Annotated in this window: 45 protein-coding genes and 1 pseudogene (1 of these 46 only partly in view); 18 read left to right on the top strand and 28 right to left on the bottom strand. The window is 63.8% G+C overall.

The features are described 5' to 3' along the window. Positions 1-190: 190 nt before the first annotated feature. Positions 191-1,549, bottom strand: a complete 1,359-nt coding sequence (locus CK228_RS17640) for an FAD/NAD(P)-binding protein (protein ID WP_095788670.1) — start codon at positions 1,547-1,549, stop codon at positions 191-193. Between the two features lie 25 nt (positions 1,550-1,574). Beyond that, complete coding sequence (locus CK228_RS17635; RefSeq protein ID WP_095775621.1) at positions 1,575-2,051, bottom strand: Rrf2 family transcriptional regulator; 477 nt, start codon at positions 2,049-2,051, stop codon at positions 1,575-1,577. An 897-nt stretch (positions 2,052-2,948) separates the two neighbouring features. Here CK228_RS17635 and tauA point away from each other — a divergent pair. The 4 genes from tauA (at position 2,949) to CK228_RS17615 (ending at position 5,921) form a co-directional block, all read left to right on the top strand. After that, positions 2,949-3,962, top strand: coding sequence for a taurine ABC transporter substrate-binding protein (gene tauA, locus CK228_RS17630; protein ID WP_095788669.1), 1,014 nt, complete (start codon positions 2,949-2,951; stop codon positions 3,960-3,962). A gap of 125 nt (positions 3,963-4,087) precedes the next feature. After that, positions 4,088-4,855, top strand: a complete 768-nt coding sequence (locus tag CK228_RS17625; protein WP_095788668.1) for a taurine ABC transporter ATP-binding protein — start codon at positions 4,088-4,090, stop codon at positions 4,853-4,855. Then, entirely contained in the window at positions 4,852-5,712 is an 861-nt protein-coding gene (locus CK228_RS17620; RefSeq protein WP_095788667.1) for an ABC transporter permease subunit, read from the top strand. The genes CK228_RS17625 and CK228_RS17620 overlap by 4 nt, the downstream gene beginning before the upstream one ends. Before the next feature lie 26 nt (positions 5,713-5,738). Next, a complete protein-coding gene (locus CK228_RS17615; protein WP_095788691.1) occupies positions 5,739-5,921 on the top strand; it encodes a hypothetical protein in 183 nt (60 codons plus the stop codon). 7 nt (positions 5,922-5,928) lie between these two features. Here the strand turns inward: CK228_RS17615 and CK228_RS17610 are convergent, their stop codons facing one another. Together CK228_RS17610 and CK228_RS17605 are read right to left on the bottom strand one after the other, a co-directional pair. Beyond that, a complete protein-coding gene (locus CK228_RS17610) occupies positions 5,929-6,690 on the bottom strand; it encodes an ABC transporter permease (protein WP_095775669.1) in 762 nt (253 codons plus the stop codon). 14 nt (positions 6,691-6,704) lie between these two features. After that, a complete protein-coding gene (locus CK228_RS17605) occupies positions 6,705-7,631 on the bottom strand; it encodes an ABC transporter ATP-binding protein (protein ID WP_095788666.1) in 927 nt (308 codons plus the stop codon). 242 nt (positions 7,632-7,873) lie between these two features. Here CK228_RS17605 and CK228_RS17600 point away from each other — a divergent pair, with 242 nt between their 5' ends. Together CK228_RS17600 and CK228_RS17595 are read left to right on the top strand one after the other, a co-directional pair. After that, on the top strand, positions 7,874-9,235 hold the full coding sequence (locus CK228_RS17600; RefSeq protein ID WP_095788665.1) for a cytochrome ubiquinol oxidase subunit I: 1,362 nt from the start codon (positions 7,874-7,876) through the stop codon (positions 9,233-9,235). Between the two features lie 5 nt (positions 9,236-9,240). Continuing rightward, entirely contained in the window at positions 9,241-10,245 is a 1,005-nt protein-coding gene (locus tag CK228_RS17595; protein WP_095788664.1) for a cytochrome d ubiquinol oxidase subunit II, read from the top strand. A gap of 19 nt (positions 10,246-10,264) precedes the next feature. Here the strand turns inward: CK228_RS17595 and CK228_RS17590 are convergent, their stop codons facing one another. After that, positions 10,265-12,853, bottom strand: a complete 2,589-nt coding sequence (locus tag CK228_RS17590; protein WP_095788690.1) for an AAA family ATPase — start codon at positions 12,851-12,853, stop codon at positions 10,265-10,267. Between the two features lie 242 nt (positions 12,854-13,095). Between CK228_RS17590 and CK228_RS17585 the strand changes: the two genes are divergently transcribed. After that, positions 13,096-13,368, top strand: a complete 273-nt coding sequence (locus CK228_RS17585) for a DUF4242 domain-containing protein (protein ID WP_095788663.1) — start codon at positions 13,096-13,098, stop codon at positions 13,366-13,368. Between the two features lie 341 nt (positions 13,369-13,709). After that, on the top strand, positions 13,710-14,210 hold the full coding sequence (locus CK228_RS17575; RefSeq protein WP_095788661.1) for a hypothetical protein: 501 nt from the start codon (positions 13,710-13,712) through the stop codon (positions 14,208-14,210). Positions 14,211-14,352: 142 nt separating this feature from the next. Here the strand turns inward: CK228_RS17575 and msrA are convergent, their stop codons facing one another. From msrA to CK228_RS17545, 6 genes are all read right to left on the bottom strand, one after another. After that, a complete protein-coding gene (msrA, locus tag CK228_RS17570; protein WP_095788660.1) occupies positions 14,353-15,081 on the bottom strand; it encodes a peptide-methionine (S)-S-oxide reductase MsrA in 729 nt (242 codons plus the stop codon). A 188-nt stretch (positions 15,082-15,269) separates the two neighbouring features. Continuing rightward, positions 15,270-15,590 carry a hypothetical protein gene (locus tag CK228_RS17565; RefSeq protein ID WP_019862212.1) on the bottom strand — a complete coding sequence of 107 codons (321 nt, stop codon included), beginning with the start codon at positions 15,588-15,590 and terminating at the stop codon, positions 15,270-15,272. 83 nt (positions 15,591-15,673) lie between these two features. After that, positions 15,674-16,372 carry a DUF1223 domain-containing protein gene (locus tag CK228_RS17560; protein WP_095788659.1) on the bottom strand — a complete coding sequence of 233 codons (699 nt, stop codon included), beginning with the start codon at positions 16,370-16,372 and terminating at the stop codon, positions 15,674-15,676. A gap of 104 nt (positions 16,373-16,476) precedes the next feature. Continuing rightward, complete coding sequence (locus CK228_RS17555; protein WP_095775634.1) at positions 16,477-16,803, bottom strand: hypothetical protein; 327 nt, start codon at positions 16,801-16,803, stop codon at positions 16,477-16,479. 264 nt (positions 16,804-17,067) lie between these two features. Beyond that, positions 17,068-17,439, bottom strand: a complete 372-nt coding sequence (locus CK228_RS17550; RefSeq protein WP_095788658.1) for an endonuclease domain-containing protein — start codon at positions 17,437-17,439, stop codon at positions 17,068-17,070. Between the two features lie 104 nt (positions 17,440-17,543). Then, positions 17,544-18,623, bottom strand: a complete 1,080-nt coding sequence (locus CK228_RS17545; RefSeq protein ID WP_179295952.1) for a pilus assembly protein TadG-related protein — start codon at positions 18,621-18,623, stop codon at positions 17,544-17,546. A gap of 197 nt (positions 18,624-18,820) precedes the next feature. Between CK228_RS17545 and lepA the strand changes: the two genes are divergently transcribed. Together lepA and CK228_RS17535 are read left to right on the top strand one after the other, a co-directional pair. Beyond that, positions 18,821-20,626 carry a translation elongation factor 4 gene (lepA, locus tag CK228_RS17540; RefSeq protein ID WP_095775671.1) on the top strand — a complete coding sequence of 602 codons (1,806 nt, stop codon included), beginning with the start codon at positions 18,821-18,823 and terminating at the stop codon, positions 20,624-20,626. 85 nt (positions 20,627-20,711) lie between these two features. Then, entirely contained in the window at positions 20,712-21,281 is a 570-nt protein-coding gene (locus CK228_RS17535; RefSeq protein WP_143750600.1) for a sce7726 family protein, read from the top strand. Here CK228_RS17535 and CK228_RS17530 read toward each other — a convergent pair. The 3 genes from CK228_RS17530 to CK228_RS17520 all read right to left on the bottom strand — a co-directional run bounded on the left by CK228_RS17530 (position 21,267) and on the right by CK228_RS17520 (position 24,100). Further along, positions 21,267-22,298 (bottom strand): beta family protein, encoded by a 1,032-nt coding sequence (locus tag CK228_RS17530; RefSeq protein ID WP_095788656.1) that lies wholly within the window; start codon positions 22,296-22,298, stop codon positions 21,267-21,269. The two genes, CK228_RS17535 and CK228_RS17530, sit on opposite strands and share 15 nt — an antisense overlap. A gap of 270 nt (positions 22,299-22,568) precedes the next feature. Then, positions 22,569-23,258 (bottom strand): DNA-processing protein DprA, encoded by a 690-nt coding sequence (locus CK228_RS17525; protein ID WP_095788655.1) that lies wholly within the window; start codon positions 23,256-23,258, stop codon positions 22,569-22,571. Next, entirely contained in the window at positions 23,258-24,100 is an 843-nt protein-coding gene (locus CK228_RS17520) for a hypothetical protein (protein WP_143750599.1), read from the bottom strand. The genes CK228_RS17525 and CK228_RS17520 overlap by 1 nt, the downstream gene beginning before the upstream one ends. A gap of 143 nt (positions 24,101-24,243) precedes the next feature. Between CK228_RS17520 and CK228_RS35335 the strand changes: the two genes are divergently transcribed. Then, positions 24,244-24,756, top strand: a complete 513-nt coding sequence (locus tag CK228_RS35335; RefSeq protein WP_179295951.1) for a hypothetical protein — start codon at positions 24,244-24,246, stop codon at positions 24,754-24,756. Between the two features lie 396 nt (positions 24,757-25,152). On the opposite strand, the gene CK228_RS17510 is transcribed toward CK228_RS35335, so the two are convergent. The 3 genes from CK228_RS17510 to CK228_RS17500 form a co-directional block, all read right to left on the bottom strand. Then, positions 25,153-26,793 carry an ABC transporter substrate-binding protein gene (locus tag CK228_RS17510; RefSeq protein ID WP_095788653.1) on the bottom strand — a complete coding sequence of 547 codons (1,641 nt, stop codon included), beginning with the start codon at positions 26,791-26,793 and terminating at the stop codon, positions 25,153-25,155. Positions 26,794-27,313: 520 nt separating this feature from the next. Continuing rightward, complete coding sequence (gene secB, locus CK228_RS17505) at positions 27,314-27,814, bottom strand: protein-export chaperone SecB (protein ID WP_095775642.1); 501 nt, start codon at positions 27,812-27,814, stop codon at positions 27,314-27,316. A gap of 456 nt (positions 27,815-28,270) precedes the next feature. Next, a complete protein-coding gene (locus CK228_RS17500; RefSeq protein ID WP_095788687.1) occupies positions 28,271-28,768 on the bottom strand; it encodes an FxsA family protein in 498 nt (165 codons plus the stop codon). Between the two features lie 213 nt (positions 28,769-28,981). On the opposite strand from CK228_RS17500, the gene CK228_RS17495 reads away from it, so the two are divergent. From CK228_RS17495 to CK228_RS17480, 4 genes are all read left to right on the top strand, one after another. Then, positions 28,982-29,689, top strand: coding sequence for a Tim44/TimA family putative adaptor protein (locus CK228_RS17495; RefSeq protein WP_095775644.1), 708 nt, complete (start codon positions 28,982-28,984; stop codon positions 29,687-29,689). A 126-nt stretch (positions 29,690-29,815) separates the two neighbouring features. Further along, positions 29,816-30,916, top strand: a complete 1,101-nt coding sequence (locus CK228_RS17490) for a murein transglycosylase A (protein WP_095788652.1) — start codon at positions 29,816-29,818, stop codon at positions 30,914-30,916. Continuing rightward, positions 30,913-31,443, top strand: a complete 531-nt coding sequence (locus CK228_RS17485; protein WP_095788651.1) for a Smr/MutS family protein — start codon at positions 30,913-30,915, stop codon at positions 31,441-31,443. Before CK228_RS17490 ends, CK228_RS17485 begins: the two co-directional genes overlap by 4 nt. Positions 31,444-31,462: 19 nt before the next feature. Next, the gene (locus CK228_RS17480) at positions 31,463-31,831 is read left to right on the top strand and encodes a helix-turn-helix domain-containing protein (RefSeq protein WP_019862229.1); all 369 of its coding nucleotides are present in this window, start codon (positions 31,463-31,465) and stop codon (positions 31,829-31,831) included. 84 nt (positions 31,832-31,915) lie between these two features. On the opposite strand, the gene CK228_RS17475 is transcribed toward CK228_RS17480, so the two are convergent. The 4 genes from CK228_RS17475 to CK228_RS17460 form a co-directional block, all read right to left on the bottom strand. Beyond that, a complete protein-coding gene (locus CK228_RS17475; RefSeq protein WP_095775647.1) occupies positions 31,916-32,158 on the bottom strand; it encodes a hypothetical protein in 243 nt (80 codons plus the stop codon). A gap of 365 nt (positions 32,159-32,523) precedes the next feature. Next, positions 32,524-33,138 carry a transglutaminase-like cysteine peptidase gene (locus tag CK228_RS17470; protein ID WP_095788650.1) on the bottom strand — a complete coding sequence of 205 codons (615 nt, stop codon included), beginning with the start codon at positions 33,136-33,138 and terminating at the stop codon, positions 32,524-32,526. A gap of 159 nt (positions 33,139-33,297) precedes the next feature. After that, positions 33,298-34,575, bottom strand: a complete 1,278-nt coding sequence (locus CK228_RS17465; protein ID WP_095788649.1) for a polyhydroxyalkanoate depolymerase — start codon at positions 34,573-34,575, stop codon at positions 33,298-33,300. 232 nt (positions 34,576-34,807) lie between these two features. Then, positions 34,808-35,176, bottom strand: a complete 369-nt coding sequence (locus CK228_RS17460; RefSeq protein WP_095775650.1) for a septal ring lytic transglycosylase RlpA family protein — start codon at positions 35,174-35,176, stop codon at positions 34,808-34,810. A gap of 308 nt (positions 35,177-35,484) precedes the next feature. Between CK228_RS17460 and CK228_RS35330 the strand changes: the two genes are divergently transcribed. Continuing rightward, entirely contained in the window at positions 35,485-35,661 is a 177-nt protein-coding gene (locus CK228_RS35330) for a hypothetical protein (RefSeq protein WP_179295950.1), read from the top strand. A gap of 423 nt (positions 35,662-36,084) precedes the next feature. Here CK228_RS35330 and CK228_RS17455 read toward each other — a convergent pair whose 3' ends face one another. The 5 genes and pseudogenes from CK228_RS17455 to CK228_RS17435 form a co-directional block, all read right to left on the bottom strand. Further along, positions 36,085-36,882, bottom strand: a complete 798-nt coding sequence (locus CK228_RS17455; protein WP_095775651.1) for an ATP-binding cassette domain-containing protein — start codon at positions 36,880-36,882, stop codon at positions 36,085-36,087. A 7-nt stretch (positions 36,883-36,889) separates the two neighbouring features. After that, positions 36,890-37,666: an ABC transporter permease subunit gene (locus tag CK228_RS17450; protein ID WP_095788648.1), complete on the bottom strand. Its 777-nt coding sequence runs from the start codon at positions 37,664-37,666 to the stop codon at positions 36,890-36,892. Further along, positions 37,663-38,821: pseudogene (ssuD, locus tag CK228_RS17445) on the bottom strand (FMNH2-dependent alkanesulfonate monooxygenase). The gene CK228_RS17450 and the pseudogene ssuD overlap by 4 nt, the downstream one beginning before the upstream one ends. A 91-nt stretch (positions 38,822-38,912) precedes the next feature. Further along, positions 38,913-39,884 carry a sulfonate ABC transporter substrate-binding protein gene (locus CK228_RS17440; protein ID WP_095788647.1) on the bottom strand — a complete coding sequence of 324 codons (972 nt, stop codon included), beginning with the start codon at positions 39,882-39,884 and terminating at the stop codon, positions 38,913-38,915. 235 nt (positions 39,885-40,119) lie between these two features. Continuing rightward, entirely contained in the window at positions 40,120-41,157 is a 1,038-nt protein-coding gene (locus CK228_RS17435; protein WP_095788646.1) for a phosphatidylglycerol lysyltransferase domain-containing protein, read from the bottom strand. A gap of 407 nt (positions 41,158-41,564) precedes the next feature. Here CK228_RS17435 and CK228_RS17430 point away from each other — a divergent pair, with 407 nt between their 5' ends. Beyond that, positions 41,565-42,734 carry an NAD(P)/FAD-dependent oxidoreductase gene (locus tag CK228_RS17430; protein ID WP_095788645.1) on the top strand — a complete coding sequence of 390 codons (1,170 nt, stop codon included), beginning with the start codon at positions 41,565-41,567 and terminating at the stop codon, positions 42,732-42,734. Positions 42,735-42,809: 75 nt separating this feature from the next. On the opposite strand, the gene CK228_RS17425 is transcribed toward CK228_RS17430, so the two are convergent. Together CK228_RS17425 and CK228_RS17420 are read right to left on the bottom strand one after the other, a co-directional pair. Next, complete coding sequence (locus tag CK228_RS17425; RefSeq protein WP_095788644.1) at positions 42,810-43,034, bottom strand: hypothetical protein; 225 nt, start codon at positions 43,032-43,034, stop codon at positions 42,810-42,812. A gap of 133 nt (positions 43,035-43,167) precedes the next feature. Then, on the bottom strand, positions 43,168-45,171 hold the full coding sequence (locus CK228_RS17420) for a PhoX family phosphatase (protein WP_095788643.1): 2,004 nt from the start codon (positions 45,169-45,171) through the stop codon (positions 43,168-43,170). Between the two features lie 273 nt (positions 45,172-45,444). On the opposite strand from CK228_RS17420, the gene CK228_RS17415 reads away from it, so the two are divergent. Then, positions 45,445-45,839 carry the 5' portion of a hypothetical protein gene (locus tag CK228_RS17415; protein ID WP_095788642.1) on the top strand. The gene runs 109 nt beyond the window's last position, so only the first 395 of its 504 coding nucleotides appear in the window; its start codon is at positions 45,445-45,447; the stop codon falls past the right edge of the window.

The raw sequence follows: 45,839 nt of genomic DNA, 5'->3' as shown, positions 1-45,839 counted from the left end.
TACAACACCCGCCGATTGCATTCAGCGCTCGGCTATCTCAGCCCGCAACAGTTCGAAGACCAACACGCCCGGAAGATGGTCAAAACTGCCGCTTGATCCTGTCCGCTCCGAGGGGCGCACTCCATTTCCCGGGAAAAGCGCGTAGCGCTTTCCCTTGGGAATTGGGTCAAAACGAAGAGTCCGGGTCGCCCTACCCCAGCAACTGCTTGCTCAGCCGCGCGCACTGGATGCGGATGTCGGGAATGGCATCGATCTCGAAGAAGGTGCCGCGCGTCAGCGGGCCGACGGCGTGGATCTTGCGCGAGACCGTGCCGTCGCCGGCGATGATCTCGCAATTGGCCGACACGTCGAGGCCGATGCGCATGGGATCCGGCCGCGCGAGCCCGCGGTCGACCAGCGAGCGCACCACGCTGTTCGACGAGGTCGAAATGTCCCGCACGATCCCCGAGCAATCATAGATACGGGCGACGTCGAACGTCTCGACAAGCTGGCTGTGGCGCGACTGGACGTCGACGCTGAAGGCCTCGCCTGGCGTGATGCCGACGACGCGCCCAGCGACAAGCCGGATGCGTCCCGATTGCACGGCTTGCGTCACCTTGGCGTAGACCTCGGGCGCCATGCGATGGCGGTGGATGTCCCACCAGGCCTTGGTGTGCTCGACGAAGCGGCGCTTGGCGGAAGCCGGCCAATTCTGCCAGATCTTCTGGTTGAAGGGGCGCAGGCCGTCGACCACGTCGCGCCAGTCGATGCCGGCCTTCTGGTTCTCGCGGATCAGGTCGCGGAACCAGCCGACGAAATAGGAAAGCTGGGTGCCGAGCGGAATGTCGGCGACGTCGAGCTTGATCGGATTGCCCTTGCGGTGCGGCGACGGCAGCAGGCCGCGCCGCGACACCGCGACGATCTCGCGCCTGTGGCCGCGCTGTTCCAGCGCCAGGAACGCGTCGACCATGCTGAGGCCGGTGCCCAGCACCATGACGCGGCTTTCCGGGTCGAGCGCGGTGTCGGCCTCCGAGCCCATGCGAACCGCATGGCCTTGCGCCGGCTGTTCGTCATGGCCGGTGGCGAGTATGGCCATGTGGGCGACGACGCTGGTGCCGTTGGCGAGCGCCACCTCGACGCCGGACGCGGTCGGCGTGATCGACAGGCTCTCTTCGTGGATCAGGCGCAGCCGCCCGGTCGGCTGTTCGCGCGCTTCGAGTTCGTCGAGCAGTTCGCCGAGATAGCGGGCGTAGATGCTGCGTGGCGCGTAAAAGGGCGTCTGCGGCGTCTGCTCCTGGTCGACCAGGCCACGCCCGTGCAGCCAGCGCCAGAAATTGCCGGGATCGTCGGCATAGGCGCTCATGCCGGCGGCGCTGACATTCAGCACATGCGCCGACAGCAGCGTCGAATAGGCGATGCCCTGGCCGAAATGCGGGCGCTTTTCGATCAGCGTGACGCGCAGATCCGGATTGGTCGATTTCAGGAGATGCGCGGCCATCACGACGCCTGAGGCGCCGCCGCCGACGATGATGATCGAATTGGGGATGATCGAACTGGCGCGCCCGCTCATGCGCGCACCTGTGGAATGCGAGGCGTCAGGCCTGGACCTTCACGGTGACGGGCAGCTCGTCGATCTCCCTCGCGACCGTAAGGTCGTCGAGGCCGATGTCGCGCATCTCGGCGAGGCTGCGCTGGTCGAGCACCTCGGCGATCGCCTGCCGGACCTCGAGCATCAGATGTCGGACTTGGCATGTCGCCTCGTTGCAGTCTTCACAGCGCTGATATTGTGTGCGGCTGGCGCAGGGAATTGGCGCCAGCGGCCCGTCGAGGACGCGCACGACATGGCCGACCTTGATCTCGTCGGCTGGCCGCGCCAGGCGGTAGCCGCCATCCTTGCCCTTGCGGCTCTGGACGAAACCGGCATTGCGCAACTCGCCCAGTATGGCATCGAGAAATTTCTTCGGGATGTTGTTGCCGGTCGCGATGTCGTTGACGAAAGCCAGCTGTCCGGCCGGCAGGTGCGCCAGGTGGACCAGCGCCTTGAGGCCGTACTTGCCTTTTTTGGTGAGCATTGACCGAACGTTTCTCTATCATGCGACGGCACGAGGCCATCCGTTGCGAAACGCCTGGCGAGCCTCCCCGCCGCGCCTAAGCATCCATGACACATAAATTCTAGTGACATGATATACAAGCCGAGAAACGTTGATTTTGCTTCGTTTTCAAGCCGCTGGAGCCATTTTGTCAGGCTTTTGTGCCATTAAGAGCACAGAAATGCATCTTGACGGCGACGAGGCGACAAATGGTTCCGCGCGGGACAGCCGTGCCGCCCGCCGATTATGCGCCTCCGGCAGGCGACGCATGCCGTGAGTGGTGGGCTGCCCGCTCATCGTCGTCTCCAATCCCTCATGTCGATAAGGATACTATACTTATCCTCGAACACGCGGAACGGCTTGTCAATTCCGTGGCGATTCGAGGCATGGATTTGTGTGGCAATCGCAAAAGCGAAATTGTCGTTTCGTAGGTGAGGGCGTCGACGGTTGGCCGAGCCTTCCCGACTTCGTCATCCACGGGCGGAGCAGGAGCGAAGCTCCGTCGCGGAGACCCGAGGATCCATGCCGTGACCTCGATCGAAGGATGCGACGGAGCAGAACTATGCACCGCAGCAACGCTTCGGAGTCACGGAATGGATCCCTTGGGCTGCGGAGCAACTCCAGGGGTCTGCGCGCGTCGCCGCGCTCCTTGCTTCGCCCTAGGATGACGAAGTCTGGCGTTCGCGGGGCACCTTTCCCGTTCATATGGAGGGGCGATGACGGCAATTGCAGCCGCCCTTTCCGCATCGGCACAGCGCCCCCGACAGATTTTTTCCAACAAACCCGCCTTCGTTGGAAGGATTTAACTCTACAAGAACGATAGAATTAGCGGACTATCATGCGGCAATCCGGTTTTCTCTGTTTTCATGGAGCCCTTTGATGTCCACCATTTCGCGACGCATTCTCCTTCTGTCGTCCGCCGCGCTTGCCGGCGCCGCCTTTCTCAGCCCGGCCCTGGCCGAGGATCTGAAGATCACCATCGGCTACCAGACGGTGGTCGAGCCTTCCAAAGTGCCGCAAGCCGATGGCGCCTATGAAAAAGCCACCAAGGCCACGATCGACTGGCGTAAATTCGATTCCGGCGCCGATGTCATCGCCGCGGTCGCTTCCGGCTCGATCGACATCGGTTATGTCGGTTCGAGCCCGCTGGCGGCGGCGGCAAGCCGCGAATTGCCGATCCAGACCATCTTCGTCGTAGGCCTGATCGGACCGTCCGAGGCGCTGGTCGCCCACAACGGTGCCGGCATCGAGAAGGTCGCCGACCTCGCCGGCAAGAAGGTCGCCGTGCCCTTCGTCTCGACCACGCATTACAGCCTGCTTGCCGCGCTCAAGCACGAGAATGTCGATCCGAAGTCGGTCCAGATCCTCAATCTGCGGCCGCCCGAAATCGCCGCCGCCTTCGCGCGCGGCGACATCGACGCGGCCTATGTCTGGGATCCGGCCCTCGGCCAGATCAAGACGACGGGCAAGGTGGTGCTGGATTCCTCGCAGGTCGCCGCCTGGGGCGCGCCGACCTTCGACGCCTGGATCGTGCGCACCGATTTTGCGCAGAAGAACCCGGAAGCGGTGCGCGATTTCGTCAAGGTCACGGGCGCGGCCTATGCCGAGTACCTCGCCAAGCCCGACGCCTGGTCGGTGTCCTCGCCGCAGGCCGGCAAGATCGCCAAGCTTACCGGCGCCAAGCTGGAAGAGGTGCCGGAGCTGTTGAAGGGCTATGTCTTCCCGACCTTGGAGGAGCAGGCCTCCGACAAATTCCTCGGCGGCGGCACGGTCAAGGCTGTCGCGGCCGCCTCCGCCTTCCTCAAGGAGCAGGGCAAGGTCGACGCCGTGCTGCCGGACTATTCGAAATATGTGACGTCGAAATACGTCACCGAGGCGCTGGCCTCGAACTGAGCGCCTGGCGCCAGCTGAACGCGCGCGGATCTCCTTCCCTGACGCCGCGCGTGCCTGCCCCGGAACCGCTGACGAGGCGTGGTTTCGGGGCGGGCGAGCTTCAATGAAACTTCCCGGGAGGCCCCATGCCGCATCTCGTGCTCGACAGGATCTCGATCCACTATGACGGCCACCCCGCCGTGGAGCGTGCGTCGATCGACGTGGCCGGGGATGATTTCGTCGTCCTTGTCGGCCGTTCCGGCTGCGGCAAGACCTCGCTGCTCAATGTCGCCGCTGGCCTCGTCACGCCGGTACGCGGCACGGCCACGATCAACGGCCGCCCGATCTCGGCACCTGGTTCGGATCGCGCCGTGGTGTTCCAGAACGATGCCTTGTTTCCCTGGCTGACCGCGCGCGAAAACGTCGCCTTCGCGCTGCGCCTGCGCGGTGTCAGGCCGGCCGAGCGGGCGCGGCGCGCCGACGAGCTTCTGGCGCTGGTCAAGCTGGCCGATGCCGGCGACAAGCACATCTGGGAGCTTTCCGGCGGCATGCGCCAGCGCGTCGGCCTTGCCCGCGCGCTCGCCGCCGAACCGCAATTCCTGCTGCTCGACGAGCCGCTCGGCGCGCTCGACGCGCTGACGCGCGAGCGCATGCAGACGACGCTGCTCGATCTCTGGACGGCAAGCCATGCCGGCGTGCTGATGGTGACGCACGGCATAGAGGAGGCGCTGGTGCTCGCCACCCGCATCGTCGTGCTGGCGCCGGGCCCCGGCCGTGTGGTGCGCACCTTCGAGCCAGACTTTTCCAGGCGCTACGCCGCGGGCGAGGCCATCCGCGCGATCAAGGCCGACCCGGCCTTCGCCACGGCGCGCGGCGAACTGACCGATGCCATCTTCGAGGGAGAAGCGGCATGACCATCTTCTCTTACACCGAGCGCGCCGGCCCCAGGACTGAAGAGGCCGACGGCCTGTCGGTGCCGTGGTCGCGGCCGAGCCCGAAACGCAAGGGCGTTTCGGCCCGCATGATCAGCGCGGTCACCATCCTGGTGGTGCTGGCGGCATGGGCGCTGTCGGCCCGCCTGCAACTGGTGTCGCCGGTGTTCCTGCCCTCGCCCGTCGCGGTGTGGAACAAATTCATCGTCGTGATCGGCGACGGCTTCGTCGACGCGACGCTGCTGCAGCACACTGTCGCCAGCCTGGTCCGGGTGTTCGCCGCATTGGTCGCCGCCATCCTGGTCGGCGTGCCCGTTGGTCTTGCCATCGGCACCAGCACGGTCGGTCGCGGCATTTTCGATCCGCTGCTGGAATTCCTGCGGCCGATCCCGCCGCTGGCCTATCTGCCGCTGGTGATCATCTGGTTCGGCATTGGCGAGCCGTCGAAAATCCTGGTGATCGCCATCGCCATGCTGGCGCCGGTGGCGCTGTCGACCGCTTCGGGCGTCCGCAGCGTCTCGCAGGAACGCATCAACGCGGCGCGATCGCTTGGCGCGACGCGCGCGCAAGTGGTCCGCCACGTCATCCTGCCCAGCGCGCTGCCGTCGATCCTGACCGGGCTGCGCATCGCGCTCGGCGCCGGCTGGTCGACGCTGGTCGCGGCCGAACTGGTGGCGGCGACGCGCGGGCTTGGCTTCATGATCCAGTCGGCGGCGCAGTTCCTGGTCACCGACGTGGTGATCATGGGCATTCTGGTGATCGCGGCCATCGCCTTCGTGCTCGAATTCACCATCCGCAGGATCGAGCGCGCGCTCGTCCCGTGGGCGGGACGGGAATGATCAACCGCAAGCGCAGGAGAGTGACGATGACCCATTCCACCGCCGTGCTGTTCGCCCATTTCGGCGCCTGGCTGCTCGGCCTTGCCTCCGACGACAAGACGGCGAGGCAGGAGCGCTCGCCGGCGCCGGTCCAATTCCAGGCCGGCCGCGACCGCCTGCCGCCGCGCGACGAAAGCTTTTACTGGGCCTGGCAGTATTGGTCGCAGTGAGGGGCGGTCAGTTCCGCAGCCGGTAGCCGGTCTTGAAGATCCAGGCGACGATGGCGATGCAGACGGCCAGGAAGACCAGCGTCATGCCGAGGCTGACGCCGACCGAGACGTCGGCCTTGCCGTAAAAACTCCAGCGGAAGCCGCTGATCAGATACACGACCGGATTGAACAGCGTGATCGTCTTCCAGATGCCGGGCAGCATGTGGATCGAATAGAAGCTGCCGCCGAGGAAGGTGAGCGGCGTGACGATCAAGAGCGGCACAAGCTGCAGCTGCTCGAAGCTTTTCGCCCAGATGCCGATGATGAAGCCGAACAGGCTGAAGGTCACCGCCGTCAGCACCAGGAAGGCGATCATCCAGAACGGATGTTCGATGTGGAGCGGCACGAACAAAGAGGCGGTGGCCAGGATGATCAGGCCGAGGATGATCGACTTGGTCGCCGCGCCGCCGACATAGGCGATGACGATCTCCAGATAGGAGACCGGCGCCGACAGAAGCTCGTAGATCGAGCCGACGAATTTCGGGAAATAGATGGCGAAGGAGGCGTTGGAGATTGACTGCGTCAACAGCGACAGCATGATCAGCCCGGGTACGATGAAGGCGCCGTAGCTGATGCCGTCGATCTCGGTGATGCGCGAGCCGATGGCCGAGCCGAAGACGACGAAGTAGAGCGATGTTGAGATGACCGGCGAGATGATGCTCTGCAGCACGGTGCGAAAGGCACGCGCCATCTCGACCCGGTAGATCGCCCAGACTGCACGGAAATTCATGGCTGCGCGCAGGGTCATGGCTCTCTCCTCACCAGATTGACGAAGATCTCCTCGAGCGAGCTGTTTTGCGTGTCGATGTCGCGGAACTGGATGCCGCCGGCCTCGAGATCGCGGATCAGCGAGGCGACGCCCGGCCGCTCGGCCTGGTTGTCATAGGTGTAGGTCAACTGCCCGCCATCCGGCGACAGCTCCAGCGCATAGCCCGAGAAGGTTTCGGGAATGGCGGTCAGCGGATTGCGCAGCTCCAGCACCACCCGCTTGCGGCCGAGCTTGCGCATCAGCTCGGCCTTGTTCTCGACCAGGATGATTTCGCCGCGGTTGATGACGCCGACGCGGTCGGCCATCGCTTCGGCTTCCTCGATATAGTGGGTGGTGAGGATGATGGTGACGCCATCCTCGCGCAGCCGGCGCACCATCTCCCACATGTCCTGGCGCAGCTCGACATCGACGCCGGCGGTCGGCTCGTCGAGGAACAGGATGCGCGGCTCATGCGACAGCGCCTTGGCGATCATCAGCCTGCGCTTCATGCCGCCCGACAGCGTGATCGCCTTGGCGTCCTTCTTGTCCCACAGCGACAGATCGCGCAGCACCTTCTCGACGAAGCCGTGGTTAACCGGCTTGCCGAACAGGCCGCGGCTGTAGTTGACCGTCGCCCAGACGCTCTCGAAAGCGTCGATGGTCAGTTCCTGCGGCACCAGGCCGATCAGGCTGCGCGCGGCGCGGTAATCCTTGCTGATGTCGTGACCGTCGACCGTGACGGTGCCGGTCGAGCGGTTGACGATGCCGCAGACGATCGAGATCAGGGTCGTCTTGCCGGCACCGTTCGGCCCGAGCAAAGCGAAGATCTCGCCGCGCTGGATGTCGAGAGTGACTTCCTTGAGCGCGGTGAAACCGGTGGCGTAGGTCTTGGAGACCCCGGAAATGGACAGAATGGAGGGCATGGGCTGAAAAACGGCTGCCTGAAAGAGGTCCCCTGATATAGGCCGAATGTCATCGCGTGCAACCCGCAAGTCAGTGGCGCTGCTGACAGTTCTGGACAGCCCGTGCCGGCAGCGGCTGGAGATGTACCCGCATGAACCGGTAAAATTGTCCTGTGGCGTTCAGCCTCGCGGCAGGACGCCGCTTTGACCAACTCGCGTTACGGGCATACGCTGCCGCCAGCAAATAGCAGCCGGAGCCCGCCATGGACCCGCTCATACTGTCGCGCATCCAGTTCGGCGCGAATATTTCGTTTCATATTCTGTTTCCGACGATCACCATTGCACTTGGCTGGGTGCTGCTGTTCTTCAAGCTGCGCTACAACGCGACCAACGATTCCGCCTGGATGCGCGCCTATTTCACCTGGGTGAAGGTGTTCGCGCTGTCCTTCGCCATGGGCGTGGTGTCCGGTGTCACCATGAGCTTCCAGTTCGGCACCAACTGGCCGGGCTATATGGAGCATGTCGGCAACATCGCCGGGCCGCTGCTGGCCTACGAGATCCTCACCGCCTTCTTCCTCGAGGCGGCCTTCCTCGGCATCATGCTGTTCGGCTTCCGCCGCGTCTCCAACCGCGTCCACACGCTGGCGACGGTGCTGGTCGCCGGCGGCACCACCCTGTCGGCCTTCTGGATCATCGCGCTGAATTCCTGGATGCAGACGCCGGCCGGCTTCGAGATGATTGACGGCAAGGCGCATGCGGTCGACTGGTGGGCCATCGTCTTCAACCCGTCGATGCCTTACCGGCTGGTGCATATGCTCCTGGCCTCAGGGCTGACGGTCTCGTTCCTGATATCGGGCCTGTCGGCGGCGCGTCATCTCAACGGCGACCGCTCGGAATCGATGTGGAAGGCGTTGCGCACCGGTGTCTTCACCGCCGCGATCCTGATCCCCATCCAGATCCTTGCCGGCGACCAGCATGGGCTGAACACGCTGGAGCACCAGCCGCAGAAGATCGCCGCCATGGAGGCCAACTGGAACACCGGCCCCAACGTGCCGCTGGTGCTGTTCGCGCTGCCCGACGAGGCGGCCAAGGAAAACAAATTCGAGGTCGCCATCCCCGACGGCGCAAGCCTGGTGCTGCGGCACTCGACCGACGGCGTGGTGCCGGGGCTGAACGATTTTCCCGGCAACCATCCGCCGGTCTTCCCAATCTTCTGGAGCTTCCGCATCATGGTCGGCACCGGCCTTCTGATGCTCGCCGTCTCCTGGTCGGCCGCCTTCTTCCTCAAGCGCCGGCACAGCCTGCCCAAGCCGCTCGCCATGCTGATGGTGCCGATGGCGCTGTCGGGCTGGCTGGCGACGCTGGCCGGCTGGTACACGACCGAGATCGGCCGCCAGCCCTGGCTGGTCACCGGCGTGCTCAAGACCGCCGATGCCGTCGGCCCGGTGGCGGGCAGCCATGTCGCGCTGACGCTCGCCGTCTATCTCATCCTCTATGTGCTGTTGCTGATCGCCTATCTCGGCGTGCTGGTGCATCTGGCGCTGAAAGCGGCGAAGGATGGTGATTCATCACCGCTGCCGGGCGTCATGAAAGCAGCCATGTCGCAGCCGGCGGCTGGGGAGTAGGAAAAATGACCTTGGACTGGCCAACCGCTCTCCCGCTGATCTTCGCCGGACTGATGGGCCTCGCCATCCTGATCTATGTCATCCTCGACGGTTTCGACCTCGGCATCGGCATCTTGTTCGCCATGGCCGAGGACGCAGAGCAGGATACGATGATCGCGGCGATCGGCCCGTTCTGGGACGCCAACGAGACCTGGCTGGTGCTGGCCGTCGGCCTGCTGCTGGTCGCCTTCCCGATGGCGCATGGCGTCATCCTCACCGCGCTCTACATTCCCGTCTTCGTGCTCTTGGTCGGGCTGATCCTGCGCGGCGTCGCCTTCGATTTTCGCGCCAAGGTGCCGAGCGGCAAGAAGCATCGCTGGAACCGCATCTTTTTCCTCGGCTCCGTCATCGCCTCGCTGGCGCAGGGCTATATGCTGGGCGTCTATGTGCTCGGCCTCGATGTCGGCCTGGGCGGTACGGCGTTCGGCGTGCTGGTGGCGTTCTGCCTGGCCGCCGCCTATGCGGCGATGGGTGCCGCCTGGGTGATCTACAAGACCGAGGGCGAGCTGCAGAAGAAGGCGGTGCGCTGGCTGCGCACCGCGCTGGTGCTGACGGCGCTCGGCATGGCGGCGGTGTCGCTGGCCACGCCTTTCGCCAGCCCGCGCATCTTCGACAAATGGTTCGCCTGGCCGCAGATGCTCTATCTCTCGCCGCTGCCGATCCTGTCGGCGCTGTTGTTCCTGTGGCTGTGGCGGCAGACCTTCCATCTGCCGAAGCCCGACGACCGCCATGCGCTGACGCCGTTCCTGACGCTGGCCGCCATCTTCGTGCTCGGCTTTGCCGGCCTCGCCTGGTCGTTCTACCCGTTCGTGGTGCCCGATAAATTGACGATATGGCAGGCGGCGTCGGCGACCGAAAGCCTGGCCATCATCCTTGTCGGCACGGCGGTGGTGCTGCCGATCATCATTTTCTATTCCTTCTATGCCTACCGCGTGTTCGGCGGCAAGGCGACGGATCTGACCTACGATTGAGGGGCCGGTCGTTCCGTCTTCAGATCAGCCCGCTGGCGCGCGCGGCAGCGGAGGCCTCGCCGCGCGAGACGGCATCCAGCTTGCCCAGCACCGCCGAGACGTGGTGATCGACCGTCTTGGGCGAAATGGCGAGATGCTCGGCTATGCGCTTGTTGGAGAGACCCCGCTCAATCAGCTGCAGCACTTCCATCTGGCGCTGGGTCAGGCCGGCGCTGTTGGCGCGCGTGGTGCGGCGCGGTCCACGCGCGATGCCGATGACGCCGTTTCGCCGCATGATGTCGCGCACATGGCTCGCGACGGGCCGGGCGCCGAGCGCCTCGAGGATCTCCAGCGCCGCCCGCTGTGCCGCCTCATCGCCCTGCGCCAGCGCCAGGGCGCGTTCGTAAGGCGCGTCGAGTTCGGCCCACGCCGCGGCCGCTCCCCGCCAGTCGCCGGCCAGCAGCATCCGGTAGGGCGCGGCCATGCCCGATGTGTCGCCCGGATCTGCATCGGGTGCCAGCATCTGCCGCCAGGCGGCCAGTTCGGCGAAGACCGCCCGGGTCGGCGACATGTTCTCGGCAAGGCCGATCAGCCGCAGCGCCTCGTCCTTTTCCGCCTCCCCTAGCCAGGCCCGTTCGGCCATCACGGCCGCGTAGGGTAACAGCCGCTGCAGTTCGGCGCCCTTCTCCGGAAACCGCTTCATCTCCGCCAGGAGCGGCTCTGCCGAGGGGTCGCCGCGGCGGACCCTCAGCCGCGACAGCGCCACAAGGGCGGGATAGCGCACCAGCGCCGTCGCCCGGTCGTTGGCAACCACGTCCAGCGCCTCGGCAGCCGCGTCATCCCAGCGTCCGTTGCGCACCAACAACTGGGCCCGCACGCCACGCATGTAATCGCGCCAGGTCGCCAGATCGTTCTCGACGCAGTAGTCGATGCCGCGATCAAGGAAGGATTGGGCCTGGCTGTAGCCCAACTGGTTCATCTCGCCACAAGCGCAGTTGGTGAAGGCGCGCGCGGCATGTTCCTGAAAATTCTGCTCCAGCGCGATCTCGAGGCTGCGGGCGAGATGCAGCCTGCTGCTGCTCAGGTCCAGCCACTGCTCGGCGGCGCCGACATTGTTGAGAGCATGGCAAACGACTTCCGGCCTGTTCAACCGTTCGGCGAGTTCGATCGCCCTGGCGCCGAGCGACAAGGTCTCGTCCAGCCTTTCGGCCAGCATCGCAAGCTGCGAAAGGTTCGAATAGGCCATGGCGAGTTCGGCGCTGGCGGGAACGGTTTCCAGCAATGCGACCGCCTGGGCGCCGAACATGTCGGCCGCCTGTCGGTCCCCCAGAAGATAGGCGAAGCGCGACAGCCATCTCAGGCTGTCGCCTTCCTTCAGCCTGTTGCCCAGCGCCTGTTGCAACACACGTGCCTGTTCCTGCGCCTTGATGGCTTCGTCTATGCGCGCGATCAGATGGCACTCGAACGCATATTGCTCGTAAAGCCCGGCGCGCTCATCTTGAGGCAGGGTGTCGGCCTGCCGCAGGGCAACCTCGTAGTAGCCGGCGGCGTCGCGATGGGCGCCGACACGCGAGGCCTCCCGCGCCGCGACCGGTGCGAACTCACGCACCGCCTGCAGATTGTGCGCCTCGACCGCATGGTGGACGAGGCGCGCGGTGGCGACACCACCATTCTCGAGCAGCGCCGACAGCGCACGCTGATTGAACAGTCTCCTGGAACTCGTCGTCAGCATCATCTCGATGGCGCGGCGCGCGATCTCGTGTCGGAAGGCGTAGCCGTCGCCGAGATCGTCGAGCAGGCCGTTCGACACACATTCCGCGAGCTGGCCGGCAGCGGCGACGCCGCACAGGCCCTGCAGTGCCCACGCGTCGGCGCGTCTGGGAAAGACCGAAACCGCATCGAGCATCGAGCGGGCGCCGGCCGACAGCCGGCCGGCCCGTGCGACGACGGCGTCGCGCACGCTGGCAGGCGGCGTCATCTCATTGTCCGCGCACAAAAGCTCGGTAACGAAGAAGGCATTGCCCGCCGTCGCGCGGTAGATGGCATCGCCATCACGGCCGGCGGCATTGGCAAGCAACAGCACCGCCGTCTCGCTCAACAGGGGCACATCGATGCGCACGACGTTGCCGGCCGGAATTTCGCCGAGCACGCGGCGCACGCGCATCTGCCCTTCACTGCGGTCGGTGCGCGCCGTCAGGGCGAGCAGGATGTGGGTGTTGGCGATGCGGCGCCCCAGGAAGCGAACGAAATCCAGTGTCGCGTCGTCGGCCCAGTGCAGATCCTCGATGATCAGGAGCGTCGGCTGCGTCCTTGCCTCGAAGACTTCCAGCGCGTCGGAAAACAGGGGCAACCTCTGCCCCTGCCGGGCGTCGATCGCCCGCGGCATCGCCCATTGCGCCTCGCGGGCAAGATCGTAGAGCGGGCCGAGCGGATCGGGGATCGACAAATCCTCGCAGGCGCTGCGGAAGATGCGCGTGCCATCGGCAACCTTGCCGACGAAAGCCTCGACAAGCGCCGACTTGCCGGCGCCTGCCTCGCCCGACAGCGCCACCACGCGGCCGCGTCCATTCGCGGCCTCCGCGAGAAGTTCATCCAGCTGCTCCAGCTGTGTCTGCCGTTCCAGAAGCATCATCATTCGCCCAGAAAGGATTATGTTTCGGCGGTTCCCCGACGTCCGCCAGAAGCGTCCGGGACCATGACCGACAATGTGACCCTCCACACATTTCGGTGCAACCTCACACATAACGTCGCCATTATGGGGAATCTTCCCACAAAACATAGGGAAAGGCTCCGATGCGCGGCCATGGCGAGCGTGGTCAATGTCCAGGCGCGCTCAAATCGAGCGCGAAACCATGGAAAAGGAAAACCAATATGCCTCGCTATGTGGTTCAACGCACATTTCCCGATGGCCTCAGCGTGCCGATGAACGATGTCGGCGCCGACGCGCTTGGCGGCGTCATCATGCGCAACGCCGAGAAGGGCGTGACCTGGGTGCAGTCCTTCGTCTCGCCGGACAAGAAGCAGAGCTTCTGCATTTACGATGCGCCCTCGCCGGAAGCGATCCGCAGCACCGCGCAGAAAAACGCGCTCCCGGTCGACAAGATCACGGAGGTGCGGGTTCTTGACCCTTACTTTTACCGTTGATCGCGGCAATGCGCATCCAACTGCCCTTCGCGGCGATGGCGGCTTGCCTGACAACGCGTCCAGCGAGGTGCCGGCGGCTTCGAGACCAGTCGAACGAGGCCCGTTACGGGGCCGGCTTTTGCGCGGGCTTGCCGCCTTGCTGTTCGCACCATTGCGCTCGCGGCGGCGCCGATTGCCACCGCAGGACGACTATCTGAGACGCGACATCGGCTTGCCGGAGCTCGTGGAGCTGCCGCAATACTGGGACTTCACCCGGTCGGACAGATGATGCGCCCAGCCTAGCCCAGACTTCGCGGCGGGGGCGGCCGCTCCCGCTTGCAATCAACAAACCAGGAGAGAAAATGAACATTCATGTGTGGACCAGGCACCTCATCAACCTGTCGATCCTGTCGATCGCGGCAACGGCGGCGAATGCCGATGGCACCGGCACGCTGGAGGAGAAGGTGCGGGCAGCCGACAGCCGCTTCGAGAATGTGGCGATGGCCACCGCCGAAGGCTATGCACCCATCCCCTGCGCCAGTGGAGTAACCGGCGGCGCCATGGGCATTCACTATGTCAACGCTGCCTATCTGAAGGACGATGCGGTCGATCTAACGAAGCCGGAAGCCGTCATGTACGAGCCGATGGCGGACGGCACGCAAAAGCTGGTGGCGGTCGAGTACATCACCTCGAAAGGGCCGGCTTCGCTGGAGGGACAGCTGTTCAACTTCAACAGCGCCCCCAACCGCTATGGCCTGGGGCCCTTCTATGAGCTGCATGTCTGGGCCTGGAAGAAGAACCCGACAGGCACCTTCGCCGACATGAACCCTGACGTGTCGTGCGATGCGATGAAGCCCATGTAACCAGGACGCGAATCTCCCCCTCGTGGGGGAGATTCGCCGAGTGTGGAGCGCTGACCTTCTGTCGCGGGAGGTTGGGCCTGGTAGGACCGACCCCCTCTGGCTTGCCGGCCATCTCCCCCTCGAGGGGGGAGATAACCAAGCCTCAATTGCTCGCCGACAGCACCAGCACCGGCTTGTCGCTGTACAGCGCCGGGAACAGCTGCTTCAGGTTCGCCACCTTGGGCAGGTCGTTGTAGACGATGTAGGGATAGGTCGGGTTCAGCGTCAGAAAATCCTGGTGGTAGTTCTCGGCCGGGTAGAAGGTCTTGCCGGTCTCGATCGTGGTGACGATTGGTGCCGGATAGAGCTTGGCCTTGTCGAGCTGCTCGATATAGCTCTGCGCGATCTTCTTCTGCGTGTCGTTCTCGGCGAAGATCGTCGAGCGGTACTGGGTGCCGGAGTCCGGGCCCTGGTAGTTCAGCTGCGTCGGATTGTGGGCGACTGAGAAATAGACCTGCAGCAGCTGGCCAAAGGTCACCTTCGACGGATCGTAGGTGATCTCGACGGATTCGGCATGGCCGGTGCGGCCGGTGCCGACTGTCTCGTAGACCGCGTCATCCTTGGCGCCGCCGGTATAGCCGGAGACCGCCTTGCTGACACCCTTGACGTGCTGGAACACGCCCTGCACGCCCCAGAAGCAGCCGCCGGCGAAGATCGCCGTCTCGCTGCCCGGGGCGGCCTTTTCGTCCATTGCCGGCGGCGGGATCACCACCGCGTCCTCGGCCGAGCGCGCCGGGGTCTGCCACAAGGCCGCAGCCGCCACCGCCGCAAAACCGAGCACGGCCAGTGCGCTGCGGGTAAAGAACGGCCGTGTCTTTTCGATACCGGTCATGTTCTGATCTCCTGTTGTTGTTCCAATATATACGACGCAAGCCGCCAAGAGGTCTCAATTTGCCGTGCGGCGGCTCCTGTCGTCGGCACTCCCCCGGCCCTCCGGGCCACCTTCTCCCCGAGGGGGAGAAGGCGCCGCTCGCCCCGGAACGGTCAGGCGAGCGAAGCGGTGAGGGGCAGCCGACCTGCTTACTGCGCTGGCTTCATCGCGTCGGTGGCTGGCTTCATCGCATCCGCCGCCGGTTTCATGGCGTCGGCGGCAGGCTTCATGGCGTCCGCTGCGGGCTTCATCGCATTGGTGGCCATCGGGTCGGCGGGCTTCATCGCGTCGGTCGCGGGCTTCATCGCATCCGCCGGCTTCATCGCATCCGTGGCCGGTTTCATGGCGTCGGTGGCCATCGCATTGGCCGGCTTCATGGCGTTGGTCGCGTCGTCGGCACGGGCGCCGGCGACGAAGACGGCGGCCGAAAGCGCGAAGGCGAGCGCCGGCAGGGTCAAGTACTTGGTCATGGAAGTCTCCTTGGGTTTTGGCGCGCAAGCGGGCCGGGTGATGCGTTGCCGCGGCATGCGGCCCCGCGCGAAGAGAAAGAAAATCAGTTGGTGGCGGCGGCCAGGATCGGCCCGCCGCCCGGCGATTGCACCAGCACGGCGGTGCTCAGGCCACCCGAGGCGGCGGGCAGCGCATAGGAAGTGGCGTTACCGGTCCAGCTGCCGAGTTTTTCCAGCGCGTGCACGACATTGGCATGCGGCAGCGTGCGGCCGGTGTTTTCGCCGCGCGCCACCGGCACCTGCACGACGCCCTTGGCATAGCGCACCAGCCAGACATCGGCCTTGCCGCCCGGTGCGGCGCCGGCGCCGATCGCCACCTTGCTGCCGTCGAGCGACAGCGAGGGGCCGCCGGTCTTGCCGGTCGCGGAAATCAGATGCTCGATCTCGCCCGGTGCCGCGCCGACCACATCGGCATGGCCGTTGACCACCACCTGCGGCGTGAACGGCCCGTCATGGCCGAGCGGCGGCTCGTAGGAGACCTGGCGCTGGGTGAACTCCTGCTTTCCAAAAGTGTCCTTCCAGCCGAGATAGTCCCAGTAGGTGACGTTGAAGGACAGCGCCAGCACGCCGGGCTGGTCCTTGACCTTGATCAGATTGGCATTGGCCGGCGGGCAGGATGAGCAGCCCTGGCTGGTGAACAGCTCGACGACGCTGAGCGGCTGCGCGGCGGCGGCACCGAGCGAGGCGGCGAGCGCCAGCGCCCCCAGGCTGGACAGGGCAATGAAGTTTGAGGCTCTCGGCATGGGGCGGGCTCCGTAAGGGGCGCTGGGATGCGCCGGTCATTCCCCCACTTCGCCGCCATCCGCCCCTTCGTTACAGCGCTCACCGGTTTGTGATGAAGGCACCTCTACGCCAGTGGCCCGAAACGCCACAGTGAGGTGTAGTGCATGATCGGCCGCTCGAGCCTCGCGCCCGCGGCGACAAATCGCTTTCCCGCATCCAGCATGGGCTGGAAGGTATCGAGTTGCCTGGCGTGCTCCAGCGTGTCCCAAACACTGGTGTTGATCAGCGACGATGTAGCCTCGTCGGCGCCGGCGTAGAAGACGAGCAGCCCCGGCAGTGCCTCGATGCCGGGCCGAAGCTCTGCCTCGTCGTCCACCATCATCTCTCGAAACGACGCGAACTTCGCTGCATCGCAGCGCAGGATGGAAACACGCAGCACGGAATCAGGCATCGGGTTCTTCTCCAGGAGTTGACGTGCTCCAGGCTAGGCCACGCCGACCCGGGCCGCCAATACCGTGCCCATCAAGATTGAGTGCGCATGGGGCGCGCCCTTCCCTTCTCCCCTTGCGGGAGAAGGTGGCCTCGCGAAGCGAGGTCGGATGAGGGGTGCTCCAGCGGAGTGAGGCGTTGGCGTTCCCTGGAACACCCCTCATCCGTCTCGCCGCTACGCGGCGATCCACCTTCTCCCGCAAGGGGAGAAGGAAGACGCGCGCCATCACCGCCAGGGCTGCAGACTGGTATTTCTTACATAGGCGATGATCGTGTCGCAGACGGCGTTGAGGTCTTTCAGGACATCGTCATTCCAGAAACGCAGAACCCGAAAGCCCTTGGCCTCGAGCTCGGTCTTGCGGATCTGGTCCGTATCCGGACCCGCATGCTGGCTGCCATCGATCTCGATGATCAGCCGAGCTTCAGGGCAAACGAAATCGGCAACGTATTTTCCGATAGGCGCCTGGCGCCGGAATTTTATCCGGTCGAGTCTGCGATCGCGCAGCTCCTGCCAGAGCCTGCCTTCCGCTTCCGTCATCTCGCGCCGGAGCGAGCGGGCAAATTTACGCTTGGCTTGGGTGACGGGTTGATGCGGCATGGCGCCAGATTAGCCAGACCCGGCGTTCCGTCCAACCATCCGTCTCGCCGCTACGCGGCGATCCACCTTCTCCCGCAAGGGGAGAAGGTGAGCAGCGTCTGTCCCTACTGCGTCAGCGCTGTGTCCGAGGGCCGCTTGTTGAAGTCGCACTTGCCGGTGACGTTGTAGAAGAAGTCGGCATTTGAGGACGTAGTCGGCACCGTTGTGCCACCGTCTTCCCAGGCTTGATAGCTGGTGACGCCACAAGGCACGATGGAGAAGATGTCGACCCTCGTCCCGGTCGCGGTCTCGGTCAGGGCGTTCGCGTCCACCCCGCTAAAGAGTCGGTTGGAGGTGCTTGCATCGTCCGACTTGAGGTATTGCGGGTTGCCCGATGGCACGTACATCTGCAGAGAGAGGCCACCCATCTGGCTGACATCGATCGCCGCGCCGGCGCTGTTGGCCGGATACATGGTGTCGACGCAGGTTGTCGAATATTTCTTGTTGCCACTGGTCTGGAGGATCGCATTGGCAGGCAGACCGGTGAAAGTGGTCACGCTGGCGGTGGTGCAAACTTGCGACTGGACGAGCGTCTTGATATCGGCGCCACCATTGTTGGTGATCGTATACACGTTCGTGGTGCCGTAGCCCTTCGGATCCCCGAAGCCATTATAGACATACTCGATGGACATCAGCGGCTTGGCCGCTGTCGCTCCGAATTGCGTGCCGTACAGCGTCATCGTCTTGTTCCACCAGCCCGACACCTTGGTGATCTTGAAGCTCGCATTGACGAGCGCCGGCGGCTTGCTGACCGCCGACGCGACGGCAATCGGCACGGTGTTGATCCTGGCGATCTGCATGAACGTGGTCGGCATGGAGAAACTTGCCGAGGCCCGGCCGGTGGCGGCGGCGGTGGTGGTACCAGCCACAAAACTGTTCAGCGTCGCAGTGCCCTGGCCACCGTTGGCGGCGAAGGAATCCTGCAGCGCCGTCTGGCGCTGCGCCAGCGTCGAGGTGGTGTCCATGGTGGTGATCGACAGGAGCGCGGCATCCAGGGCCTGCTGCTGGTTGGACCGGACCTGGATCGCGCTGGTATAGTCGATCGAGAAGCCGACGGCGCTTATGACAGGCACCAGCGTGAGAAAGAACAGCGGCATCATCGAGCCGCTGCGCGAACGGGCAAACCCGCCTGCAACTTTCAGCATTTTTTACCCCCAAGGATATTAGTGATGGGGCATATAGCACGCGGCGGCAAACCAAGGTCTAACGCGATCGATCAAACTTTAAGCATCCACGGCCGCCGGGGCCGGCATTTGGCGCGGCTCGCCGCTTTGTAATCGAAGGCGCCGCCCTTGCGCCGCAAGCCTTGCCGCCGCAAGCCACCCCTGCTAAAGCGCGCGACATGAGCACGCCCCTCGACCACATCAGAAATTTCTCCATCGTCGCCCATATCGACCATGGCAAATCCACGCTCGCCGACCGCCTGATCCAGTCCACCGGCGGGCTGGAGCTGCGCGACATGAAGGAGCAGGTGCTGGACTCGATGGACATCGAGCGAGAGCGCGGCATCACCATCAAGGCGCAGACGGTGCGGCTGAAATACCGCGCCAACAATGGCGAGGACTATATCCTCAACCTCATCGACACGCCCGGACATGTCGACTTCGCCTATGAAGTGTCGCGCTCGCTCGCCGCCTGCGAGGGCTCGCTGCTGGTGGTCGACGCCAGCCAGGGCGTCGAGGCGCAGACGCTCGCCAATGTCTACCAGGCCATCGACAACAACCACGAGATCGTCGTGGTGCTGAACAAGGTCGACCTGCCGGCCGCCGAGCCCGAGCGCATCCGCGAGCAGGTCGAGGAGGTGATCGGCATCGACGCTTCCGGCGCCGTGCTGATCTCGGCCAAGACCGGCCTCGGCATTCCCGACGTGCTGGAAGCCATCGTCCACCAATTGCCGCCGCCGCGCGAGGGCGATGCGACAGCCCCCTTGAAGGCGATGCTGGTCGACAGCTGGTACGACGCCTATCTCGGCGTCATCGTGCTGGTGCGCATCATCGACGGCGTGCTGAAGAAGGGCCAGACCATCCGCATGATGGGCACCGGCGCCAAATACCTGGTCGAGCGCACCGGCGTGTTCACGCCCGCCCGCATCAATGTCGACGAGCTCGGCCCCGGCGAGTTCGGCTTCTTCACCGGCTCGATCAAGGAAGTGGCCGACACCCGCGTCGGCGACACCATCACCGAGGACAGGCGCCAGACCGCGCATGCCCTGCCCGGCTTCAAGCCGGCGCAGCCGGTGGTGTTCTGCGGCCTGTTCCCCGTCGATGCCGCCGATTTCGAGGATCTGCGCGCCGCCGTCGGCAAATTGCGCCTCAACGACGCCTCCTTCTCCTATGAAATGGAAACCAGTGCGGCGCTCGGCTTCGGCTATCGCTGCGGCTTCCTGGGCCTCTTGCATCTCGAAATCATCCAGGAGCGGCTGGAGCGCGAGTTCAACCTCGACCTGATCGCCACGGCGCCCTCCGTCGTCTACCGGCTGCTGCTCAATGACGGCTCGGTGAAGGAGCTGCACAACCCGGCCGACATGCCCGACGTGGTGAAGATCTCGGCCATCGAGGAGCCGTGGATCCGCGCCACCATCCTCACCCCCGACGACTATCTCGGCGGCATATTGAAACTGTGCCAAGACCGGCGCGGCATCCAGGCGGACCTGTCCTATGTCGGCAAACGCGCCATGCTGACCTACGATCTGCCGCTCAACGAAGTCGTCTTCGACTTCTATGACCGGCTGAAGTCGATCTCCAAGGGCTACGCCTCGTTCGACTACCACCTGACCGACTACCGCGAGGGCGATCTGGTGAAGATGTCGATCCTGGTCAATGAGGAGCCGGTCGACGCGCTGTCCATGCTGGTGCACCGCACGGCGGCGGAAAAACGCGGAAGGCAGATGTGCGAGAAGCTGAAGGAGCTGATCCCGCACCACCTCTTCAAGATCCCGATCCAGGCCGCGATAGGCGGCAAGGTCATCGCCCGCGAAACCATCTCCGCCCTGCGCAAGGACGTCACCGCGAAGTGCTACGGCGGCGACGTGAGCCGCAAGCGCAAGCTGCTCGACAAGCAGAAAGAGGGCAAGAAGCGGATGCGGCAGTTCGGCAAGGTCGATATCCCGCAGGAGGCGTTTATCCAGGCGCTGAAGATGGGCGATTGAGGGCGGCGTTACTTGACAAAAGCGTCAACTACTTATTAATATTGAGCTGGTATCTGTTTGAAATGCAACGTTATTTTCGGGAAAAATGAAAGATCGAGATGTAAGGCGAGCAGTCCTGAATCATCTCGCCGAAATTCATTCAGGCGATAAATCAACTCGAATTGTCGAGGAGATGGGGGTGTGGGCTAACTCAGTCCGCATTGATATAGCCGTCATAAATGGCGAGCTTTCTGGCTTCGAGTTGAAGAGTGATAGCGACACTTTGCAGCGCCTGCCTATGCAAGCAGATATCTACAGTCGTGTGTTCGATGAGATGACCCTGGTCGTTGGCAGTCGCTACGCCGAGAAAGCAACTTCGATTGTTCCGAATTGGTGGCGAATTATACAAGCAGTCGAGGCGGGTAACGCCATCGCCCTTGAAGTCGTGCGTGGCGGTGTACGAAATCCGAATCCAGAACCCTACCTTGTGGCCGAATTGCTCTGGAAGGATGAGGCCCTCGCAGTTCTGGAGGAGTTTGCTCTCGCCAAGGGATGGAGAGGTAAGCGCATCAAGGAAATTCATGAACGGCTTGCATACGAGCTTCCGTTCTCAGTTCTGTCCGACCGAGTAAGAGAGTCGTTGAAGGCTCGTGAAGGATGGCTAGGGAAGCATTGACCTGACCAATTCGATGTGACGATTCACACCAATGCGCACCCAGTGCTCGAGCCCCTGCGGACTTGCGCCGCCTGCTATTGCGTTGATTTCGTCATCCGCCCAACAATGATGCAAGGGATTGCGGCCGACGTAGCCCACGATTGATTGGGCGTGCCCGGTCAGCTGCGGGCCTGGATCTTGCGCCCCCACGCCCCTTGTTCTGACTCCGCGGCAAATCAGAAAATGATCGGGGAGTGTATATTTGACCGAAATTGGGTACCCCCACGCGATACCGGGCGGGGGCGCCGCTGTTGTAACTGTCGCATAGTCACCGTAGTCGAGCGGATACGGCAAAGTGGCTGCCGTCAATTGTTGCCAAATCTGTTTCTCGTAGCGGCGAATTGTGTGCAACCCCTGATTTAGGCCAGTAAAATTCTCCGGCATTGACGTGCCGACTGTCGTCACGGTGCGCCAGTTTGTCCCTTGATGCAGGGTTTGAAATGTCGTCGCCAAGGCAATAGGCCCGAGCGCGGCAACGTGCTGGGCCTGGTCACCAAAATCGACAATGAGATCAGTGCTTGGAAGTGGGATCTGCCACCCACCAATCCACGCGGCCATCGACGTCATTTCTTGTAAGTCTATCCGGAGACACACCCCACGCTGGTCGATGGCTGCAACCGAACTAACAGCAGATTGATATGTGGCAGGCGCCCCTAGACGAGTGGCCGGAATCATAGAAAGCCCATGGGTCCGGCATTCTTGGGCTATACTTATGAGCCTATGCGGCTGGCCAGCTGGTCCAGCAATCGGTGACGCGTCCAAAAAGAACGGCGATGCCCCCCAAGATGTCGCTATTTCCTGCGCCAGGACAATTGGAGCCGGGACCAGAGGAATTTTCTTTGTGGCTTTCTTGTCTTTGAATTGGTCCGCCCCAACTAAAAAAAGGGGAGCGACATTTGACCTGCCAAGAGCAGAGAGGTTGCTGAGAGCGTTCTTCTCACCACGTTTCCAACGCAAATTCGGTATGTATCTCGCCATTATTTGATTCCCCTTCCCGCCAAAAAGCTATCACGACGTGCCAACAATACTCAACAGGTGAAATAGCGATGCTGAGAGACCGGCCACGTCAACTGGAAGTCGCCATAAAAACTGACTTGTGGCTTCGATCAACGCTGGCCGCGGTCAGCTACGCACCCGTTCGGTGGGGTGGAGATCCTGCAGGAGGCCGTCACCAGGACATCAAAAGTCGTTCAGTTCATTTGCGCTGAAGCTGCGATGCGGGCGTATTCAAAATTGCCCAAGATGGAGCTAAGAGTCTCTGGAGATAGATGAGACTATCCAACGAATTTCGCTCAAACCGGTGTTCTTGTTTCTCTGCAAAGGGATTCCGCCGAGCTCTATGAGTCGTTCATTGCCGATATTTGAGCTAGTAGTATCGGAATACTTGGCCACGATCAGGGGTTTTTTTTGTTGCAAGGCAGTCATTCCGGCGTGGAACGTTCCCCCATTTTCTCGTGCTTCTATAACTATTGTGGCATCTGATATGCCAACGATCACTCTATTTCTGTCCATGGCACGGTCCGCACGCCAAATGGCGTCGGGTTCAAAATAACTCATGACAAGAATCCGCCCCCAATCCCAAATCTTAGAAAGCTCCCTTTTTATTCGAAAGTGATTAATTCCTTCCGGGAGAATAACAATAGTGTATCCATTGTGTAAAATGGCTCCAAGATGAGCCTGGGTATCAACCCCTTTCGCGTATCCTGATACAACGCATATTTCATGCGTTGCGAATTGACTTGCGCAATCGAGAGCAATTTCAAGACCCTTTTCACTTGCGCTCCTAGAGCCACAGAAGCCAACGCTAGGTAAGCTCAAAAGTGCCAAATTGCCAATATAGTAGATGCTCGGTGTATCAAAATGACCAAACAGATCCCCCATTATGCGCGGATACCGGTCGTCGTCGGAAGTTAATAACTTATAGTCTAAAGTTTTCATCACAGATTATCTTGATCTCCAGCCGACTTCACCACTGACAGGCCATAAACATCGACCTCAGCATGGTGCTGAACTCGGTTTCCTACAAAATTCATCGTACACCCGCTTTGGTATAAGTCGTCCATCAGAATTATCGCGCCCTTGCCTTTGATTTCGGGATTCGTCTGAAATTGCGCAGCCTCCAACGCGTCCCATTTCTCCCCTACGGTCTTCTCCTTCAGCTGACCCTTCGGTTTGGTCCACTCTCCAACGGAGACGAGCTGCAACCCAAGTTTCTGAGAAACACCCGTAGCGACGATCGTCGGCAAGTCGAACTGTTTGTCAGGTCGCGGGGGAACCGGCGCGATAGCTTTTGCATCCTTGTAGAGAGGTGTAGCGGAGATGAATTGCGCGGCGAGGTCTATGAGTTTGCCGATGGCGCCCTGGTCTTGGTGATACTTAGCCGCATATTCGAGATCCCCCAAAGGCGTTCGTGAGTTTTCGTGATAGTGCATCGAAAGCGCCATACTCGCGTCTAGGTTGTCGCGCAGAAAAACGTGATCTCTGTGCCTTTCCATGAAGTCCCGCACCGTAGGCATCTCATCCTCCGAAAGACCGCACCACACACCAATTCCAAATTTGCTATGAAAAAGCGTTAAGCGGGTTTCAATCTTAAAAATCTCCTCTATCGTTGCCCGAAAAGGTAGTGAGAACTTATAGGGAAACTTGTCGTTATATTTGGAAAGCGCATTTGAGTGAGTCGTAGCGAAGCATATACGATGTGGAGATCCATCTTCTTTTGAAGCGAGAAACTCCTTCTTCGTTAAGAGTGGAATTCCAAAAATACCACTAAAGCTAATCATGACACCCCTCCGCGGAGATATAGATCGTCGTCTGATCAAGAAGTTGTCAAGGCAGAAAGACGCACAGGCTTCCTTGGCGTGACCAATCTCTTTTAGATCACTGGTAGCCGCGCTATCCTCGCCCCACCTCGGGGAAACACCACATGCGCACCACCTCAGACACCACCGCAGCAATTGGCCTCGCCATCGGCGGCACCTTCGGCCTTGCCGGCACCTTCGTCGCCAGCGCTCCGCTGCGCGAATCCCTGTGGGCGATCGACGGCGTCGCGCTCGTCGTCGCGACGGCCCTGCTCACCATGAAATACCAGCGCCTCGGCAATGATTGCGTCGCGGCCGGGTTCCTGACCTTCCTGGCCGGCGAAAGCCTGCTGCTGGCGGGCAATGCGGCGGGGCTCGAGGCCAGCGTGCCTTCCTATGTCGGCGGCATCTCGCTTTGGGCGGCGGCGCTCATCATGGTCAGCGTGCCCTCCACTTTCGCGCTGTGGATGCGGTTCACCGCATTCGTCGCCGCCGCGCTGTTCTTCGCCTCGGTGGGCATGGTGCTGTGGGGCACGCCGCTGCTGCCGACCTCCTCGCCGCTGCCCGCCGCCGGCTATCCGTTCCTGGTGCTGACTTTTATTGGGTGGATCTGGACGCTGCTGAGGGAGGGGCGGTAGACGCTGTCCGCCCGCCGTCAAAATCCGCGACAGGAAGGCGAGCGTCGGCGCTGCCCCTCATCTGGCTGCCGCCATCTTCTCCCCGTAAGCGGGGCGAAGGGGGCTGCTGTCGCCGCTTTCGCCAATCGCAGACGTTGCAGGAAGGGCGCCGGCGTTGCGGCAGCCTCTCTCGCCCCGTTTACGGGGAGCCGGCAGGACAGTGAGGGGCAGCGCCGACCTGCGATAGGTACGCGCTAGCCTCTATCCTCAATCCTGACACGGTTTTGACATCGGCGAGGGCGTCCCCCGCTCCGTCCAGGCTTCGCCGGGCCACCTTGCCGGGGCGAGCCACGGGTCTCGCCCGTCCTTCGGACCCCCCACTTCCGTGGGGGCGAGGAACCCAGGAATAGCGAAGTCTCACCCCTCCAACCAAACCTTCTCGAAATGCTGCTCCAGCGCCTGGTGCTGCTCGCAGCCTTCGACCCCCTTGCGGTAGGTCCGGTAGACCGAGCGCCAGTAGGGCTGGATGATGATGCCGTTGTCGCGCAGGTTCTTCTCGATGCCGGCCATGATCTCCTTGCGGGCCTTGGCGTCGGGGGTGGCGAGCGCCTTGTCCAGCAGCTCGTCGAATTCCTTGCTGGCATAGGCGCTTTCGTTCCAGGCCGCACCCGATTTATACGCCAGCGCCAGCACCTGGACGCCGAGCGGGCGGCCGAGCCATTCGGTGCAGGAGAAGGGATATTTGCTCCAGTCGTTCCAGAAGGTCGCGGCGGGCAGCACGGTGCGCTTGATCTTGAGGCCGGCCTCGCGCATCTGCGCGGCGATCGCGTCGCCGGTGGTCTTCTGCCATTCGATGTCGACCGAGATGAGCTCGTATTCGTGGTCCGGCTTGCCGGACGCGGCGAGCAGCTTCTTGGCCTCCTCCACATCGCGCTTGGCCGGGCCGATATCGGCATATTCGGGATGCATGGGGCCGACATGGTGGTTGTCGGCGGGCTTGCCGCGGCCGCCGAGGCCGAGCGCCAGCACGGCCGAATTGTCGACGGCGAGCTGGGCGGCGCGGCGGACCTTGATGTCGTCATAGGGCGCATTGCCGATGTTGAAGCGGGCGACGATGGTCGAGCCGGTGGCGATCTCGGAATTCTTCAGCCCCATCTTGTCGGTCTGCGAGACGGCGTCGGAGGCGGTTTCGTGGTCGGTGTCGATCTCGCCGGATTCGAACGCCGACAGCATGGCGTTGGGATCGGAGCCGTAGTCGATCCACTGGATGCCATCGAGGTGGAATTCGCCCTTCCACCACGGCTTGTCCTTGCGCTTCACCTCGGCACCGGTCTCGGCGTCCCATTTCACCAGTTCGCAGGGGCCTGTGGTGATAGCCAGCGCCTTCAGGGGATCGCCGTCGCCATCATAGGAGCGGTGCATGATCAGCGCCGGATAGTCGGCCATGCCGGCGATCAGCGAAATGTCGGGCTTCGGCAGGTTGAGCTTGATGGTGTAGTCGTCGACCTTCTCGATGCCGCCATCGACCGCCTTCTTGGTGTCGGCATTGACCAGCGCGCCCATGCGCGCGGCGACCGAATTGCCGGCGACACCGGCCTCGCACCAGCGGGTCAGGTTGTGGACGACATCGTCGGCGTTGAAGGCGTCGCCGTTCGACCAGGTGATGCCCTTGCGCACATGCAGCGTCAGCGTCTTGGCATCGTCGCTCATCTCCCATTTTTCCAACAGCCAGGGCTCGAACGAAAAATCGGTGTTCCAGCGCACCAGATATTCGTTGCAGTGGCGGGCGACGTTGGACATTTCGACGCCGTCGAAGGTGCGCGGGTCCTTGAAACCCTTGACGTTCATGGCGACGCGCAAGGTGCCGCCCTTCTTCGGCTCGGCCGCGCGGGCAGGCGTCGGCGCGAGGCCGCCCAGGGCAAACGCGCCGGCGGCGCTGACGCCGAGACCGGCCATCAGCGCCAGATATTCGCGGCGGCTGATGCCGCCAGTCTTGAAATCCTCGGCGACGGGCTTGGCCTGCGGGTGCAGTTTGCGGTCGGTCAGCATGAATTTCATCGTCGTTCCCTTTGTCGTTGGTGCATGCCGCCCAAAACTGCAGGGGTTTTGGGACATGCACGGAAGCTGGCTCGTCCCGGCGGAGCGCCGACGCGGGGGCGGCTGCAACCGCCGGGTTTGCCTGAGGCGGCGATGATAGGGCGGGGTGACGTTGCGGAGTGTTCTGGAATCCGCAGGAGTTGTGCGCTGCTCCGCAGCGAGGCCGTGGCCTGTGGGGCGAGCCAGCCCGGGTGGCCGCCGCGTTCCGCTCCCTGGCCCGCGTTTTCGCGTTTTCCCAGCGGCTTCCCCCACTCCGTCTCGGCTTTGCCGAGCCACCTCTCCCCCGTCGATCGGGGGAGAGGTGTCGAGCGAAGCTCGACGGAGTGGGGGTCGACCCATGGCTCGATCGTTGTATTTCAACCGACCAGCACCGTTAAGGTGACGCCTATGGGTGCTGTCCCACCAGCGTTGCCAAGGGTCACCAGGGCAACAAAAAACCCGGCTCAAGGCCGGGTTTTTCGGGGCATTCTGTAGATAAACCTCAGCTCACCTGAACCTTCGACGCGGCCTGGTCCTCGGCGATCTTCTGCTGGAACATCTGCGCGAAGTCGATCGGGTCGAGCATCAGCGGCGGGAAGCCGCCATTGCGGGTCGCCTCGGCGATGATCTGGCGGGCGAAGGGGAACAAAAGCCGCGGGCATTCGATGAACAGGATCGGCAGCATGTGTTCCTGCGGGAAGCCCGAAATGGCGAAGACGCCGCCATAGACCAGCTCGACATTGAACAGCACTTCCTGGTCGAAGGAGGCCTTGGCGTTCAGCGTCAGGTTGACGTCGAACTGCTTGTCGGAAAGCGGGTTGGCGTTGACATTGACGTTGATGGCGATGCCGGGGGCCTTGTCGCGGCCGCGCAGCGAGTTCGGCGCGCCGGGGCTTTCGAAGGACAGGTCCTTCACATACTGGGCGAGCACGTTGAGCGACGGCTGCGTCGCGTTGCCGTTGCCGTTGGCTGCGCCGGTCGGCGCGTCATCATTGCTGGCCATGAGCCTTATATCCTTTTCCCCTGGGCAGCCGTGCTGACCGAATTGAAATCGGGCGTTCGCTACCATGGTCGGCATGACAAGACAAGGTTTGCCGCCTTCGGGCTCGTGTCGGCCGCGGTTGGCTGTGGAGAGATCATTGTCGGGGTCGGCGCTGCCCCTCATCAGGTTGCCCGTCCTCCGCAGCCGTTGCGGAAGGGCGCCCTTCCTCTCCCCCGTCGATCGGGGGAGAGGTGTCGAGTGACGCTCGACGGAGTGGGGGTCGACCCTTCGGCGCAAGGCGAGGCAATGCCTGCGCCTTGGTCCCTTTTCAATATCCGTTCGCGGCGCCTGCCAGGTGGTTCCCCACTCCGTCTCGGCTTCGCCGAGCCACCTCTCCCCCCTCCGGAGGGAGAGGAAAGGAGCCTGGCTGCAGCGGCGCTGGCCTCTCGGAACAGATCAGAACGCCGCACCCGCGACCTAATCGTCCTTGAGACGCCGCCACGGCGAATTGTGATCCGGGCCGCGCTTGAAATCGTCCTCGCGCGAATAGTCGCCGTCGTCGAGGTCGATGACCCTGTCGCGCGACCGGCGAAAGCCGCCGGCCGAAAAATCGGTGGCGACGACGATGCGGCCCTTGAACCGGCGCCAGGCAAGGTCGCGCACCGGCGGCAGGAACAGGAGCAGGCCGATAATGTCCGTGATGAAGCCGGGGATGATCAGAAGGATCGCGGCGACCACGATCATGGCGCCGTGGGCGAGATGGCGGCTGGGATCATGGCCGGCATCCATCTCGGCGCGCACCCGAGCCATGACGCCGAAACCCTGGTGCCTGAGCAGAAGCACGCCGGCGATGCTCGAGGCCAGCACCAGGCCGACCGTCGCCAGCGCGCCGACCTCACGGCCGACGATGACGAAACCGGCGATTTCCAGCAGCGGCAGAGCGAGAAGAAACAGGGGAAGCAGCGAAATGCGCAAGTCTTGCCAGCCTTCCGGTCGTTGGTCGTTTCGATTGTTTTGGCCCTTGGCGGCCAATCGCCGCTGGCCCTGAGGCCGTTAGATAGGTATGCCTGCCTTTAATTTGAATGATTGCACCTTGCGTTCTATATGCTTTGAATGTTGAACGCTATGCGACCGCGGCCTGTCGGCCGGATGGTCCGGCCTAGAGGCAGGGATTGATTGGCGGAAGATATGGGTTTCTTCGACTTCGGCACGATTTTCTTCCTGATCGCGGCGGTGGTGATCTTCTTCCAGCTGCGCAACGTGCTGGGCCGTCGGACCGGGAGCGAGCGGCCGCCCTTCGACCCCTACTCGGCGGCGCGCACCGAGAAGGATGCCACGCAGAAGCCTGAAAATGTCGTTTCGCTGCCGCGCAAGCGCCTGCCCGGCGAGCCGGCGCCGGCCGACGCCTATACGGCGATCGACGCCTTCGCCAAGCCCGACACCGATCTCAACAAGGGCCTGCGCGCGATCAAGGACAATGACCCGTCCTTCGACCCGAAGGGTTTCATCGACGGCGCCAAGATGGCCTATGAGATGATCGTCATGGCCTATGCCGACGGCGACCGCAAAACGCTGAAGAACCTCCTGTCGCGCGAGGTGTTCGACGGTTTCGTCGCGGCAATCGGCGAGCGCGAGGCCAAGTCGGAAAAGATCCAGTCCTCCTTCGTCGGCATCGACAAGGCCGACATCGTCTCGGCCGAGATGAAGGGCGGCGAGGCGCATGTCACGCTGCGCATCATCAGCGAGCTGATTTCGGCGACGCGCGACAAGGCCGGCACGGTCATCGACGGCGATCCGGAGACCGTGGCCGAGGTCAAGGATGTCTGGACCTTCGCCCGCGACACGCGCTCGCGCGATCCGAACTGGAAGCTCGTCGCCACCGAAGAAGAAGACTGAGCCCCGATGCATGTCGCCCAAAAGTGCGAAGCGGTTTTGGGACAACGACTTGCAGCAAAACCCAGACCCGAAGCGCGTCGCATGACACTCTTCAAACACGACGCGCTTTAAGGCGACGGGGCTCCGGTGTCGCTATCGCCTCTCTTCATCGAAAAATCCTTTGACGACTTGCCCGGCTGGGGCGATGACGACCTTGTGCCGGCCTTCGAGGCTTTTCGCCGCTCCGCCTTCCATGTGCCGGTAAAACCCTATCGCAGCGGCGCGCTCGGCGTCGATTTCGGCGCCTTCGCCGCGGCCTATGCGCAAGCGCGCATCGCGGCGCCCGCGAACCGGACGGAGGCGCGAACTTTCTTCGAGCGCCATTTTGTCCCGATGCTGGTCCGCGCCGAAAGCGGCGCCGGCCTCGTCACCGGCTTCTACGAGCCGCAGGTCGAGGCCTCGCCGGTGCGCACGGAGCGTTTCGTCGTGCCGCTGCTGTCGCGGCCGGCCGATCTCGCCGATGTCGACGACGCCAATCGGCCCGACGGGATGGATCCCTATCTCGCCTTCGCGCGCCGGACGGCGGACGGACTGGCCGAGTATTTCGACCGTGGCGCGATCGAGCGCGGCGCGCTTGAGCGCCAAGGGCTTGAGATCGCCTGGCTGGCCGACAAGGTCGATGCCTTCTTCATCCATGTGCAAGGGGCCGCAAGGCTCGCCATGACCGACGGCCGGCTGCGCCGCGTCACCTACGCCGCCAAGTCGGGCCAGCGTTTCACCGGCCCGGGCAAGATCTTGAGCGAGTTGGGCGAAATCCCGTTGGCCGAGGTGACGATGCAATCGATCCGCGCCTGGTTCAAGGCGCATCCGCAGCGCATCGACGAGATCCTGTGGCGAAACCGCTCCTACATCTTCTTCCGCGAGGCCGAGGTGGAAGATGCCGCGCTCGGCCCGATCGCCGCCGCCAAGGTGCCGCTGACGCCAGGCCGCTCGGTCGCGGTCGACCGGCTTCTGCACACATTCGGCACGCCCTTCTACATCGACGCGCCGACGCTGACCGCCTTCGACGCAAGACCGTTCCGCCGGCTGATGATCGCGCAGGACACCGGCTCGGCCATCACCGGACCGGCGCGCGGCGATCTCTTCGCCGGTTCGGGCGATGCCGCCGGCGAGATTGCCGGCGTGGTGCGCAACGCCGCCGATTTCTATGCGCTGGTGCCGCGCGCGCTGGCCGGGGGCGCCAAATGAGCAAGCGTTCGGACAGGCTGAGCGAAGACGACCGGGTGCTGTGGAACCTGGTGGCACGCACGGCCAAGCCGCTCAAGGGAAGAACCTCTCTCGACATGCCCGACTTGGCCATCGAGGCCAAGCCGGCGGCGCCGCAGCCGGCCCAGCCCGCCGCCAGCGCGCCGGGCGCGGCGAAGCCGAAAGTCCAGCATGTCACGCACCGGCTCGACGAGCCGACGCTGGACAAACTGTCGAAGGGCCGGCTGCCGATCGAGGGCCGTGTCGACCTGCACGGCATGACGCAGGACGAGGCCTATTCGCTGCTGTTCTCGTTCCTGCACCGGGCGCATGCCGGCGGCATCCGCTATGTGCTGGTCATCACCGGCAAGGGGTCGTCCTCCGGCGGCGACGGCGTGCTGCGGCGCGCGGTGCCGGCCTGGCTGTCGACGCCGGCCTTCCGGCCGCTGGTCTCCAGCCACGACCATGCCGCCCGCAACCATGGCGGCGCCGGCGCGCTCTATATCAGGCTGCGGCGGGCGCGGTCATGAGGATCGGGAGGCCGGGCGCATGACGCCGTTCGGCGAAAGGCTGCGGGCGCTCAGGCGCGAGCGCGGCGTCAGCCAGAAGGACATGGCCGCGGCGATCGGCGTCAGTGCCGCCTATCTCTCGGCGCTTGAGCATGGCAGGCGCGGTGCGCCGACCTGGACGCTGATCCAGAAGATCATCGGCTATTTCAACATCATCTGGGACGATGCCGAGGAGCTGGCGCGGCTGGCCGAAGCCTCGCATCCGCGTGTGCGGCTCGATACGTCGGGCCTCAATCCCGCCGCCACCGAGCTCGCCAACCTGCTGGCCGAGAACATCGAGAAGCTCGACGAAGCGGAACTGCGCCGCATCACCGCCTCGATCCGCGCCGCGCTTGGCCGGCTGAAGTAACTGGTTTTACCTGAAGTTCGCGACGGCCTGCCGGAGCGCGAAACAGGGCCCGCCGATGGCAGCCGGCGGGCCACTGTTGCGGGATCAGGGCTTGCCGGCCGTGCTGCCGTTGGGGTTGCCGCCCTTGGTGCCCGGGTTGCCATGGTCGTGGCCATTGTGGTCGCCGCCCAGGCAGTCCGACGCGCCGGCAGTGCCGCAACAACGGCCGGCCCAGAGATCATTGAGGTTGGTGTGGACGCAGCTGACCGTCTGGTCGGCCTTCGCGGATCCGCCCAGGGCCGACACGGCAGCGACGGCGAGAAGGGTGTTACGCAGCAAAGCAGTCATTTGAAGTCTCCATGGTTGGGTTTCTGTCGTTCACGGCCGTGTGTCGCCGGGCGAACGGAAATGGTTCATGGAGAGGGATGGAAATTTTTCGAAGAGATGCGTGGTGGACCTCCACGCCTTCGTCATCCACGGGCGGAGCAGCCGCGCAGCGGCGACCCGAGGATCCATGCCGCGACCTGCGGACGCCGCAACGGCGCAGAATGTGGCGATGGCTCCATGAAGATGGCCGACGCCTGTTCCTGGGCCGCCGTGTTCTATGTTGGTGTCACGGCATGGATCCTAGGGTCTGCGCCGCGTCGCTGCGCTCCTTGCTCCGGGATGACGAAGCGCTGGGGATGCGCAGCCCAACCAGGCAGCCGCAGCCGCTACTCCACCGACCCGACCAGCACCTGCTGGCCGCCGCGTATGGAAACCCAGCGGCCGGTATTGTCGATCGCCTGGCGCTTGAGGAAGTGGTAGCCGGTCTGGTCCCAGGCCTTGACCTTGTCGGTCAGATTGTCGAGCACGTAGTCGCCCTTGTCGGTGCGCACAGTCAGCACGGAATGGCCTTCGCCGTCGGGCTTGCGCACCACGGTGATGAGCAGATCGGCAAGCGAGATGCCCATGCGGGACAGCCGGCGGCGCTTTTCCAGAACATAGTCCTCGCAATCGCCGACGCCCTTGTCGGGATAGGCCCAGACCTCGTCCTTGCCGTAAATGTCCATGTCGCTCATCGGCTCGACGGCGGCGTTGACCCTGGCGGTGATGCCGGCGAGCTTGCGCATCAGCCCATTGGTCATTTTTGCGGGCGCCAGGTTGCCCGGACGGATCGAGCATTCGCCGGGGTGCTGCTTGCAGAAATCATAGTGGCCGATCGGCTGCGAGGTGATGCCCCCGGTCGCCATCGCTTCGGCAGCCAAGGCCGGCCAGCTTCCCGTTGCTGCCAGACCGGCCGCAGCCACGCACAAACGCAGCCTTCTCGCCATTGTTGAGGAATTCATTGTCCCCGCTCACCCTGTTGTTAACGAAACGTTAAGGGCGATTGACAGTCCGTGTCAATTACGACGACGGACTGATTTGCGGCATGGTTACCCGCGGGGAGGGACAGCGTCCATTGTGCAACAGGATCGGCCCTGCGGCCGATTTTGTCCCGGAATGGCCTACCGTTTGGCGGTGCGGACCAGTTTCGGCTTCACCGCGACGCGGTTCTGGCGGCCATAGCTGGTGATGAAGTCGACGATGCGCGGCACGATTTCGGAGCGGAAGCGCGAGCCGTTGAAGACGCCGTAATGGCCGACCGCCGGCTGCATGTAATGCGCCTTCTTGTCGGCCGGAATGTTGACGCACAGATCCTGCGCCGCCTTGGTCTGGCCGAGGCCCGATATGTCGTCGTTCTCGCCCTCGACCGTGAACAAGGCGACGTTGCGGATATCAGACGGATCGATCCTGGTGCCGCGATGCATCATCTCGCCCTTGGGCAGGGCATGGCGCACGAACACGGTGTCGACGGTCTGCAGGTAGAATTCCGCCGTCAGGTCCATGACGGCCAGGTATTCGTCATAGAAGTCGCGGTGCTTCTCGGCATTGTCGCCGTCATGCTTCACAAGGTGCATGAAGAAGTCCTTGTGGGCGATGATGTGGCGGTCGAGGTTCATGCTCATGAAGCCGGACAGCTGCAGGAACCCCGGATAGACCTCGCGGCCGAAGCCGGGCACCGGCCAGGGCGCGCGCATGACGACATTGTCGCGGAACCAGTCGATGCCCTTTTCCTCGGCCAGGAGATTGACCGCGGTCGGGTTGCGGCGCGTGTCGATCGGGCCGCCCATCAGCGTCATGGTCGAGGGCACGAAGGGATCGCCCTTCGCCTCCATCAGCGCCACCGCCGCCAGAACCGGCACGGAAGGCTGGCACACCGCCATCACATGGGTATCAGGCCCCAGCGCATGGAACATCTCGATGATATAGTCGATATAGTCGTCGAGATCGAAGCTGCCGTCGGCCAGCGGCACCATGCGGGCGTCGACCCAGTCGGTGATGTGGACATCGGCATGCGGCAGCATGGCTTCCACCGTGCCGCGCAGCAGCGTCGCATAGTGGCCCGACATTGGCGCCACGATCAGAAGCTTCGGATCCGGCTTGCGGCCGGCGGGCACGGCGCGCTCGAAGCGGACGAGGTTGCAGAACGGCTTCGACCAGACGGTCTTTTCGGTGACCTCGACGCTCTTCCAGTCGACGACGGTCTTGTCGAGGCCGAAAGCGGGCTTGCCGTAGCGGCGCGTGCTGCGCTCGAACAGCTCGGCGCCCGCCGCGACCGAACGGCCCCAGTGCGTGTGCGAGACCGGGTTCAGCGGGTTGGAATAGAACATCCGCACCGCATCGGCATAGAGCCGGGCCGGCTGCAGCGCCGCATGGTTCAATTCGTAAAGCTGGTAGAACATCGACAACCCCGCTGCTGCTGCGACCGAAGGGACGACGAGCAGCGCCGAGCCTCAAATGTCTCGTGGCGAGGTTAACAACTAATTGCTGCGATGCAATACGTCACATGGCGTGACCAATGGTTCTTTCGTCCAAAGCGTTGCAAATCCGCCTGGAACGGCCGAGCCGGCTCAATGTGCAGTGCCGAAATGTGTAGGAAATGTGTCCGGCCCTGCCGCCGGACACAGGCAATTTTTACACGCGCGCCATGCAGACCGCCGTATGGCCGGAACCGATGAAGCCGAGCTGGCCGGCGGCGCCCTTCGACAGGTCGAGCACGCGACCCCGGATGAACGGGCCGCGATCGTTGATGCGCACGATGACGCTGCGGCCATTGTTCTGGTTGGTGACCCGCAATTTGGTGCCGAAAGGCAGCGTGCGGTGGGCGGCGGTCAATGCCGACGGGTTCATGCGCTCCCCCGATGCGGTGCGCGAGTGCAGCGCGTACCAGGAAGCACGGCCACACTGGCCGGCGGCGGCGGTTGCCGAAGTGGCCGAAGCACCGACCATCAGGCCAGCAGCGATCGTTACCGCGACAAGCGCGGTCTGGTTTAGGGTCTTCATATTTGAGGGATGGCTCCGTTTTTGACAGACCCCAGCCGTTAGGTGCCGAATAAGGCAGGAAATGCGGCAAGCATCTGTCCGTTCCGTGGCGAGATCACACGTTTGGAGTCGGAAGGTAACAGTCTGTCAGGGTTTTCCGGCGCGATTTGATTCATTTTCGACGATCTTCGGCCCGATATGAGAGATCGCTTTGACAAGATATCGGATTAATATCCAAGTAGAATCCGGTATGATTGGGCTCATTCCTTTGGCTCTTTCATCACGGTCATGGCGCCGCGAACGATCGACTTGAAAAGCGAGATCCGTCAATGAGACTGACCAAAAATCTGCTGGCCTTGATTGTGCTGGCTATCGGTGCGGTGTGGGCGCTGCAAGGCATCGGCGTGATCGGCGGCAGCTTCATGACCGGCCAGCCGCAATGGCTTTACATCGGCCTCGTCGCCATGCTGCTCGGCCTGGCCGGGCTGGTATGGGCGAACCGGTAGAGCTTCGGTGAGAGGTCGACAAGGTTGGCGCCCTTCCTCTTCCTCCGGAGGGGGGGGAGAGGTGGCGCTGCGAAGCAGCGACGGAGTGGGGGAAGCCGGTTTTCAAATGCGCCGCCGCCAGCAATTCACCGCAGAGTTTTCAATCAGGACGAGGCATCGCCCGGCTTGAGATGACAACGGCGGAGCCATGTCGACCCCCACTCCGTCTCGGCTTCGCCGAGCCACCTCTTCCCCGATCGACGGGGGAGAGGAAAGGCGTGAGCTTGCATAAGCTCGACGGAGCTGGGGAAGCCGCTCGTCGATGGCGCCGCAGCCGACAGCCCTAGAGCAATTCCAGGAAAAGTGTGAGCGGTTTTCCGTCCGGAATTGCGTCAAAACAAAGAGTTAGAGCGGTTCGCCGTTTCCATGAAACGGTGAAACGCTCTAGCCGAACAGCCGGTCCAGGATCGTGCCTTCGAGGCGGGCGAGCTCGGCCGAGCCGCGCCGGCGCGGCCTGGCCGCCGGCACCTCCAGGTCGAGCGCGATCCTGCCGGCGCTGATCACCACCACCCGGTCGGCGAGCGCGACCGCCTCGGCGACATCATGCGTGACCAGCACGGCGGTGAATTTCTGGGCGAGCCAGATGCGCTCCAGCAATTGCTGCATCTCGATGCGGGTCAGCGCGTCGAGCGCGCCGAGCGGCTCGTCGAGCGCCAGGATCTGCGGCTGGCCGACCAGCGCGCGGGCCAGTGCCACCCGCTGCTTCTGGCCGCCGGACAGCACCGAAGGCCATTCGTCGGCGCGGTCGGCCAGGCCAACCTCGCCCAGAATGTCGAGCGCGCGTTGCCTCGCGTCCTGGCCGGCAGCGATGCCGGTCAGCCCGACCTCGACATTTTTCACCACACTCGCCCAGGGCAGCAGGCGCGGCTCCTGGAACATGAAGCGCGTGCGGCTGTGGCCCGCTTCCTCGGCGCCCAGCGTCAGCGATCCCGATGTCGGCCGGTCGAGCCCGGCCAGCAGCCTGAGCAGCGTGCTCTTGCCGCAGCCGCTCTTGCCGATGACGGCGACGAACTGCCCGGCCGGCACGTCAAGGTCGATGCCGTCGAGCACGATCTTGTCGCCGAAGCGTTTTTCCACGCCGTTGAAGGCGAAGGCGCGCCGGCCTTCGACAGAAATCGCCGGGCGCGCCGGCGCTGGCGCGGCGACGAAGGAACGGACGGAGGTCAGGCTGGCGGCTGGCATCGAAACCTCATCCGTTCTGGAAGGCGGGATGCCAGCCGAGCGACAGCCGCTCGAGCAGGCGGGCGAGGCTGTCGGCGAGCTTGCCGAGCAGCGCGTAGATCAGGATCGACAGCACGACGACATCGATCAGCAGGAATTCGCGCGCCTGCATGGCCATGTAGCCGAGGCCGGAACTGGCCGAGATGGTCTCGGCGACGATCAGCGTCAGCCACATGATGCCGAGCGCATAGCGCAGGCCGACGAAGATCGCCGGCAGCGCGCCGGGCAGGATGACGCGGAAGAACAGGGCGCGCCGGTCCATGCCGTAGACGCGGCCCATCTCGACCAGCTGCGGATCGACGCTCTGTATGCCGAGCAGCGTGTTGACGTAGATCGGAAAGAACACGCCGAGCGCCACCAGGAACAGCTTTGCTTCCTCGTCGATGCCGAACCACAGGATGACGAGCGGGATCAGCGCCAGATGCGGGATGTTGCGGATCATCTGGAGCGTGGTGTCGGTCAGGCCGCGACTGAGCCGCGACAGGCCGTTGGCAAGGCCGAGCGCGAAGCCGATCGAACCGCCTATGGCAAAGCCGGCAAGCGCGCGCGCCGTCGAAACAGCGATGTTGCGGATCAGTTCACCCGAAAGCGTCAGCCGCCAGAAGGCCTCGGCGACAGCACTTGGCGCCGGCAGCACATTGGCCGGCACGACGCCCGCGCGCGATGCGGCTTCCCAGCCGGCGATCACCAGGACCGGCAGCACCCAGCCGATGGCATTTGCGTGGAGGCGCGCGGAAAAGCTCATGAGGAGGCCTGCAGGCGGGCGGCGCCATGGAAGCCGACCGAGAATTCGTTGGCGATGTCGCGATGTGCCCGCTGCCGCCTGGTGCCGAGCCCGAGGCGCGGGAACAAGAGCTCGGCGACGCGGTAGGCTTCCTCGAGATGCGGGTAGCCCGAGCCGATGATGGTGTCGATGCCGATCGCCTGGTATTCGCGGACGCGCTGCGTGACCTGCTCCGGCGTGCCGACCAGCGCGGTGCCGGCGCCGCCGCGCACCAGGCCGACGCCGGCCCACAGATTGGGCGAAACGACAAGCCTGTCGCGACGGCCGCCATGCAGCTCGGCCATGCGGCGCTGGCCGACCGAATCCATCTGGTTGAGGAAGCGGGCCTGCGCATTCTCGATCTGGGCATCGGTGACATGGCGGATCAGCCGGTCGGCGGCGCGCCAGGCTTCGTCCTCGGTTTCGCGCACGATGAAATGCAGCCGGATGCCGAAGCGCAGTTTCCTGCCGCGCAGCGCCGCCTTTTTGCGCGCCGAAGCGAGCTTCTCGGTCACCTGCGCCGGCGGCTCGCCCCAGGTCAGATACATGTCGACGAGGTCGGCGGCGAGATCCTGGCCGGCGTCGGACGATCCACCGAAATAGAGCGGCGGCCGCTCCTGCAGCGGCAGAAGGTCGAGGCGGCCGTTTTCGACGCGATAATATTTGCCGTCGAAATTGACGCGCTCGCCCGAGACGAGACCACGCCAGATGGTCAGGAATTCATGCGCCTGGGGCATAGCGCTCATCATGCGGCAGGAAGACGCCGTCGCCGGCGAGCTCGGTCGGATTGCCGCCGACCACGACATTGAGCAGCAGGCGGCCATTGCTCAGCCGGTCGAGTGCCGCGGTCTGGCGCGCGGCGAAAGTCGGCAGCGTCACGCCGGGCCGCAGTGCGACGAGGAACTTCAGCTTTTCGGTCAGCGTCGCAAGGCCTGTCGCGGTGATCCAGGAATCCTCGCAATTCTGCCCGGTCGGCAGCAGCACACCGGGGAAACCGAGCCTGTCGACCGCCTGCGCGACCTCCTTGAAATAGCCGAACTCCGGCGGCCGCTGCTGCTCCTCGGAACCGAGATAGGAGCCGTCGCCATGCGTCGGGATGAACCAGAAGAAATCGAGCGGGCTGGCTGGCGTGGTCATGTCTGGCGCGGTCACGGACAGATCTCCTGAAGATTACAGGCACAAACGGCAAAGGCGCCGGACGTTTCCGCCCGGCGCCGCACGAGAAACATCAGTTGCCCGGCGCGGTCCAGACGGCGTCCGAGATGCGGACCGCTTTCGGGATCAGGCCGAGCTTGTAGAAGCGGTCGGCGGTCGCCTGCTGGCCGGCGGTGATCTCGTCGGTGATCGGAAAGATGCCGAATTTGCTGCGGTTGGCGGCGATGGTCTGGGCGTCGAGCGGCACACCGGTCACCTCATGCAGCGCCGCGGCCACCTTGTCGAGGTTCTGGTCCGCCCATTTCGCCGCTTCGCCGAGAGCGGCGATGGTGGTGGTGATGATTTCGGGATGCGCCTTGGCGAAATCCTTGTTGGCGAGGAAATAGGTGTTGACCTTGAGCACCTCGCTGGAGCGGGCCAGCACGCGCGGCTGGTAGCGTGTTTCGGCAATGGCGAAGAACGGATCCCAGACCGCCCAGGCGTCGATCTGGTCGCTGGCGAAGGCGGCGGCCGCATCGGCGGGGCTGAGGTAAACCGGCGTGATCTGGTCCAAGGGAACGCCGGCTTTTTCCAGCGCGGCGACGAGCAGATTATGCGCAGAGGTGCCCTTGCCGACGCCGACGCGCTTGCCCTTGAGGTCGGCGACGGACTGGACCGGCGAGGCCGGCTTGACGAAGATCGCTTCGCCATCGCCATTGGACGGCAGTGCCGCCGCATAGACGATGTTGGCGCCGGCCGACTGGCCGAAGATCGGCGGTGCGTCGCCGGTCCAGCCGACGTCGATGGCGCCGACATTGAGCGCCTCGACCAGTGGCGGGCCGGCGGTGAATTCCACCCACTTGACGGTGACGCCCTTGTCGGCGAGCGCCTTCTCGATCACCTGCTGCTGCCGGGCGATCACCGGCAGGCCGGTCTTTTGATAGCCGATGTTGAACTGCTTCAGCTCCTGCGCGGCGGCGCCGAACGACAGACCGACGGTAGCGGCGAGCAGGCCGATGCCGAAAACGCGTCTCGTCAGATTGAAGCGCTCGGTCAGATTGAACATGATCCCTCTCCTTCGCTGCGGATCGGCGCCGGGAAACGTCCTCGCCGGTTGGATGAGCGGCAAGGCTAGGTAGTTCTATAAATTTAGTAGAGGAATGATTTTGCGAGTTGGCGCCGTGGTGCGGAAATATCTTCCACGGCAACCCGGCATTCGTCATTCGAGGGCGAGGCAAGGAGCGAGCGACGCCGCGCATGGATGACGAATGAAAAGGCTTTGGCCAGGACCGCGCCGGTCCCTAGATTGCTTTCACCAGCCGCAGCAGGCCCAGCATCTCGACATAGGTCCCCTTGCGGAAAGCGATGTAGACCGGCTCTTCCATGCCATGGAAGCGGCGCTTGAATGCCGCCTGGCCCTGCAGGTTGAACCTGCGGCGGTTGACCCATGGCGAAGAATAGGCGCGTTGAAAAGTGTTGCGCCAGAAATCGCTTTCGGCAAAACCGCTGGGGGTGACGTCGAGAAGCGGCGACAGGCCGAGCGTGACCACCGAAATGCCCTCTTCGCGAAACCGGTCGACGGCGAATTTGGTCAGGCCGATCTCGGCGTGCGGCGAGGCATCGATGTGCTTGCGCTTGAAGGCGGTGGTGTAGCCGATGACCTTCCCGTCGCGAAACAACGGATCGAAATCGAGCAGCGCGACGAGTTCGCCATCGGGGCCATGCAGGACGAAGCGGCGCATGTCGGTGCCGAGCTGATCGTAGAATGGGCGGTTGAGAAAACCCATCTCCCAGCGCTTGACGATGCGGTCGCCGCGCCAGTTCTCGGACAGCCGGGCGATTTCGTCGAGGAATACCGTCCGCGTGTCTTCCTCGAACGAAAAGCCCTTCTTCAAGAGCCAGCGCTCGGAATAGCGCACGGTCTCGTTGCGCTTGCCTGAAAAGTCGTGTTGGGGCAGGGCGAGGCGGGTGTCGATGCCCAGCCGGTTGACCTTGTAGCCGAGCCCGGCCAGCACGTGCGCGGTCTCCTCGCCAATCTGCACGAACCACGGGTCGCCGGCGGTCTCGACGAAGCGCCTGATATAGTCGGGCCGCCGGGCCGGCGCCGCCACCGGGTCGCCAAGCGCGAAATGATGCTTCATCTTGGTGCCGAAGGCGATGTAGCCGTCGGCGTCGCCAAAATAGGAAAGCTTGCGCTGCACGGCAGTCGAATAGGCGAGCGAGAAGTCGCCATGGCGGCGGACCATCGCCAGGCGTTCGACATGCGTCAACGCCTGGCGCTCGACCTTGGGCGAGGCACCCTCGAGGATTTTGTCGAAATAGATCCGCAAGGAGGGCATGGTCCGGATTCCGCGTGCCGTCTGTGGCGCGGCGTGCCTTTCGGCACGCCAGACGCGCCACGGCGCCTTGATTTTTCACGGGAAGCCGAAATCGCTGCGGTTTCGAATTCCTGCGTCGGTAACGAGATCCGCCAGCCCCTCGGAACTCGAATCAATCACATTGCCGCGACCTGATTATCGCCGATGCCGCTGATATGCCATATAGGGCTGCATGGTTTCGGACGGAAGCGGGGCATTCGGTTCCATGTCGTTGGTTTAGTCGCATTTGCGCGATGGGAGTTGTTTGCGCCCTGGCGCCGCAAGGCACTCGAGCGCACCGATCCGCTGTTTGGGTTTGCGCGCGATCAAACGGTTACAGCGTTCTGCGAGCTTGTAGGATGCGGCGGTTGAATGGATTTTGAGAGCGAATGGCTGATACGACAAGCAGACCGAAGGTGGAGCAGGTGGCGGTGGTCGAGCCGGCGATTGTCATCGGCGCCGGCGCCGCCGGACTGGCTGTCGCGCAGGCCCTGATGAAGGCTGGCGTGCCGGTGGCGATCCTGGAACAGGAGAGCCGGCTGGCCGAACCCTGGCATCGGCGGCACCAGCAGCTGCATCTCAACACCCATCGCGATCTCTCGGCGCTGCCCGGCCTCTCCTTTCCGGGAGGGACGCCAGCCTTTCCACCCAGGAATGTCGTCATCCGCCATATGAACGATTTCCGCGAGGCGAACCAGTTGCCGGTGGAGTTCGGCGTCGCCGTCGAGACACTCGTGTTCGGGGGCGACCATTGGGTGGTGCGCACCAGCGCCGGCTCGCGTCTGGCGCGTCATGTCATCGTCGCCACCGGCCGTGACAAGGAGCCCTTCACGCCGCAGTGGATGGGCATGCAGGCCTTTGCGGGCCGGATCATCCATTCGGCGGATTTTGGCGACGCCAAGTCCTATGCCGGCAAGAAGGTGCTGGTCGTCGGCGCCGGCAATTCGGGCTTCGATGCCCTCAATCATCTGGCCGGCGTGGATACGGCTTCTCTCTGGCTATCGGCCCGCAATGGCCCCGCGCTTCTGCCCAAGCGGATCGGCAAGATCGCCGTGCACCGGCTTTCGCCGCTCATGGCGCGCTTGCCGCTGCGCGTCGCCGATGCGGTGATGGCCGCGACGCAGCGCCTGGTTTTCGGCGATCTCACCAAATTCGGCATGCCGCCCGCGCCGTCGGGCGGCGCCAGCCGCCTGGCCTCGGATTACACGGCGATCGCCGCGGACGACGGCGCCGTCGACGCCATCAAGTCGGGCAAGATCACCGTGGTGCCGGCGATACGCGAATTCACCCGCGACGGGGTGATCCTGGCCAATGGCCGCCTGGTCGATCCCGATATCGTCATTGCCGCGACAGGCTACCGCACCGGGCTGGAACGCATGGTCGGCACTCTCGGCGTGCTCGACGCCAAGGGTGTCCCGCTCTTCAATGGCGATGAAGCCGACCCGAAACTGCCCGGCCTGTGGTTCACCGGCATGCGGCCGAGCATTCGTGGCTGCTTCGCCAATGCCGCCATTTTGGGCAAGGCGATCGCCAGGCGGATCGCCGGAGCCAGCCGCTAGAGCAATTCCAGGAAAAGTGTGAGCGCGTTCCCTCGGGAATTGCGTCAAAACGAAGAGCTCTGGCGACTTGGCGCCTCACGCCGATTTCGGCTCCAGCCGGCGGAAACCGACGGCTTGCACCAGCATCTCCTCGTCGACCATGCCGGCATTGTGGAGCGCTAGCAGGTTGAGGGCGATCTCGCGCGCTTCCGCCGAATCGGGTCGTGCTTCGCGCCGCAGGCAGGCTTCGTCAAAGACGCGCTGCAGCTTGGCGATGTCGCCGGGCTTGAGCAGGCCGCGATCATAGACTGACTTCGACATGGCGGTGATCTCCTGGGAACGACCTAGGGCGCCATCAGTAAATTGCCAATCTTTCCCGGAGCTTGAATAGATTCACGCCGAAGGAGGGGCGGTGGCAAACCGAAGCCCTCCCTCGAGGTTCGCGGGCCTGATATCACACCGCGATTTTGCCGCCGCCTTGCCTGGTGATGGCGACGACCGACGGCCGCACCGGCATTTCGGGCTTGAAGTCCGGCCAGCGCGTCGACGGATCCTCATAGTAGGACGGCCGGCCAAAACCTTCCCAATCCTCGCCGCCATCGCCCGGATGCTGGACGGCGACGAAGGCGGTCTGGTCGTCAGGCGCAAACAGCGGGCCGCACATTTCCGCGCCGATCGGCACGCGGAAGAACAGTTTCGAGGTTGCCCGCGCGGCCCCCTCCGTGTCGACCGCCCACAGGCCATCGGTGCGGCCGGTGACCTTCGGGCCCTGGCCGTCGGTAGCGACCCACAGGCGCCCGGCCGAATCGACCGCGCAATTGTCGGGCATGCCGAACCAGCCATGGGCCGTCGTCGCCGTCGAGAAGGTGGCGCCGACATCGGCAACCGACGGATCGCCGCATTTCAAAAGCACTTCCCATTTGCCCTTGGCGGCCGTGAAATCGCCATCGGTCTCGGTGATCTCTATAATGTGGCCGAAGGCATTCTCGGCACGCGGATTGGCGGCATCGACCTGATCGGGCTTGCGCTTCGAATTGTTGGTCAGCATGACATAGACCTTGCCGTTGACACCATTGGGCTGGATGTCCTCTGGCCGGTCCATCTTGGTGGCGCCGAGCAGATCGGCGGCGCGCCGTGTCTCGATCAGCACGTCGGCCTGGCCGGCGAAGCCGTTCTCGGCGGTCAGCGGCCCTTGGCCGAAGACGATCGGCAGCCAGTCCACCGTGCCGTCCTCGGCGAATTTGGCGACATGCAGCGTGCCCTCGTCGAGCAGGTTCTTGTTGGCGGCATGGTCGTTGGCGCTGAACGTGCCCTTGGTGACGAATTTGTAGACATAGTCGAAGCGCTCGTCGTCGCCGAGATAGAAGACGACGCGGCCGTCCTTGGCGACGATGGATTCGGCGCCCTCATGCTTGAAGCGGCCCATGGCGGTGCGCTTCCTCGGCGTCGATGCCGGATCGTTGACGTCGACCTCGACGATCCAGCCGAAGCGATTGGGTTCGTTCGGCTCCTTGGCGAGGTTGAAGCGTTCGTAATGCGCGCCCCACTCATAGGCGCCTTCCGGAATGCCGAGCCGCTTGTAGTTGGCGGCTTCCTTGTGGCCCTCGGGCAATTCGCCGGAGAAATAGCCGTGGATGTTCTCCTCGGCCATCACATAGGTGCCCCAAGGGGTGACGCCGCCGGCGCAGTTGTTGAAAGTGCCGAACACTTTCGTGCCGGACGGGTCGGCATTGGTCTTGACGCGGTCATGGCCGGCGACCGGGCCCGACAGCGCCATCTCGGTGGTGGCGGTGATGCGGCGGTTGAGCTTGCCGTCGCGCACCACTTGCCATTTGCCGCCCTCCTTGCGGATCTCGACGATGGTGCCGCCATGCGCCGCCATCTCGACATCGACCTGCTCCTTCGCGAGCGGCGCCACCTCGGCCTTCTTCTTCCCGCCCTTCTCGACGATCGCAACGATGCCCGGAAACATCAGATGCGGGTTGGTGTATTCGTGGTTGACGACGAGCAGGCCGTGTTCGGCCGAGCCGTCGATCGCGATGTAGCCGACATAGTCGTTGTTGTAGCCGAACTGCCTGGCCTGCGCCTCGGCCGACTGTTTCGTCGGGTCGAACTCCGGCGAATTCGCAAACAGCGGATCGCCCCAGCGCAACAGCACGTCGGCGTCGTAGCCCGGCGCGACATGATGCTTGTCGTCGATGCCGGCCTCGAGCTCGTCGAATGTGAAGGCGGAGCCTTCCGCGGCGCGGGCATCGTCGGCGGCGATCATGGCCAGCGGGCCGACCGTCGCGGCGATCGCCGAGACGGCGAGCGATCCCTTCAGGAATCCCCGGCGCGAGAACCGCGCGGCGATGATCTCACCCATGGTGCGGTTGTCGGTGGGATTGGTGGCCGGTCCTTCGTTTTCCTCGAGCAGGCTGGTGCGGAATCGGGCGTCAGGGGAGCGATGTTCGGTCACGAAAGGCCTCTGGCTTTGGAGTGGCTGGAGCTTGTTGCCTGTTCGACTCCTACGCCGGGCCGATCACATTTTCGTGACATCATACAGGCCCGAAGGCTCGGGGCGAGGCGACTTGCTCGCGCGGACCTCGGACTTTGGTCCAATCTTGCGCTTGCAAAAGTCCTGGAGGACAAACGCAACGGTCGGAGGTCGCTTCCGGCCAATACATCTTTCGGCGAAGTTGCTGGTTGCAACGTTGGGGTGGGCGCGCCGGCTCAATCGACGGAGATCAGGATGCACGGATCGATCACGGCCCGGTGCCGCCGGCTGACGCTCGTTTCGGCGGCGGCTCTGGCGCTGACCATCGTTCCCTATCGAATTGCCCTGCACGGCTCCGCCCCCGGAATCGACGCCGCATCAGCACAGGCCGGCAAAGGTGGTGGTAGTGGCGGCAACAGCGGCGGCAGTAACGGCGGCAACAGCGGCGGTAACAGCAGCGGCGGTAGTGGCGGTAACGGCAGCGGCAACGGAAATGCAAACGGCGGCAATTCCGCAACGGATGGCAGCGGTGACAACTCGGCCTCCGGCAAGGGTCAGAGCACCAAAGGCGCCAGCCATGTCAACGGCACGACCGGTGACAAGGTCGAGGTGAGCGGCAACAAGATCACGGTCACACATCCCGACGGCAT

This window comes from Mesorhizobium sp. WSM4312, assembly GCF_002294875.1.
In the GTDB taxonomy this organism is placed as follows: Bacteria; Pseudomonadota; Alphaproteobacteria; order Rhizobiales; family Rhizobiaceae; genus Mesorhizobium.
Note: the sequence above shows the minus strand (reverse complement) of the source record. Positions and strands in the feature narration are given on the sequence as shown.

Bases quoted from the DNA above. Each gene is read 5' to 3' on its own strand.
- CK228_RS17640 (WP_095788670.1), bottom strand. From the start codon at position 1,549: ATGAGCGGGCGCGCCAGTTCGATCATCCCCAATTCGATCATCATCGTC.
- CK228_RS17635 (WP_095775621.1), bottom strand. From the start codon at position 2,051: ATGCTCACCAAAAAAGGCAAGTACGGCCTCAAGGCGCTGGTCCACCTG.
- tauA (WP_095788669.1), top strand. From the start codon at position 2,949: ATGTCCACCATTTCGCGACGCATTCTCCTTCTGTCGTCCGCCGCGCTT.
- CK228_RS17625 (WP_095788668.1), top strand. From the start codon at position 4,088: ATGCCGCATCTCGTGCTCGACAGGATCTCGATCCACTATGACGGCCAC.
- CK228_RS17620 (WP_095788667.1), top strand. From the start codon at position 4,852: ATGACCATCTTCTCTTACACCGAGCGCGCCGGCCCCAGGACTGAAGAG.
- CK228_RS17615 (WP_095788691.1), top strand. From the start codon at position 5,739: ATGACCCATTCCACCGCCGTGCTGTTCGCCCATTTCGGCGCCTGGCTG.
- CK228_RS17610 (WP_095775669.1), bottom strand. From the start codon at position 6,690: ATGAATTTCCGTGCAGTCTGGGCGATCTACCGGGTCGAGATGGCGCGT.
- CK228_RS17605 (WP_095788666.1), bottom strand. From the start codon at position 7,631: ATGCCCTCCATTCTGTCCATTTCCGGGGTCTCCAAGACCTACGCCACC.
- CK228_RS17600 (WP_095788665.1), top strand. From the start codon at position 7,874: ATGGACCCGCTCATACTGTCGCGCATCCAGTTCGGCGCGAATATTTCG.
- CK228_RS17595 (WP_095788664.1), top strand. From the start codon at position 9,241: ATGACCTTGGACTGGCCAACCGCTCTCCCGCTGATCTTCGCCGGACTG.
- CK228_RS17590 (WP_095788690.1), bottom strand. From the start codon at position 12,853: ATGCTTCTGGAACGGCAGACACAGCTGGAGCAGCTGGATGAACTTCTC.
- CK228_RS17585 (WP_095788663.1), top strand. From the start codon at position 13,096: ATGCCTCGCTATGTGGTTCAACGCACATTTCCCGATGGCCTCAGCGTG.
- CK228_RS17575 (WP_095788661.1), top strand. From the start codon at position 13,710: ATGAACATTCATGTGTGGACCAGGCACCTCATCAACCTGTCGATCCTG.
- msrA (WP_095788660.1), bottom strand. From the start codon at position 15,081: ATGACCGGTATCGAAAAGACACGGCCGTTCTTTACCCGCAGCGCACTG.
- CK228_RS17565 (WP_019862212.1), bottom strand. From the start codon at position 15,590: ATGACCAAGTACTTGACCCTGCCGGCGCTCGCCTTCGCGCTTTCGGCC.
- CK228_RS17560 (WP_095788659.1), bottom strand. From the start codon at position 16,372: ATGCCGAGAGCCTCAAACTTCATTGCCCTGTCCAGCCTGGGGGCGCTG.
- CK228_RS17555 (WP_095775634.1), bottom strand. From the start codon at position 16,803: ATGCCTGATTCCGTGCTGCGTGTTTCCATCCTGCGCTGCGATGCAGCG.
- CK228_RS17550 (WP_095788658.1), bottom strand. From the start codon at position 17,439: ATGCCGCATCAACCCGTCACCCAAGCCAAGCGTAAATTTGCCCGCTCG.
- CK228_RS17545 (WP_179295952.1), bottom strand. From the start codon at position 18,623: ATGCTGAAAGTTGCAGGCGGGTTTGCCCGTTCGCGCAGCGGCTCGATG.
- lepA (WP_095775671.1), top strand. From the start codon at position 18,821: ATGAGCACGCCCCTCGACCACATCAGAAATTTCTCCATCGTCGCCCAT.
- CK228_RS17535 (WP_143750600.1), top strand. From the start codon at position 20,712: ATGAAAGATCGAGATGTAAGGCGAGCAGTCCTGAATCATCTCGCCGAA.
- CK228_RS17530 (WP_095788656.1), bottom strand. From the start codon at position 22,298: ATGGCGAGATACATACCGAATTTGCGTTGGAAACGTGGTGAGAAGAAC.
- CK228_RS17525 (WP_095788655.1), bottom strand. From the start codon at position 23,258: ATGAAAACTTTAGACTATAAGTTATTAACTTCCGACGACGACCGGTAT.
- CK228_RS17520 (WP_143750599.1), bottom strand. From the start codon at position 24,100: ATGATTAGCTTTAGTGGTATTTTTGGAATTCCACTCTTAACGAAGAAG.
- CK228_RS35335 (WP_179295951.1), top strand. From the start codon at position 24,244: ATGCGCACCACCTCAGACACCACCGCAGCAATTGGCCTCGCCATCGGC.
- CK228_RS17510 (WP_095788653.1), bottom strand. From the start codon at position 26,793: ATGAAATTCATGCTGACCGACCGCAAACTGCACCCGCAGGCCAAGCCC.
- secB (WP_095775642.1), bottom strand. From the start codon at position 27,814: ATGGCCAGCAATGATGACGCGCCGACCGGCGCAGCCAACGGCAACGGC.
- CK228_RS17495 (WP_095775644.1), top strand. From the start codon at position 28,982: ATGGGTTTCTTCGACTTCGGCACGATTTTCTTCCTGATCGCGGCGGTG.
- CK228_RS17485 (WP_095788651.1), top strand. From the start codon at position 30,913: ATGAGCAAGCGTTCGGACAGGCTGAGCGAAGACGACCGGGTGCTGTGG.
- CK228_RS17480 (WP_019862229.1), top strand. From the start codon at position 31,463: ATGACGCCGTTCGGCGAAAGGCTGCGGGCGCTCAGGCGCGAGCGCGGC.
- CK228_RS17475 (WP_095775647.1), bottom strand. From the start codon at position 32,158: ATGACTGCTTTGCTGCGTAACACCCTTCTCGCCGTCGCTGCCGTGTCG.
- CK228_RS17470 (WP_095788650.1), bottom strand. From the start codon at position 33,138: ATGAATTCCTCAACAATGGCGAGAAGGCTGCGTTTGTGCGTGGCTGCG.
- CK228_RS17465 (WP_095788649.1), bottom strand. From the start codon at position 34,575: ATGTTCTACCAGCTTTACGAATTGAACCATGCGGCGCTGCAGCCGGCC.
- CK228_RS17460 (WP_095775650.1), bottom strand. From the start codon at position 35,176: ATGAAGACCCTAAACCAGACCGCGCTTGTCGCGGTAACGATCGCTGCT.
- CK228_RS35330 (WP_179295950.1), top strand. From the start codon at position 35,485: ATGAGACTGACCAAAAATCTGCTGGCCTTGATTGTGCTGGCTATCGGT.
- CK228_RS17455 (WP_095775651.1), bottom strand. From the start codon at position 36,882: ATGCCAGCCGCCAGCCTGACCTCCGTCCGTTCCTTCGTCGCCGCGCCA.
- CK228_RS17450 (WP_095788648.1), bottom strand. From the start codon at position 37,666: ATGAGCTTTTCCGCGCGCCTCCACGCAAATGCCATCGGCTGGGTGCTG.
- CK228_RS17440 (WP_095788647.1), bottom strand. From the start codon at position 39,884: ATGTTCAATCTGACCGAGCGCTTCAATCTGACGAGACGCGTTTTCGGC.
- CK228_RS17435 (WP_095788646.1), bottom strand. From the start codon at position 41,157: ATGCCCTCCTTGCGGATCTATTTCGACAAAATCCTCGAGGGTGCCTCG.
- CK228_RS17430 (WP_095788645.1), top strand. From the start codon at position 41,565: ATGGCTGATACGACAAGCAGACCGAAGGTGGAGCAGGTGGCGGTGGTC.
- CK228_RS17425 (WP_095788644.1), bottom strand. From the start codon at position 43,034: ATGTCGAAGTCAGTCTATGATCGCGGCCTGCTCAAGCCCGGCGACATC.